This is a genomic window from Flavobacterium sp. CG_23.5 (assembly GCF_017875765.1).
In the GTDB taxonomy this organism is placed as follows: Bacteria; Bacteroidota; Bacteroidia; order Flavobacteriales; family Flavobacteriaceae; genus Flavobacterium.
In genome coordinates this window covers 683,357-741,027 of record NZ_JAGGNA010000001.1, presented here as the reverse complement: position 1 = coordinate 741,027, position 57,671 = coordinate 683,357, and the positions used below count along the sequence as shown (strand labels likewise).

The 57,671-nt window shown below is 32.8% G+C and carries 41 protein-coding genes (2 of these 41 running past the window's edge); 4 read left to right on the top strand and 37 right to left on the bottom strand.

The window, feature by feature from the left end; genetic code table 11:
* The 36 genes from H4V97_RS03035 to H4V97_RS02865 form a co-directional block, all read right to left on the bottom strand.
* Positions 1-2: a 2-nt sliver of a PA2169 family four-helix-bundle protein gene (locus H4V97_RS03035; protein WP_196851016.1), read on the bottom strand. The gene continues 469 nt to the left of window position 1, outside the view; just 2 of its 471 coding nucleotides fall inside the window; its start codon straddles the left edge of the window (only 2 of its three bases are visible, at positions 1-2); the stop codon falls past the left edge of the window.
* Positions 3-145: 143 nt separating this feature from the next.
* Positions 146-364 (bottom strand): hypothetical protein, encoded by a 219-nt coding sequence (locus H4V97_RS03030; protein WP_196851017.1) that lies wholly within the window; start codon positions 362-364, stop codon positions 146-148.
* 64 nt (positions 365-428) lie between these two features.
* Positions 429-812 (bottom strand): hypothetical protein, encoded by a 384-nt coding sequence (locus tag H4V97_RS03025; RefSeq protein WP_196851018.1) that lies wholly within the window; start codon positions 810-812, stop codon positions 429-431.
* 485 nt (positions 813-1,297) lie between these two features.
* Positions 1,298-1,780: a low affinity iron permease family protein gene (locus tag H4V97_RS03020; protein ID WP_209548866.1), complete on the bottom strand. Its 483-nt coding sequence runs from the start codon at positions 1,778-1,780 to the stop codon at positions 1,298-1,300.
* A gap of 400 nt (positions 1,781-2,180) precedes the next feature.
* Positions 2,181-2,336 carry a hypothetical protein gene (locus H4V97_RS03015; RefSeq protein WP_209548865.1) on the bottom strand — a complete coding sequence of 52 codons (156 nt, stop codon included), beginning with the start codon at positions 2,334-2,336 and terminating at the stop codon, positions 2,181-2,183.
* Between the two features lie 17 nt (positions 2,337-2,353).
* Entirely contained in the window at positions 2,354-2,827 is a 474-nt protein-coding gene (locus H4V97_RS03010; protein WP_196851020.1) for a Dps family protein, read from the bottom strand.
* A 42-nt stretch (positions 2,828-2,869) separates the two neighbouring features.
* On the bottom strand, positions 2,870-3,868 hold the full coding sequence (locus tag H4V97_RS03005) for an NADP-dependent oxidoreductase (RefSeq protein WP_209548864.1): 999 nt from the start codon (positions 3,866-3,868) through the stop codon (positions 2,870-2,872).
* Positions 3,869-3,961: 93 nt separating this feature from the next.
* Entirely contained in the window at positions 3,962-5,344 is a 1,383-nt protein-coding gene (locus tag H4V97_RS03000; protein ID WP_209548863.1) for an NAD-dependent succinate-semialdehyde dehydrogenase, read from the bottom strand.
* Positions 5,345-5,375: 31 nt separating this feature from the next.
* Positions 5,376-5,711 carry a DUF892 family protein gene (locus H4V97_RS02995; RefSeq protein ID WP_209548862.1) on the bottom strand — a complete coding sequence of 112 codons (336 nt, stop codon included), beginning with the start codon at positions 5,709-5,711 and terminating at the stop codon, positions 5,376-5,378.
* Between the two features lie 464 nt (positions 5,712-6,175).
* Entirely contained in the window at positions 6,176-7,168 is a 993-nt protein-coding gene (locus tag H4V97_RS02990) for a 2-hydroxyacid dehydrogenase (RefSeq protein WP_209548861.1), read from the bottom strand.
* Positions 7,169-8,228: 1,060 nt separating this feature from the next.
* Entirely contained in the window at positions 8,229-9,062 is an 834-nt protein-coding gene (locus H4V97_RS02985) for an ice-binding protein (RefSeq protein ID WP_209548860.1), read from the bottom strand.
* 394 nt (positions 9,063-9,456) lie between these two features.
* Positions 9,457-14,055 (bottom strand): chemotaxis protein CheB, encoded by a 4,599-nt coding sequence (locus H4V97_RS02980; protein WP_209548859.1) that lies wholly within the window; start codon positions 14,053-14,055, stop codon positions 9,457-9,459.
* Positions 14,056-14,420: 365 nt separating this feature from the next.
* Positions 14,421-16,457, bottom strand: coding sequence for a response regulator (locus H4V97_RS02975; protein WP_245345180.1), 2,037 nt, complete (start codon positions 16,455-16,457; stop codon positions 14,421-14,423).
* Between the two features lie 64 nt (positions 16,458-16,521).
* Positions 16,522-20,166: a response regulator gene (locus H4V97_RS02970; protein WP_209548858.1), complete on the bottom strand. Its 3,645-nt coding sequence runs from the start codon at positions 20,164-20,166 to the stop codon at positions 16,522-16,524.
* 26 nt (positions 20,167-20,192) lie between these two features.
* Positions 20,193-20,765 carry a chemotaxis protein CheB gene (locus H4V97_RS02965; RefSeq protein ID WP_209548857.1) on the bottom strand — a complete coding sequence of 191 codons (573 nt, stop codon included), beginning with the start codon at positions 20,763-20,765 and terminating at the stop codon, positions 20,193-20,195.
* 5 nt (positions 20,766-20,770) lie between these two features.
* Positions 20,771-21,595, bottom strand: coding sequence for a CheR family methyltransferase (locus tag H4V97_RS02960; protein ID WP_209548856.1), 825 nt, complete (start codon positions 21,593-21,595; stop codon positions 20,771-20,773).
* 178 nt (positions 21,596-21,773) lie between these two features.
* Entirely contained in the window at positions 21,774-22,208 is a 435-nt protein-coding gene (locus tag H4V97_RS02955) for a response regulator (RefSeq protein WP_209548855.1), read from the bottom strand.
* A gap of 2 nt (positions 22,209-22,210) precedes the next feature.
* Positions 22,211-25,288: an ATP-binding protein gene (locus H4V97_RS02950; RefSeq protein ID WP_209548854.1), complete on the bottom strand. Its 3,078-nt coding sequence runs from the start codon at positions 25,286-25,288 to the stop codon at positions 22,211-22,213.
* A 49-nt stretch (positions 25,289-25,337) separates the two neighbouring features.
* On the bottom strand, positions 25,338-25,907 hold the full coding sequence (locus tag H4V97_RS02945) for a helix-turn-helix domain-containing protein (protein ID WP_196851037.1): 570 nt from the start codon (positions 25,905-25,907) through the stop codon (positions 25,338-25,340).
* A 302-nt stretch (positions 25,908-26,209) separates the two neighbouring features.
* Complete coding sequence (locus H4V97_RS02940; protein WP_209548853.1) at positions 26,210-26,686, bottom strand: hypothetical protein; 477 nt, start codon at positions 26,684-26,686, stop codon at positions 26,210-26,212.
* 3 nt (positions 26,687-26,689) lie between these two features.
* Entirely contained in the window at positions 26,690-27,367 is a 678-nt protein-coding gene (locus tag H4V97_RS02935; protein WP_209550259.1) for a peptidoglycan DD-metalloendopeptidase family protein, read from the bottom strand.
* Between the two features lie 160 nt (positions 27,368-27,527).
* Positions 27,528-28,748: an IS4 family transposase gene (locus tag H4V97_RS02930; protein WP_196851623.1), complete on the bottom strand. Its 1,221-nt coding sequence runs from the start codon at positions 28,746-28,748 to the stop codon at positions 27,528-27,530.
* 240 nt (positions 28,749-28,988) lie between these two features.
* Positions 28,989-29,282: a putative quinol monooxygenase gene (locus H4V97_RS02925; protein ID WP_196851040.1), complete on the bottom strand. Its 294-nt coding sequence runs from the start codon at positions 29,280-29,282 to the stop codon at positions 28,989-28,991.
* A gap of 692 nt (positions 29,283-29,974) precedes the next feature.
* Positions 29,975-30,133: a hypothetical protein gene (locus tag H4V97_RS02920; protein ID WP_209548852.1), complete on the bottom strand. Its 159-nt coding sequence runs from the start codon at positions 30,131-30,133 to the stop codon at positions 29,975-29,977.
* Positions 30,134-30,274: 141 nt separating this feature from the next.
* Positions 30,275-30,403, bottom strand: a complete 129-nt coding sequence (locus tag H4V97_RS15930) for a hypothetical protein (RefSeq protein WP_255549324.1) — start codon at positions 30,401-30,403, stop codon at positions 30,275-30,277.
* Positions 30,404-30,512: 109 nt separating this feature from the next.
* Entirely contained in the window at positions 30,513-31,877 is a 1,365-nt protein-coding gene (locus H4V97_RS02915; protein ID WP_196851041.1) for an NAD-dependent succinate-semialdehyde dehydrogenase, read from the bottom strand.
* Positions 31,878-32,818: 941 nt separating this feature from the next.
* The gene (locus H4V97_RS02910) at positions 32,819-35,227 is read right to left on the bottom strand and encodes a thiamine pyrophosphate-dependent enzyme (RefSeq protein ID WP_209548851.1); all 2,409 of its coding nucleotides are present in this window, start codon (positions 35,225-35,227) and stop codon (positions 32,819-32,821) included.
* Positions 35,228-35,413: 186 nt separating this feature from the next.
* On the bottom strand, positions 35,414-38,161 hold the full coding sequence (locus H4V97_RS02905; protein ID WP_209550258.1) for an aminopeptidase: 2,748 nt from the start codon (positions 38,159-38,161) through the stop codon (positions 35,414-35,416).
* Positions 38,162-38,351: 190 nt separating this feature from the next.
* Positions 38,352-39,080, bottom strand: coding sequence for a TIGR00730 family Rossman fold protein (locus H4V97_RS02900; RefSeq protein WP_196851043.1), 729 nt, complete (start codon positions 39,078-39,080; stop codon positions 38,352-38,354).
* A 126-nt stretch (positions 39,081-39,206) separates the two neighbouring features.
* Positions 39,207-42,038: an excinuclease ABC subunit UvrA gene (gene uvrA, locus H4V97_RS02895; protein ID WP_209548850.1), complete on the bottom strand. Its 2,832-nt coding sequence runs from the start codon at positions 42,036-42,038 to the stop codon at positions 39,207-39,209.
* A gap of 101 nt (positions 42,039-42,139) precedes the next feature.
* Complete coding sequence (locus H4V97_RS02890; RefSeq protein ID WP_196851045.1) at positions 42,140-43,093, bottom strand: Fic family protein; 954 nt, start codon at positions 43,091-43,093, stop codon at positions 42,140-42,142.
* A gap of 64 nt (positions 43,094-43,157) precedes the next feature.
* Positions 43,158-44,942, bottom strand: coding sequence for a chloride channel protein (locus tag H4V97_RS02885; RefSeq protein WP_196851046.1), 1,785 nt, complete (start codon positions 44,940-44,942; stop codon positions 43,158-43,160).
* A 42-nt stretch (positions 44,943-44,984) separates the two neighbouring features.
* On the bottom strand, positions 44,985-45,680 hold the full coding sequence (locus H4V97_RS02880; RefSeq protein ID WP_209548849.1) for a DNA alkylation repair protein: 696 nt from the start codon (positions 45,678-45,680) through the stop codon (positions 44,985-44,987).
* Positions 45,658-47,343 carry a gamma-glutamyltransferase gene (gene ggt, locus H4V97_RS02875; RefSeq protein ID WP_209548848.1) on the bottom strand — a complete coding sequence of 562 codons (1,686 nt, stop codon included), beginning with the start codon at positions 47,341-47,343 and terminating at the stop codon, positions 45,658-45,660. Before ggt (H4V97_RS02875) ends, H4V97_RS02880 begins: the two co-directional genes overlap by 23 nt.
* 24 nt (positions 47,344-47,367) lie before the next feature.
* Positions 47,368-49,053: a gamma-glutamyltransferase gene (gene ggt, locus H4V97_RS02870; RefSeq protein ID WP_209548847.1), complete on the bottom strand. Its 1,686-nt coding sequence runs from the start codon at positions 49,051-49,053 to the stop codon at positions 47,368-47,370.
* Positions 49,050-49,634 (bottom strand): ACP phosphodiesterase, encoded by a 585-nt coding sequence (locus H4V97_RS02865; protein ID WP_209548846.1) that lies wholly within the window; start codon positions 49,632-49,634, stop codon positions 49,050-49,052. The genes ggt (H4V97_RS02870) and H4V97_RS02865 overlap by 4 nt, the downstream gene beginning before the upstream one ends.
* A gap of 98 nt (positions 49,635-49,732) precedes the next feature.
* Here H4V97_RS02865 and glmM point away from each other — a divergent pair, with 98 nt between their 5' ends.
* From glmM to H4V97_RS02845, 4 genes are all read left to right on the top strand, one after another.
* Positions 49,733-51,136: a phosphoglucosamine mutase gene (glmM, locus tag H4V97_RS02860; RefSeq protein ID WP_209548845.1), complete on the top strand. Its 1,404-nt coding sequence runs from the start codon at positions 49,733-49,735 to the stop codon at positions 51,134-51,136.
* A gap of 223 nt (positions 51,137-51,359) precedes the next feature.
* Positions 51,360-53,210 carry a T9SS type B sorting domain-containing protein gene (locus tag H4V97_RS02855; protein WP_209548844.1) on the top strand — a complete coding sequence of 617 codons (1,851 nt, stop codon included), beginning with the start codon at positions 51,360-51,362 and terminating at the stop codon, positions 53,208-53,210.
* 520 nt (positions 53,211-53,730) lie between these two features.
* Entirely contained in the window at positions 53,731-54,504 is a 774-nt protein-coding gene (locus H4V97_RS02850) for a membrane metalloprotease (RefSeq protein ID WP_209548843.1), read from the top strand.
* 367 nt (positions 54,505-54,871) lie between these two features.
* Positions 54,872-56,359 (top strand): aminotransferase class V-fold PLP-dependent enzyme, encoded by a 1,488-nt coding sequence (locus H4V97_RS02845; protein ID WP_196851054.1) that lies wholly within the window; start codon positions 54,872-54,874, stop codon positions 56,357-56,359.
* A gap of 53 nt (positions 56,360-56,412) precedes the next feature.
* On the opposite strand, the gene H4V97_RS02840 is transcribed toward H4V97_RS02845, so the two are convergent.
* Positions 56,413-57,671 carry the 3' portion of a protein adenylyltransferase SelO gene (locus H4V97_RS02840; RefSeq protein ID WP_209548842.1) on the bottom strand. It continues 307 nt past the right edge of the window, so 1,259 of the gene's 1,566 nt are visible here — the last part of the coding sequence; its start codon lies beyond the right edge, outside the window; its stop codon occupies positions 56,413-56,415.

Below are 57,671 nucleotides of genomic sequence, written 5' to 3'. Positions count from 1 at the left end.
ATTTAATATTGGGTATTTAAACGGTTATAAAAAACAAATTACAAGATGCAAATGTCACAATGATTGCAATTTTATTTGTTATATAACTTTTATTAAAAATTATATTATTTACAGATTAAGTAAATTCTTGCGGTATATGTACTATTTATGATCTTTTATTGCTGCTTACAAGCAAAACAACACCTCCTACTGCTAAAACGATTCCAATAATTGGAGACCATTGCACTGGATGATTTACTTGTTTATTTACTTGAATTGGACCTATGTCAACTACTTTTTCAGTGGTAACATAATTGAATCCGGTGTAGGCCATCATTGCTATTCCTATGATCAACAGTACTATTCCTAAATTTTTTAATTGCATATGTATTATTATTATTATTATTATTATTTATTTTAAAATATCAGTGTTTGAGTAAGGATTAAAGTTATACCGCTGCAAAGTATTCTTTAACAAAATCATGTTGTTCATTCTCAGTCATTTCATCTGTGTTTTTTATTTCAAATTTTATTTTAACAAACCGACTATCTTCACTTAAAACATCAAAAAATTCAATTTTCGCATTAGTTGGACCAAAGAGAATAACTTGCTCGTAATTTTTTATTGCTTCGCTCAGTTTTCTGTAATAATCTAAGAGTTGTTTTTTTTGCTTTTTAGGCAATACAGTTTCACCTTTGACAACATCTTCAAATTTTAATTCATCTGTAAATTTTGATTCAATAGTTTTAATTTCAAAATGTTTAGTTTTTAGTTCCATTAAATGGGCAATAGAATGATTCATCCAAACACCTAATTTCTTTTTTGCTTTCATGGTGGTATTTTTTAAATTTTAGAAAAAGTAGTACTCTAATCCATATTTTTTAATAAGTAAATAGTAATCAGTTAAATTTCAGCTATTTATTCCGCAAAAAGGTTATATAACTTTGTTCTAAAGTTATATAATTCACATGTTTTAAATTTTATTCTGCTAATAAATTTTCATGGATTTACTACAATATTTGGAATTTAAACTGGTGAGTTAAGTTGGTTGCTAAAAAATAAATCTTGATTATGTGGAGTGATTTTTTGGCTCAGAATTATTTTGTACGCAAGAATCTTAAAATAGAAAAGTTTCAAATTTTCTATTTAGGTAATTATAAAAACGATAAAATTTGTTTGATTGTAAATTAGTTTTTCAAATCGAGCAGACTATTTTACAAGGATTCATTTGAAGTAGAATCTCTAATTCCAAAAGCGAAACTGACGAATTTTGTTGAGAAAATAAGTCTTAAAAGAAGCTAGGGTTTCGTTTTACATTTATTTTGGGACTGCGTTTTTAATTTTCTTTTCTTGTTTGCTTTTTCTTTCATCATGTTCATTGGCGCTATTAATTGAATGTGATTCTTGGACTGACAAGTCTTTTTTTGCCAATAAAGCAAGATGGTCATAGAATTTCTGAAGGACTTTCAAGTCATCCTCGCCAATTTCTTCAATTGAGACAAGTCTGTTGCTTGCAAACTCTTGGGCAATTATTAGTTCGTTTAATTTTAAATGTAGCGCAATAGAGTCTTTATTTTGGCTTCTTTGAATAAGGAAGACCATTAGAAAAGTAATAATTGTAGTACCCGTGTTTATGATTAATTGCCATGTATCTGAGTAATTAAAAATCGGCCCAGTAATAAGCCAGATTATTATTACTGACAAGGCTATTAAAAAAGCCGCGGAGCTTCCCGATGCTCTAGTAACTAATGACGACATTTTTTCGAGGGCAGTAGGACCTTTTTCTGATTTTTTTTTCATGATGATTTTCGTTTTCAAAATGATATTATTAAAATTTTTATAGTATCGAATTTTGTATATATAAATATAAAGTTATTCAAAATTAAAATGTTACAAAAATTTTTCAATAATTTATATCATTCACACTATTAAATTAATTGAAAAATTACATTTTTAAATGCTGTAAATTTTTTAAATAAAAAAGGCTGTTGTTACCAACAGCCCTTCCGACTTAAACCAAAAATAAACTTAACCAAACTTTATTTTAAAATATAATGTATTCCACCCGTGCTATTTGCATAAGCAGTTTACTTCATATCGATTTACTATTTAACCATATCCTTTTTAGTTTGTCATTATTGTTTTAAAAAAATCATTTTATAAAAGCACTATTAAACAAAGCGCTTTTTTAAGTGTTTTACTACTTAAAAGTTTCATTTAATGTTTCAGAAGTTTCATTTTCAAATTCATTTTCTGAAATTAAAACTTCTTCTTCAACATTTGTTTTTGGCGTTATTTTACCAACTTTACAATAGCTTCGAGAAACTAAATGTGCTTCATTTTCTGATTTTTCCATTTTTAATATATCTTAAATTAACTCAAATATCGTCTAAGTACCCAGGCCATTGTTTCATGTTGCTCCATTAAACCGGTAAGGAAATCAGCAGTTCCTGCATCTTTATTTTCTTCGGCACACAGATCCACATCTTTTCGTAATTGAACAATAACGGTTTCATGATCATCTAATAATTCTTTTTTCATTTCCTTTTGGGAAGGATAATGGTTTGGAGATTCCTTAAGAATTGTCATTTCTGAAAATTCTTTCATTGTACCAATTGTTTTTCCTCCAAGCTTACTGATGCGTTCTGCAATTTCATCAATCGATTCTTCCAATTGTTTGTACTGTCCTTCAAATAATTTGTGTAGTTCCATGAAATTCTCACCCGCTATATTCCAATGAAATTTTCTTAATTTGATATATAATGTCATTTCATTAGCTAAGATCGAAGTAAGAAAAGCGTTGCTTTTTTGTAAATGACTTTCTGTAATTCCTATTTGTGGTTTCATAATATGTTGTATTATTATTAGTATTATTATTTTAAATATTCGTTAAGCTTTAACAATCATTTTACCAATGTTTTCTCCTTTGAAAAGTCCAAGAAGTGCTTTTGGTAGTTGGTCAAAACCATTTTCGATTGTTTCTGTAAATTTTAATTTCTCGTCTTTTACCCATTTTGATAGATGCTGAATACCTTCCGGAAACTCATTTTGAAAATTACTTACGATAAAACCCTGCATTAATACGCTTCTGGTAAGCAACATAGGTTGTATTCGCGGTCCTACAGGTATTTCAGTAGAATTGTACAAAGAAATTTGCCCACACAAAGCAATTCTTGCGTGAAAATTTATGTTTGCAATAACGGCATCCGAAATTTCGCCGCCTACATTATCAAAATAAATATCAACACCATCTGGACATAAGGTCGCAATAGCTTTTGTTATGTTTTTAATGGTTTTATAATTGATGGCTTCATCAAAACCAAATTCAGTCTTCAGTAATTCGGTTTTTTCATCGGAACCCGCTATTCCTATGACCCGGCACCCTTGAATTTTTGCTATTTGTCCTACAACTACTCCTACAGCTCCCGCGGCTCCGGAGATAACAACGGTTTCTCCAGATTTAGGTTTGCATATATGCATTAGACCAAAATAAGCGGTTAAACCGGTCATTCCTAAAACACCTAAATAGTAACTAGCCGGTGCTATAGAAGTGTCAATTTTTTTTATACTTTTTTCCGAAATGGTAAACTTTTCTTTCCAAGGAAGCGTTCCTGATACGATATCGCCTGTTTTAAAATTATCTGATTTACTGTCCAAGACTTTTGCAATGACACCCCCTTGAATAGCCTCATCAATCTTAAAAGGTGCTGAATACGATTTGGCATCATTCATTCTACCACGCATATAAGGATCAACTGAATAATACATTCCTTCCAGTAAAACTTCCCCATTTTGAATTTCAGGAACCTCAATATTCTCCATCTTGAAATTGTCGAGAGTAGGGGATCCTTTCGGTCTGGATGCTAATACTATTTGTTTTGTATTCATAATCTCTTATTTTATTTATACAGAATGCGACTCAACTCTTGCTAAATTCCTTGATGTTAAATGCCAATAATTTGAATTCTTTCTATTCGTATATTATAGAGGATCTGAAAGACCACTTACGCGAATAAGTTTTTTATTGACAAATTCTTGAATTCCTAATTCTGATAATTCTCTTCCATATCCAGAACCTTTAGTACCTCCAAAAGGTAGATCTGATTGTGTCCAAGTTGGGTGATTGATAAATACCATACCTGCGTCGATTTTATCCGCTACACTTTTTCCACGTTCTATGTCTTGGGTAAAAATGGAACAACCCAAACCAAAGCTAGAGTCATTAGCTAAATCAATCGCTTCTTGTTCATTTTTAACACGATAAAAAGAAGCTACCGGTCCAAATAATTCTTCATAATAGGCAGGTATTTCAGGAGTTAAATCAGTTAAAATGGTTGGTTCCATAAAATTTCCAGGATTATCCATTCTTTTACCTCCAATCAAAACTTTTGCTCCTGCATCAACTGATCTTTTTACCTGATCTAATAAATGTACAATGGCGTCCTCACTACTTAATGGTCCAAGTTCTGTTTTGGAATCCATTGGATCACCTACAACTAAATTGGATAATTTTTCTTTAAATTTTTTAATGAATTCATCCGCAATTGCTTCAACTGCAATGAACCTTTTTGAAGCTATACAACATTCACCGTTGTTATTAATTCGACCTATAACTCCCCATTCTACAGCTTTATCAATATCAGCATCATCAAGGATAATAAAGGCATCACTACCACCTAGTTCCAAAACGGATTTTTTTAAATGTTTACCAGCTTCTGCTGCTATACTTGCGCCAGCTGCTTCGCTACCGGTCAATGATACGCCTTTGATTCTTTTATCAGAAACTAGAGCAGATGCTCGTTTTCCAGATATTAAAAGATTCGTGTAAACGCCATTTGGAGCACCAGCTTCATTAAACAATTCTTCAATCGCCACAGCACATTGTGGAACCAGTGAGGCATGCTTTACAAGAACGGTATTACCCACCATTATATTTGGAGCTGCAAAACGGGCTACTTGGTAAAATGGAAAATTCCAAGGTTCTACACCTAAAATTACTCCTATCGGACTGCAACGAACCAAAGCGCTTCCTAATTTTGGTTCTAATTGTTTATCAGCTAAAAATTCAGCAGCATTATCTGCGTAATAGTCAAAAATATCGGCACCTAATACGATTTCACCTTCTGCTTGAGCAATAAGTTTTCCCATTTCCAAGGTTATAATTTTGGCAAGGGATTCCTTTTTCTCACGCATTAATTTGGCAACTTTATGAAGTATATCGGCGCGTTGTTTATAACTTGTTTCTCTCCATTCTGTAAATGTCTTTGCAGATTTAGCTATTAGAGTATCTACTGTTTTGTCAGTCATTTCTTCAAATGATTTAACAACTTTATTAGTAAACGGATTAACGGTTTGAATTGGCATAATATTTATTTTTTAAAAATTAACATTAAATTTATTTTAAAGATTTAGAAGTTCCATACATCGCTTCATATTTGGTTACAATGTCGGATTCACCTATTGAAGTAAAAATATCTTCTAAACGCTTGATATGATCTTTTGTAAAATTATAATGAATGGTAAGTGCAGTCACTAACTCTTTCGTCGCAGCTTTTTTAATCATTATGGGAATAGATATCATTAAAGCTTTTTCTGCAAAATATATTTCTTTAAGTTCATCTACAAAAATATTGCGACAACCTTGTTTTATTTCGGTTGTTGCTTTATCAGAATTTCCTTTTACTTCTTGAACTTTTCCTTTTTTATCAATACTAGTGTCGGTACTTTTCATTTGATCTCTTTTTAATACAGCTAATCTTAGCATATTGTAAATTTCCGTTTTATTCCCCTTTAAACCTTTACACAATTTCCTGAATGACTTACAACTTTCACACATTTGCATAAAACAGTGCTTTTAAAAAAGGCTTTTTTTACGCTATCTTTTCCATTCTCTCCAATGATAACCTCGAGGTGATTTTTCCAAGTACCCCTTTTTATCAGGGTTTATATGATTTGGTCTAGCCCAATAATCTTCTCTTTGTCTATATCTTCTTTCGTTATTATGCCACAGCAAACCTCCTTCAATCCAAATAAAATTAGCGCTAGGACTAAGAGGTCTTACCACTTCAACATAAGTGGGTTCTTGGTCAACATAACCATGGAACAGACACTAAGTACTAATGCAATTACTCTCAAAACTATTAGTAAAAACAGCTTTTTTCATGGTTTAGACTTTAAAGATTAACAATTTAATTTTTAGAGTTTCACTTCATTTTCTAATGGCGCTCCTTTTTCAAAATCAGTGAAATTCTTTAGTGTTATAATTGCAATTTGATCTAAGGCTTCTTTGGTAAAAAAACCTTGATGTGGCGTAATTAATACATTGTGAAATGCTAATAATCGTTGAATTAAGTCATCTTGAATAATACTTTCTGATAAATCCTTAAAGAACAGATTTTCTTCTTGCTCATAAACGTCGATTCCCAGATACCCTAATTGTCCATTTTTTAAAGCAGCTATAGCGTCAGAGGTTTCAATTAAAGCTCCACGACTCGTATTGATCAGCATAGCTCCTTTTTTTATTTTAGAAAAGGCTAAACGGTTAAAGAGATGTTTTGTGTCTGTGTTTAATGGACAGTGGAGCGAAATGATATCAGAGTTTTTCAAAATTTCATTCAAGGTCCTATATTCAACTCCTTTATCTTTTAATTTTTCCGATTCATAAACGTCATGTGCAAGAACTTTACAGCCAAATCCCAACATGATTTGGCAAAAAGCAGTTCCAATTTTTCCTGTTCCAATTACTCCGACCGTTTTTCCGTAAAGATTGAATCCAATTAGGTTTTCCAATGAAAAATTACTCTCTCGAACTCTGTTATAGACTTTATGAGTTTTCCTGTTTAAAGTCAGAATTAATGCTATAGCGTGTTCAGCTACTGCTTGTGGCGAGTATGCAGGAACCCGAGTCACTTTTATATTTTTAATTTTAGCAGCTTCAATATCCACATTATTAAAACCTGCGCATCGTAAATCAATTAGTTTGACACCTATTATTGATAATTTGTCAATAGTCAGAGCATCAATTTTGTCATTTACAAATATGCAAACAGCTTCAAATCCTAAAGCTAAATTAGTGGTGTCAGCAGTTAACGGAGCTTCAAAATAAATCAACTCATGTTTATGGTCCATATTGAATTTATCTAAAAATTCTCGATCATGTGGTTTTGAACTGAATACAGCTATTTTCATATTTATTTTTTAGAATTTGTATTTTTGATTAGCGTCGTTTTAAGATTATGACGGATGAATTATGAGAACTATTTTAATAAGCTGATTTCCAACACACTAAATTAGTTTTTTTAATCTAAAGTATATTGTAAAATTTACTTAAAGAATTTCAAAATTCAAGTGTTTTATTGATTGGAAGGTTTCTTTTACTGGAGACTTCAAAAGAAAGTTTGTTATGCCAACTATTGCTGTCAGTTGCAATAATTGTATTATTATTATTATTATTATTAAAATTTTAAACTTTATAATTCATTGCGGAAGTAATTGAAAAAGGTTTAAATTAAACAATAATAATATAAAATGATAAAATCCCTCTGAATTTTAAAAAATCCAGAGAGATTTATTCGATATTTTACCAAGAAGAATGTCCAAATTTTAATTTGGTACCTGAAGAAATTTTCTTATTAAAGGAAGACAATGCAGGCAGGATTACAATGCAATTGGATTTACTATTTTGCTAATCTGTTTCAAAAAAAATGTAGGTCAATTTTAAACAAACTAGCAAAAAAACGGTCTATGATTCGTCTTTTGTTGTGCGAACTAAGCTAATACCAGATACGAAGAATACTATACCTAGTACACCATAAATAATAAGTGCTTTAACATCTTGTGTCTCTCCAGAAGTGCTAGAAAACACAACCGCAGTATAAATTAGACCACCTATTCCGAGAGCAGTAAGTAACGCTCCAAAGATTCTTTTAAGATTCATAATTTTTATTTTAAAGGGTTTTTATATATAACTAAATTTTAGAAAAGTTCTTGTTTAAAACTTATTTAGCTAAAAAAAATTGATGTTTTTAACATCTGTTTTATTTATCAGAAATAAAGATACAAAAACTTAATTAGCACATTTAATGCATTTTAATAAAGTTAAACAAATGTAAAATATTTATAAAACATAATTGTTTCACGATTTTGTGAAAAATTTATATTATTCACAGATTGTCATTTTTAGAATATTTTTATAAAAAAAAAGACTGCCCGTTAAGGCAGCCTCTCATGAAAATAATAATATTTTAATTTATTGTGGTTTAGTAACCGAATTCATTTGTAAAGTTACAGCAGTTTGTGCCATCATTCTTCCGTTGATTGTTGCCTCAGTCTGCAAATTGATACCGGTCATCCCTAATATGTTTCCTTCAAAATGACTAGTTGTTCCGCAGGTTACCGCATCTGAAACTACCCAAAAAATGTTTTTTGCTTGCGCACCTCCTGTTAATGTCATTCTAACAGCTGAACTCAATTTAAGAGTACCGGCCACTTGGAAAATAAAAACATCAGTTGAACTACCTGAAATAGTAATATCAGTTGGGATATTAAGCGCCGTTGTCCATTTATATAAACCAGGTGTAAGTGTTTTTCCACCTATATTTCCAGCTCCTAAATTTAAAAAATCAGGATTAGTTCGTCCTGCTGCATCCGTATAGGCTGTTTGCATATCACCAATAGCAACTGTCAATTTTGTAGCGTTAGTCACGCTGCACGGAAGTGGACCTGCAGCATCAACTGTGTATATTGTTCCTACCACTTCATTACATTTAACTAATATGGCAGCACCAGTAATTGGGCTTGATCCAATGTCACCAGTAATAGATGATTTATAGACGTCAGTAATTCCTGTTTTTGATAGGATTGCAAAATCTCCTGCAATACCAAGATTTACTGGATTCAATGAGCCTACTTTTGGTTGTACATTATAGGTTTCATTAACTGAAGAAAGAGGAGAACTTGAACTTTTTGAATTTGCCACTGCGGCTATAGTAGATGCTGAATTCTCAGTAGTATCATTAGTACAACTGGATAAAAAAACTACCGATAACATGGCAAGGGTAGAAAGCGTATTTCTTAATTTCATAACTCATTTATTTATTTTTGTGACTTATTTATCACCTTACAAATGTGAAGCTATAGCCTTTAAATAAGTTACAAAATTTTCATATTTAGTTATAACATTATCTTTTTTGAAAGAAAAATTAAAAAATTACTTAAAATATGATACTTTTTATGCTCCATCTAATTCTTTTCAATTTTTGAATTAAAAATATAGGAGTAATTGTTTTTAAGTATTTGAAAGGAGTACATTTTCTTATTCTATTCATTTCAATTTGGTATATCGATGAAAATGAATTGTATGACGAGGATACCAAGAGAAAATGAGTTAAATTAATAGTGTGTAATTTATAAATTGCCAATACATTAATCTAGCGAGATATTAGAGCAGGATGAAATATTGGCAATAATTTTAGCAATTAACCATTTTTGATTATCTCGAGTTCTTCCTCTAATTCATGGGATGATTGTACACAACATTCTTCCAGTTCGATGATTAAGTCCTCAATTTTATCTAAATGTTTTTCTTTGCTTGCATATTCCTGAATTTTTTTTGCCAAATCTTCAACATCGGAGCTGATACCCATAATTGAAAACGAAGGGATTATTTTATGCGCAGCAGCGCTTAATAATGGCCAGTTTTTTTCGTCAAAACTTTGTTTTATTGCCGAAATTATTGTTGGAGTTTGTATTAAATAAAGTGAGATCATTTCCGACATCAAATTTGCATTTGATTTTGTACGGGTTTTTAAATATTCTAAATTAATACATTTTATTTTTTTATTTTGAACTTGATCTTTTTGTTTGTTTTCAATACTCTTTATATCTTTTTCTGAAGGTTCATCCCTTTTAAGAATACTAACTATCTTACTGTATAATATACGTTCATCAAGAGGTTTTGCAATATAATCATTCATTCCTACCGCTTTGCATTTATCTAAATCTACTGTGGTGACGTCAGCAGTTAATGCAATTATAGGAATATTTAATTTCAATGTATTACGAATATATTTTGTGGCTTGAAATCCATTCATTTCTGGCATTTGCAAGTCCATCAAAATAATATCAAACTCATTTTTTTGTAATTTCTCAATTGCTATTTTACCGTTTTCAGCGATTTCATGATGGAAGCCAAAATCATCTAACAATGTTTTCATTAGTAATTGATTAAGCGCAATATCTTCGACAACTAAAACTCTTATGTTTTTTATTTTATGATCTAATTCAATTAATGTCGCTTCTGAAACAGGTTTTTCATTTGTTTTATTAAAGGTTAGTGAAAAAATAAATGTTGAACCAGCGTTAAATTTACTTTTTACACGAATATTTCCGCCTTGTGATTCTACTAGTTGTTTTACTATTGCAAGTCCTAATCCTGTTCCGCCATATAATCTGGAAGTTCCGCTGGATGCTTGTTGAAAATTTTCAAATATCCGTGCTATTTTTTCTTTAGGTATGCCTATACCAGTATCAGTAACTTCAAATTCAAGGATTACTTTTTCATTATCTTCATGCAACAGATGAACGCTTACCTCAATTGTACCATTATTTGTAAATTTAATAGCATTACTAACCAAATTTAAAATAATCTGATGCAAACGAATTGGATCGCCAAGAACAACTGTTGGGATTGTTGGATCAAATTGAGTTATTAATTCTAAATTTTTTTCTTGAATTTTTGTTTCAAAAAGACGCAACATAGCTTGGATAGAAGATTTTATTTTAAAAGGTTTCTTTTCAAATATCATTTTCCCGGCATCTACTTTTGCTAAATCGAGTATGTCATCTATAAGCACGATTAATGAATCACCGCTAATTTTTATGGCTTCTAAATATTTTTTTTGTTTTTGTGTTAATTCTGTTTTCAGAACTACTTTTGTAAAACCAATAATCGCATTCATGGGCGTGCGGATTTCATGGCTCATGTTAGACAAAAATTGTTGTTTTGATTTCATTGCTTCTTCTGCTAAATGCGTTGAAGCTTCTGCTTTACTTTTTGCATCTTCAGCAATTTGAGTGGCTAGTTCAGCAAAAATTCTTGCTTCTAGAGATTCTTTTTCGATTCTTCTTTGTATTGTTACATCTCTGGCAACAATTACAACTCCTAGTACATTTCCTCTATCATCTTTGTACACGGATCCGTTGAATAATACATCGGTAAGTTTACCGTCTTTGTTGCTAAGGGTTAAAGGAGAATCAGTTACCGATCCTTTTTCAAATACTTCCTGATAAACTTCACGGGCTTTTTGTGGCTCGGTAAAATGATCAAAGAAATTGGAATCCTTCAATTTAGTGCGCGATAAACCGGTTATTTTTACAGTCGCCTGATTCATGTCAGTAATTTTACCTTCAATGTTTAGGGTCATCAATGGATCAAGACTGGCTTCAATAAGGCTTGACGAATATTTTTCTTTAAGATAATAACGCGAGCGATCTGTGATATCTTCTATAGCGAGAAGAATTAACTGTTCACTACTCGTTTTTTGAATAATCAGTTGGGCATTTAACAACATTATTTTTTCCCCTATTCCTGCGAAGGTATGAGTCACTTCAAAATTTTCGAAGCCGTTATTTTTTGAAATAACATCGTTTAACACTGATCTTAATTTTGGAATATTCCATTGATTGTCCCCCAAGTCAAATAATAATTTCCCTTCCGTTTCTGCTTTTTCAACCAGAAATTTTTTGTAAAAAGATTTATTTGCAGATTTTACACTAAAATCTTTATGTAGAATAAGCATCGGTTCATGAATAGTAGCAATTATTGCCATAGAAAAATCATGTGCTTCAGTTAAAAGATTATGTCGCATTTGCAATTCCTGATTGGTGCAAATGAGTTCTTCATTAGTAGCTTCAATTTCTTCCTTTGAGGTCTCTAATTCTTCATTTAGAGTTTGAAATTCTTCATTAGATGAAACGATTTCTTCATTAGCTGCTTGTAATTCCTCATAAGTAGTTTCTTGCGATTCAATAATGGAAATCATTTCTGAACGCGTTTTATTTAACTCGTCAGTCAGTTTTTTTATTTTTAAGTCTTTTTGGGAAGAAATGAGGTTTCCATCTGTATCATTTTCATTACTTTGTACAACAGCTTCTTGAGGTTTAAATATAATAAGTAATAAAGGTTCATCCCATTCGTATTTTAGGGGCGTAACTTCAAACGACATCATCCGTAAAACCGAATCTATTTTTATTTCAATACCGGATTTGTGTACGGCTTCCTTTGTCTCAATAACTGTGTTGATCGCATTGCGAAGTTCAAAAGCAAACTCAGGCCGCGCCATTTTTAAAATATTAAGTGTCGCTTTACCATAGGCATATTCTAGATAAGTAGAGACCGGTCCTCTAAACTGTAGGATTTCCATGTCTTTGTTAACAACTGCACAGGCAGGCATATAAGTGGTAAGTAGAACAGAATCGATCACATCTTCTATACCAACAGGATTTAGACTTGTACTTTTCGAAGAGGGGATTGCTTTTTTATTAGACATATTTACGCGTGTAAAGCGGGGTGTTAATTCAAGTAATTTACCTATTCCCATATTATTTTTACGGGAATAAATTTTATACTTATTATTCATTGATGTAAAAAGTTGCGATGTTATACCAATACTTTCAGCCTTACCAAGCATTAAATAACCACTATCATTTAAAGCAAAATGAAGAGAGGAAAAGACCTTTTTTTGTGCAGCAGAATCAAAATAGATAAGAAGATTACAACAACTCACAAAATCCATACGAGAAAAAGGAGGATCACGTAAAATATTGTGAGGCGCAAATACGCACATATCACGAAGCTCTTTAACAATGCGGTAATTTTCGCCTACTTTTGTAAAATAGAGGTGTACATATTTTTTAGAAATGGTTTTCAAGTCATTGTGAGAATATTCACCAATACGGGCTTGTCTAATAGCATCTTCGCTAAGGTCTGTGGCAAAAATTTGAACCGGTGTCTTATTGTCGGTATCTTGCAAATCACTAATGATCATTGCAATGGAGTAGGCTTCCTGACCCGTTGAACAAGCTGGAACCCATATACGCAATGTTTCGTCAGCTTTTTTGCTTTTTAATAGTTTAGGAAGAAGAACAGTTTTTAGATATTGGAAAGTTTGTTTTTCTCTGAAAAAACTAGTGACATTAATCAGCAAATCTTTATATAAAATTTCTATCTCATTATTTTTTTCGAGCAAAAGCTTTACATATTCCTCCACAGTTTTTATACCATAGTGCTGCATTTTATGGCTAATTCTTCTCTTGATAGTCGCCATTTTATAATGACTAAAATCAACTCCAGTTTGTTTAAGTAAAAGTTCAAAAATAGTATTTAAATCGAAATTAGTATTTTTTAAAATTATTTCACTTACATTCTGTTTTTCATTATTATTTTTTAGAATAAAATTGTTTTGGCTAAGACGTACTAATTCAATTGCAATTTCTTCAGGAGGTAAAATGTAGTCTACGGCTCCTGCGGCGATTGCTGAATTAGGCATACTACTGGCTTGAGCAGTTTCATCTTGTGCAAACGTAATTCCTCCTGCTGCTTTAATCGTTTTTAATCCAATCATTCCATCATGTGCATACCCTGAAAGAACCACACCAATCACATTTGATTTATGAGTTTCTGCAAGTGAGGAAAAAAGAACATCTATTGATAAGTTAGTGCCCAATTTTTTTGGTCTTGGAAGCAACCTAATGTGTCCATCAACGACAGCAATTTCTTTATTGGGAGGCATTATGTAAACATTATTTGGAGCCATTTTCTCCATATTATCTATTTCCTGCACTTTCATTTTCGTAATCTTCGATAGGATAGAAGCGAGTAAACTTTTATGGTCAGGATTGAGATGCTGCGCATAAATAAAAGCCATACCAGTATTAGAAGGCAGGTTTTTTAATAAAATACTGACTGCTTCTAGTCCTCCCGCTGAAGCGCCAATAGCTACAACTGTAAACGGGTTTTTTTTAACTTCTTTTTCAGTAGTCAATTTATTCAGAGTTGGTTTCTTAGCTAATTTCATAATAGATTAAATATGTATTTTTTATAGTTATGAGATTGGCTACAATTTTTTGTTTCAGCCTGATCTTTTGGATATCTCATAATTAAAAATCTAAAAAAAAATATTTGATTAAAAGTAGGGAAATATGTTTTATAAATGGATTAATTGTACTTATTATAACACAAAGCACCAATGAATATTTGATCTGGACAAGAATAAATAGGCGGTGATCATTAAATGCCATTTTTAATTTTTATTAAGTTGTTCCTTTAATTTGATTTAAACCTGTAAAGAAACTTTTTAAAGTTGCATCATTAAATCATGTATTCCCTTATTTTTTCATTCTATTCTCTTTTTTCTCTACAATTTCATTAATATTTACCAGTTTAGGTTTTATTAAGATTACTTACTATTTTGCTGTATAATAGTTTCTCATCAACTGGTTTTGCAAGGTAATCATTCATTCCCACTGCTTTGCATTTTTCTAAATCAACAGTAGTTACGTCAGCAGTTAATGCAATAATGGGAATTGCTGATTTCAAAGTTTTTCTAATATATTCAGTAGTTTCATAGCCATTCATTTCTGGCATTTGTAAGTCCATCAGGATAATATCGTACTCATTTTCTTTAAGTTTTTCAATTGCTATTTTGCCATTCTCGGCAATATCCCGATCGAATCCAAAATCATCTAAAAGCGTTTTCATAAGCAATTGGTTGAGCGCTATATCTTCAACTACTAATACTTTTATATCTTTCATTTCTGAATCTAAAATCATTATCTCATCTTCCAATTCAGCATCGGCTTCTGTTTTTTGGAAACTTAAAGTAAAACTAAAAGTTGAACCTTCATTTACCGTGCTTTTGGCGCGAATACTACCACCTTGTGCTTCTATTAATTGTTTTACAATGGCTAACCCTAGTCCAGTTCCACCATATAATCTCGAGGTTTCACTGTTTGCCTGTTGGAAATTTTCAAAGATGGTTCCTATCTTTTCCGGGGATATACCGATTCCGGTATCTTTGACAGCAAATTTCAGAATAACAGTTTCAGCATCTTCATGTAATAAATCAACGCTTATCGTAATTTCGCCTTTTGTTGTAAATTTGATGGCATTACTCACCAGGTTTAAAATTATTTGATGCAAGCGAACTTGGTCTCCTACTAGAATACTTGGAATCTTGTTGTCGTATTCTTTAATAAATTGTAACTTTTGCTCTTGAATTTTTGTTTCAAATAAATGAAGCGTAGCTAAGATCGAAGACTTCATTTTGAAAGGTTTTTTCTCAAATGTCATTTTACCGGAATCAACTTTTGCTAAGTCAAGTATGTCGTCTATAAGTACGATTAATGCATCACCGCTTATTTTTATAGCGTTTAAATATTCTTTTTGTTTGGCTGCCAAATCTGTTCTAAGAATCACCTTTGTAAATCCAATGATTGCATTCATTGGTGTACGAATTTCGTGACTCATATTCGACAAGAATTGCTGTTTTGCGTTTAAGGCATTTTCAGCTATAGTAGTTGCATTTTCTGCTTTTATTTTTGCTTCCTCTGAAATTTTTGTGGATGCTTCCGCCAAAATTTTAGCTTCAATTAATTCAGTTTCATTTCTTTTCTGATCAGTAACATCTCTGGCAACAATGGCAACACCTAACACGTTTTCTTCATCATCTTTATACACGGAGCCGTTGAATAATACATCAATCAATTTATTGTTTTTATGACGAAGTATTAATGGAGAATCGGCAACAAACCCTTGTTCGAATACTTTTTGATATAATTCTCGAGCTTTCTGCGGATCAGTGAAATAATCAAAAAAGTTAGTGCCAATTAATTTTTTTCGAGACACCCCGGTTACTTTTACCGATGCATTATTCATATCTGTTATTTTCCCTTCTGGGCTAATTGCAAATAATGGATCATGACTTGCTTCAATAAGACTAAGAGAATATTCTGAAAGTAATTTTTGAGCGTGTAGATCAGTGTTAAGTTTCTTCAGTTGTTCTGCCTGAACTAATAATTCCTGATTTTTCTTATGTAAATCCACAAAAACAGCCACCTTTGCTTTTAATATTTCTGGTGAAAGCGGTTTAATCATATAGTCCACTGCACCGGCTTGATAGCCTTTGAAAACTTGCTGAGCATTGTCCATACTCGCCGTTAAAAAAATAATGGGAACATGTTTAAGATTTTCGATTTGGCGAATTAATTCTACCGTTTCAAATCCATCCATTTCAGGCATTTGCACGTCCATTAAAACCAGTGCAAAATCTTGTTCATGAAGAAGAATTTTTAAAGCTTCATTGCCTGAATTAGCTTTTACGCAAACATAATTCTCACCTGAAAGAATTACTTGTAAAGCAAATAAATTTTCCGGAAGATCATCAACCAATAAGATTTTAATAAGGCTATTTTCTTTCATTTTCAATAAAAATTATTCTGGCAATTTTATGTTTATAATATCATGTATTCAATAAATGGTGTAATTATTTGCTTAACCATACTCGCATCAAAGATAATAATCGTTCCACATCTATAGGCTTAGTAATATAATCATTGGCGCCAGCATCAATACATTTTTGCTTATCGTCTTTCATCGCTTTTGCGGTAAGTGCAATTATAGGCAATTTTTTGAACTTTATTTGAGATCGTATTCGTTGCATAGCCTCGTAACCATCCATTTCGGGCATCATGATATCCATTAATACCAAATCAATATTAGCATGATTATCCAACATTTCCAAAGCCTTTATTCCATTTTCAGCTTTTATTACCTCAATTCCACGTTCTTGTAATATTTTGGACAGAGCAAATACGTTTCGCATATCATCATCGACCAATAATATTTTTTTCGAATGGAAAATGGCCTCTTTATCATGCAAATTATTGATAATAGTTTGCTTTGATTTTGGCAAATTGCTTATGGTTCTATGAAGGAAAAGAGCCGTTTCATCAAGTAACCTTTCTTCTGATTTAATACCTTTTATGATGATACTTTCAGCATATTTCTCCAGCATATCATTTTCTTCTTTAGTAAGTTCTTTACCAGTATAAACGATAATGGGAGGGATGTTATGGCCTTTCTTCTCCTCTAATTTATGGATAAGGTCAAAGCCACTCATGTCTGGTAAACCAATGTCTAGAATAATGCAGTCAATGTGATTTTGCTCATATAATTCTAATGCTTCTGCACCAGTTCCCGCTTCAAAACATTTTACATCGCCATTACCAATGAGAATCTTCATTGCTTTTCTCGAATTCTCGCTATCTTCTATAATTAATAGATTTTTTATTTTTCGATTGACAAAATTTTCAATTCTGACAAATGCTTCTTCCAAATCTTTTTTAGCAATGGGTTTCATTAAGTATTCGATGGCACCTTCTCTTATTTGATCCAGTGAACGGTCATTTGCCGAAATTATATGCACCGGTATATGTCTCATCGATGGATTCGCTTTCAAGTCAAGCAGTACATCATGTCCGTTGATACCCGGTAATCCCATATCAAGAATTATGGCTTGCGGTTTGTATTTTGAAGCCAATACTAAGCCATCTTCTCCAGTTGCAGCCGACAAATATTTGAATCCTTTTTGTTTGGCTTGCATTGAAATAATAGCAGCAAACTTCAAATCATCTTCAACAATAAGCACAACTTTATCGTCTGAAGTTATTAAATCTCGGTCATCTTTTATCCCAGGGTAATTAAGATAATTTTCATCAATTACCGGGCGAGGCTGGTATCTAACGGGACTTATTCTACTTGTACTTATTGCGTGCTTTTCAGGAAATATCTCTAATGGAATAAGGAGAGAAAAAGTGGATCCTTCGTTTAAATTACTGCTCACCATAATTTCTGCCTCCAATAATTTGGCGAGTTCTCTCGATATGGAAAGACCTAAACCAGTACCTCCATATTTTCTGGAAGTACCGCCTTCCGCTTGCTGGAAAGCTTCAAATATGGCCATTTGTTTTTCTTCCTGTATTCCAATTCCTGTGTCGATGACAGATATAAGTAATGTATTTTCTGTATTTCTGTCAACGTTTATGGTTACACTTCCTTTTTCAGTAAATTTTATCGCATTGGATATCAAATTTTTCATAATCTGATTCAATCGTTGAGAATCTGTGCGGATAAAATCAGGTAATTCGCCGCTGAGATTACAAATTAACCTCAAGCCTTTTTGTTCCGCGTAATGTTTAAAATCACGTATAAGATCATTCGTAAACTTCTTTAGCGGGACTTTTTCAATATGAATAGCCATTTTTCCTGCTTCAATCTTCGAAAGATCCAGTACTTCATTAATCAATACCAGTAAATCGTGGCCACTTTTATAAATGATTTCAGCACTTTCTACCTGAATATCATCGAGATTTTGCTTTTTGTTTTCAGATAAATCTTTTGAAAGAATTAGTAAGCTATTAAGAGGAGTCCTTAACTCATGAGACATGTTTGCAAGGAATTCTGATTTATACTTGCTACTAATTTCAAGTTGTTTTGTTTTTTGCTCAATATCGTTTTTCGAAGCTTGGATTTCTTTATTCTTTATTTCTAAAGATTGAGTCTGTTCTTCCAGTTCTTCATTAGTCATCTGCAATTCTTCTTGCTGCTGTTTTAGATTTTGAGTTTGTTGCTCTAATTCTTCATTGAGTTGTCTAAGTTCTTCCTGCTGTATTTGAAGTTCTTCAGATTGATTGGAAAGCTCTTTATTGGCAAAACTTAACTCTTCTGCTCGTTTTTCTTTTTCCTCATTTTGGTAGGCTAGTTCTTTGTTGGCAATCCCTAATTCAGCTGCTCGTTTTTCTTTTTCCTCATTTTGGTAAGCGAGTTCTTTGTTGGCAATACCTAATTCTGCTGCTCGTTTTTCTTTTTCATCATTTTGATAAGCGAGTTCTTTATTGGCAATACCTAATTCAGCGGCTCTTTTTTCTTTCTCTTCACTTTGAACTTGCGTTTCTTCAAGTAATTCTTGTATTTGTTTTCGGGCAGTAGCTGAATTGAGGCTAATAGCTATGCTATCCATAGAGTTATGGATGAATTCTTTTTCAGTTTCAGAAAAATCTGTAAGGCTGCCTATTTCAACTACACCCACTGTTTTTCCTTCAAACAAAAAGGGAGTAATAAGTAAATTTTTTGGTTTAGTATTTAGAATAGAAGAAGTAATGCGTATTTGATCTTCCGGAATATCAGTTAAATAAATTTGTTTTTGTTCCCATGCAGCCTGACCAATCAGACCTTCATTAAGTTTGATATGTAGGGGAGTGCCACTAGGAGTTGAATAAGCATATTTTCCGCTAAGGGTAAGTAGGTTATCGGAATTAGTTAACTGATAAATTGCGCCAACATTTGCCTTGAGATAAGTGCATAAAAAACTAATTGCGTTGTTTGCCAGTTCTTCTATATTTTGGTCTCCTTTTAGTTTTTCGTTCAGTTCTGTACTACCTGTTAGTAGCCAGTTTTTACCTGCAGTTTCTAATTCAGCACCTTTAAGTGCTTTCAAATTGATGGTAACTATGTAAAATACAATGAAAAGCACAATAATAATAAGCATTAATAAAATGGCGAAAACTAAATTGAAAGTGTTAATATCATCTTTGCTGGCTTGTTTTCTTTCAGCTAGTAATGCAGATTCTATCCCCTTAGATGAATTTATTAATTTTCTAATTTCATCTTGTATTTTTTTTCCTTCTCCTGAGGCAACATATTGTCTGGATTTTTCAATCCCAATAGCTGATGGTACGATTTTGCGAAGGGCTATAGTTTTGTTAAAATGATCAAAACGAATTTTGAGAACCTTCCCTAATAGCGCAATATTCTTTTGGTGATTGGGATTGTCCTTTGTTAATTGCCTTACTTTTTCAAGATGCTTGATTGCAATTTTATTGGCGGATGACAAAGAATTTATAAAATTGATATCACCTGTAATTACAAACCCTCGTGCACCAGTTTCTGCATTAAGAGTAGAAACAAGGATTTGTTCAAATTCACTTAAGACTTCATTGGTATGGTTTATCAAAGTATTAGATGCGACTAATTTTTCACTATTTTTATAAGAGAAAATGGCAAGTACAAATATTACAATCACGCAAACAATAAATCCGATTACTATTTTTCTACCAAGAGTCATATTCATTTTGTTATTTGTAAATTTTATTAGGATTATTTCTTTTGGTGATCAATTTTTATCAGTAATTCAATTATTTTTTCTAAAGATAAAATATAATCTGGTGCTATTGCAGCAATAGCGGATGAAGGCATATAAGAAGATTCAGCTGTTAGTGGATCTTGAACTATGGCCAAGCCGCCGTATTTTTTTATTCTTTTTATCCCATTTGTTCCGTCATGATTAGATCCTGTAAGTACCACGCCAATCAATTTGTTCTTATAAGACTCTGCAGCTGATTCAAACAATACATCAATTGATGGTCTCGCAAAACTGACGCGTTCATCTATTGTTAGAGAAAAGGTTTTATCCTTTTCAATCAGCAAATGATAATTTGGCGGAGCGATGTAAATATTTCCGGGCTCTATTTTTTCTTTTTCATCCGCTTCTTTTACGTGGAGATTACTTTTTTCATTTAGTAATTTTATCCAATGACTATCTGAACGGGCATTAAGATGCTGGACTACGATAATTGGGATGTTGAAATCTTTAGGCAAAAGTGAAAACATGACTTTCATTGCGCTCATTCCACCGGAAGAAAGTCCAATTACAATTGCTTCATATTTCATTTTTTTTAATATTTCTTTTTAAATATGCGTTGTTTTTTATCCAACTCGATATATTCTTGATATAAATCCGTGAAATGCAAACTTTCTTTGGATCCCAAACATAAAACACCTCCATTAATCAGGCTGTTAAAAAATAATGTTTGTACTTTATTTTGTAAATTTTGGTCAAAATAAATAAGCACATTTCGGCATAATATTAAATGAACTTCAGCAAAGACGCTATCAGTTACTAAATTATGATTAGCCCAAACAATATTTTTCTTCAACGATTTATTCATTATAACATTGTCATAACTAGCCGTATAATAACTTGAAAAAGATTCTTTTCCTCCGGATAATTGGTAATTAACCGTATAATCTTTAATCATTTTATTGGAAAAAATTCCTTCTTTTGCTTTATCCAAAGCCATTTGGTTAAAATCGGTTGCATAAATAGTTGTCCTGTCATACAAACCTTCTTCCTGCAAAAGTATAGCCATCGAATAGGCTTCTTCACCTGTGGCACAACCTGCATGCCATATTTTTATAAAAGGATACGTTTTTAAAATAGGGATAACATTTTCTCGCAATGATTTATAGAATTCCGGGTCGCGAAACATTTCAGTGACTGTTATTGATAAATCCTGCAAAAGATCGGAAGCAAATGTTTCATCGTTCAGAACCATAGCTTGCATTTGAGAAATATACTCTAATCCGGTCATCGTCATCCTGTTCATTATCCTACGTCTGATATGGGCTTGCGAATACTGCCTGAAATCATAACCGTATCTTTGATAAATAGCTTCCAATAATAATGAAATTTCTATATCCTTGGTGTCTTTATCCTTCATTTTAAAGCGTAAATAATTCTTTGAATTGTTTTATTAGTACGTCAGGTGACGATCAAGGTTAAAACTGTAACCGTATTTGAAAGTTTTGAATTTTTTAAATTCTCACTCATCAAAAAGTATAGCTATTTAATCATGATCTATCTTGCGATTGAGATATTTATCGCTGAGAATTAATGAACTACATCCTTGCCATATACCACGTCAATTCTTTTTCAATTCTTTCGAAGTGAAAATAGGCGGTAATGTTTTTTTGAAGGCGTAAAAATGCAGTTTCACTTTTCACGACGTAATCAAAAGCTTTGTGATGCATACAACTGATGGCAACATCAATTTTATCTTGAGACGATAACATAACTACGGGAATATCAGGATTGAATTCCTTTATTTTATCTAATGTCTCAATTCCATTCATGGCAGTTTTATCAATACCATCGAGTTGATAATCCAGGATAATAACGTCCGGATTACTTGATAAATTAGCGATGCATAATTCACCCGTCGAAAATGTTTCTACACTAAAATCAGTATGATGAATAAATTCTATTTCTAATGATTTTAAAAAGACTGCATCATCATCTACTAAGAAAATTTTGATTTTTTTATCGTTTTTCACAATTATTTATTTTTAATTAAATTAAGTTCTTCTTCTAATTCTTCACATGCTTGTGTACATATATTCTCCAGTTGTTCAACAAGATCATGAATTTCATCGGCAATTTCTTGACTTTTGGCTAATTCTTGAATTTTTTTAGCCATGGTTTCAAAATTTGGATGAATTCCCATGATTGAAAATGACGGAATCATTTTATGCACGGTGGCCTGTAATAATGGCCAGTTTTTATTTTCTAAGCTATGTTTTATTGTCTTAATGAATGCAGGAGTTTCCGCTAAATAAAGGGAAATCATTTCCGACATCAATTCTGGATCCGATTTTGTACGTTTATTTAAATACAATAAATCAATACATTTTATCTTTTCACTTTTTTTATTTTCTGTTCCAATATTTTCGGCAAGCTTAATATTTAGCTTTTCAAGTTTTGGCTTTTTTAATAGTCCAACTATTTTACTGTACAATAATTTTTCATCAAGAGGTTTTGCAACATAATCATTCATCCCTACTGATTTGCATTTTGCTAAATCTACCGTCGTTACATCAGCAGTTAATGCGATTATCGGAATTTTTGAATTCATCGTGTTACGAATGTATTCTGTGGCTTCAAATCCATTCATAATTGGCATTTGTAAATCCATCAAAATTATATCGTACGTATTATTTTGTAGTTTTTCAATTGCAATTTTACCGTTTTCTGCAATATCGCGCTGAAACCCAAAATCATCTAATAATGTTTTCATTAGTAATTGATTCAGAGCAATGTCCTCTACAACTAACACTTTTATATTTTTTATTTCAGAATCAAGCTCTATCAGTTCATTTTGCAGTTGCGCATCGGCGTCTGTTTTTTGAAAACTTAAAGTAAAGCTAAAAGTGGTTCCAATATTTACACTACTTTTTACTCTAATTTTACCACCTTGAGGTTCAACTAATTGTTTTACAATCGCAAGTCCTAATCCTGTTCCCCCATATAACCTTGAGGTGCCACTGGTCGCCTGTTGAAAATTATCAAATATGGTGTCTATTTTTTGTTTAGGTATTCCTATTCCTGTATCATTAACAGCAAACTCAATTATTACTTTATCCTCATCTTCATGCAACATATTTACACTTACAGTAATGGTTCCTTTTGTTGTAAATTTTACAGCATTACTTACTAAATTTAAAATAATTTGGTGCAAACGAACTGGATCTCCAACCAAAACATCAGGGATTTTATTGTCGTATTCCGTAACTAATCTTAAGTTTTTCTCTTGAATCTTTGTTTCAAATAAATGGAGCATGGCGGTAATGGACGAATTCATTTTAAAAGGTGTTTTTTCAAATACCATTTTGCCTGCATCTACTTTAGCTAAATCTAATATGTCATTTATAAGTACAATCAATGCATCGCCACTCATTTTGATTGCATTTAAATATTCTTTCTGTTTAACAGTCAATTCTGTTTTTAAGACCACTTTCGTAAACCCAATAATTGCATTCATCGGTGTACGAATTTCGTGACTCATATTCGACAGAAACTGTTGTTTCGCCTTCACTGCATTTTCGGCAATTACGGTCGCAAATTCAGCGTTTATTTTTGCCTCTTCGGCAATTTCAGTAGCTAGTTCTGCAAAAAGTCGTGCTTCTATTGATTCTTTTTCAATTCTTTTCTGTTCTGTAATATCTCTGGCCACCACCACAACACCAAGTACTTTGCCTTGTTCATTTTTATATACCGAACCATTCAATAAAACATCGGTTAATTGATGATCTTTGATAGTTAGGGGATAATCAGCGATAAACCCTTTGTTAAAAACTTCTAGGTATCCTTTGCGGGCTTCTTCTGAATCAGTGAAATAATTAATGAAATCAGAACCAATTAATTTTTTACGGGAAACACCAGTTACATTAACAGATGCTTCATTAGTATCTGTTATTTTTCCTTTTGGGTTAATTGTAAATAAAGGATCACGACTTGCCTCAATTAAGCTTAAAGAATATTGAGACGCTAATTTCAAAGAATTGCTTAATACTTCCAGTTCTTTGTTTACAATTTTCTGTTTTTCTTTTTCATTATTTTGAAAAATAAGTTCTTTATTGGCAATTAGTAACTCTGCCGCACGTTTTTCTTTTTCATTGTTTTGAAACCGAAGTTCTTTATTCGCTATAACTAACTCATCTGCACGTTTCCCTTTTTCATCATTTTGATAAGCAAGTTCTTTATTGGCAATTACTAATTCATCTGCACGTTTTCCCTTTTCATCGTTTTGGTATGCTAATTCTTTGTTGGCAATAACTAATTCGTCTGCACGTTTTCCTTTTTCATCATTTTGATAAGCTAATTCTTTGTTGGCAATAACTAATTCATCTGCACGTTTTCCTTTTTCATCATTTTGATACGCCAATTCTTTATTGGCAATGACTAATTCGTCCGCGCGTTTTCCTTTTTCATCATTTTGATATGCCAATTCTTTATTGGCAATGACTAATTCGTCCGCGCGTTTTCCTTTTTCATCGTTTTGATAGGCTAATTCTTTGTTGGCAATAGACAGTTCCTCAGCACGTTTTTCCTTTTCATTATTTTGATAGGCCAATTCTATATTGGCAATAACTAACTCTTCCGCACGTTTTTCTTTTTCATCGTTCTGATAGGCTAATTCTTTGTTGGCAATCACGGACTCTTCAGCACGCTTTTCCATTTCATCGTTTTGGAAGGCCAATTCATTATTGGCAATTCGTAATTTTTCAGCCCATTTTTGCTCTGCGATATCTCTGGCAAAAATTACAGCACCTAGTACAATTCCTTTATCATTTTTATAAACGGCACCATTGAAAAATACATCCGTTAGTTTACCTTCTTTATGTTGAATGGTAAGCGAATAATTAGAAACTGCTCCATTTTTAAATATTTGCTGACAAGCTTCTAGTGCTTTTTGAGGTGCAGTAAAATAATTAAAGAAATCTGTTCCTTTCAGTTCTTCAGAAGACAACCCAGTAATGTTTGCCAAAGCTTCATTCATATCCGTAATTCTCCCTTCAATGTTAATAATAATTAAGGGATCTAAACTGGCTTCAATAAGACTTCTAGCGTATTGCAATTCTTGAGTTTGTATGATTTCTATTTTTATTTAAAAACTTTTATATGAATTATGTCAATTCTTTTTCCTCATTTTTAATACCAACTTCTTCAATCGGATTCCTTCTTTTATCTTTCAATTGTTTAAAATGGGAAGGGGAAAGACCGGTAACTTTTTTAAATTGACTTGATAAATGCGCGACACTACTGTAGTTCATTTTCCAAGCAATTTCAGTTATATTTAATTCACCGTAAATAATCAATTCTTTAATTCTTTCTGTTTTATGGGAAATAATAAATTGTTCAATTGTTGTTCCTTGTACTTCTGAAAATAAATTAGACAAGTACGTATAATCATGATTCAATTTTTGACTTAAATAGTCCGAAAAGTTAATTTTGATTGTTTCAGTTGAATGGTGAACCATCTCAATAATCACATTTTTTATCTTTTCGATAAGCATGGATTTTTTATCGTCCATTAATTCTAGACCTGAATTTACAAGTCCGATTTTCAATTGTTCGCGTTGACTCATAGTAATATTTTCCATGATTTCAACTTCGCCTAAATCAACAACAATAAAGTGTAGTTTGAGTTTTTTCAACTCTTCTTTCACTACCATTTTGCAGCGATTACTAACCATGTATTTGATATATAGTTTCAAATTAATTTTTTTATAGAGTTGGTGTAAAAATCAGTTTATTATTTTTGAGTTGTTTTATACAATTTTAAAAAAAAATTATATAATTCACGGATTGTTAATGTCCGCTTCGTTCTTTAACCATAATTTATAATCGATATTAATCATATTATTTATTGACGCACTATAACTTTTTGAGTGTTAGAAAAAAACCAGATTAAAGGTTTTTTACATACTATTCACTGAGAAAGCAATATTATGGCTACTTAATTTATGGTGCCTATACTAAGGAATTTTATTTAAAGTTATTTGTTTTGAAAAGTGTCCACCCAATCAAGGGATTTTATCGAGGAAACTTTGTTTTCCTCATTCATGGAAACCCTTAGTTCTTTATTTGCCACCTTTTTTGTGTATAAAGCTTTATAACGAAAAACGGTTGTTTTTTCATAAATGTTTTTATAAGCCTCCACTAATTGAAGGTCTTTAAAAGTTCCATAATATTGACGGAATTTGGTACATGTTTTTGTCAATTTTTCTTCCGTTGTGTTTTTAATTACGGATTGTGTTGCTTCACTTTCGTTAAAAGGTTTAAACTTGGAGGTGTTGCAAGTCATTAAAACTCTTTTACCTAATTCATATGCTTTAGATTTTTGATTTTCATCTATTGCCGAAAGGGAAAGTTTAACGATTTTAACTTCTACAGGTTCTGGAGTATTTGTAACTTTTTTCGATTTACAACCAACAAGCAAAAGGATGGACAAAACAAGAATTAATTTTTTCATAATTTATTTAATTTTTAATAAGATATTTGGATCTGGACAGTTTTCTAAATAATATGGGAGGTCATTTTTACTGCAAACTCCTGGATAATCGCCAAAATTATTGGATAAGTTTTTTATAATTTGAAAATGTAGATGAGGCGAGTAATCTCCATTTACCAATGCCGTTCCCAAAGTGGCTATTTGTTGACCTTTCTTATAAATATCTCCTTTTTGAATCTTGGAAATACTGTCTAAGGAAAGATGCCCATATAAGGTGTAAAAAACATGATTTTCAATTTTGTGTTCTAAAATAATAGTAGGTCCATAATCACCTAAACCGATATTATATTTGAAGCTATGAACTACACCATCTAGCGCCGCTAATACTGACGTTCCTGCTTTTATCCATAAATCCAGGCCAATATGAACATTGCGTTCATCAGTTTTTTGAACATTAAAAACAGTACTTCTTTTGTATAAATTCCGTACTTCATTATAACCACCAAAAGCTACTTTCGCATGTTTTTCTGTTAAATATTTTTCAATATATTCTTCAAAATCATTTGAATTGTCGATTTCTAGTTGTGAAAAAAAAGCATTCGAAACTGATAAATCTAAAGAAATGTATTTGTCATAGTCAATAGTTTCATCAATAACTTTTACATTTTGAATGTTTTCTAAGATAGTTTCAAGCATTTTTATAATTTAATACATTGTTGTCCGATAAAAAATCACGGAACGTTTATTTTTCTATTTATTTTGGCACTTCACGAGGTTTTAGCCTGCTTTAGCTTGTTTTTGAGTACTGTCTTGAGAATTTGATAAATGAAAAAATATAATTTTTAGTTTCATTTATCGAATTTTATCCCGTAGCCAAATAATCATCAAACAAACCTAATTGAACATCGTCGTCCCCGTCGAGTTTCCATTGTTTTTCGGGACTTTCTAAAAATTTAGTTAGATGAATATAGTTGAATAAATGAATTCTACAAAAACTTACTAAATTTGAAAAAGACCATTGTCTCTTTAGACTTTTCTTTATAACTCCTAATAAGAGATTTACTATTAAGACGCAATAAATTTGAATTTTAATAGCATTTTCATTGTCTCCTAAGAAATATTTTAGCGGGAAATTTTGCTTGATTTGTTTGAATAACAATTCTATTTGCCACCTTATTTTATAAAGTGCCGCTATTGTGTCTGCTCTAAATTCAAACAAATTACTAATAAACTCAAAGCTTCTTTTGTGTTCTCTGTCATAGTATTTTATTTTTCTTAATTTCAATTTGGTTTTACCACTTTCATTATTTACTCCAACCTCAATAATTTCGTCTGATAAAACACCGCTGTGAATGTTCCCTGGAATGTCATTCTTTTGGGTTACTTCGTACTTTGCATTGTCTTTTATTCGAGTTACAAAACCTGTATTTTGTTCGGAAAAATGTGCAAAAGCCTTATAATCAATGTATCCTTTATCGAATATATAAACAGTATGTTCATCGCATTTTAGCTTTTCTAAAAACTGATGGTCGTGAGTTGTTGCAGGTGTAAACCAAACTAAATTGGGAACTTTTTCATCGGCATTTATCACAGTATGCGACTTGATTCCGCCCTTGCTTTTTCCGTCAGCAGACTTTCTTCCAACACACTTTAAGATGTCTTTAAACAGGCTTATTGTGGTGCTGTCAACAATTTTAATCTTTTTCCCTAAGGCTATCTCAATTCGACTGTCCGATAAAACAAAGCTATGTTTCTCGAGCAGATTGTTATAAATTTCTTGAAAAAATTCTACTTTTCTACCCTTGTTTGCGTCTGCCAAAGTACTCTTTTTGGGAAGATGATTAATTCGAACTGTTTCCTCTTTACCTGATAAACCTACCATTCCCCCAGAAACCTCACGCAATGAATTACACTTTTCTAAACAGCAAAAAACCATACTAAACAAATGATCCTTGCATTTGAAATGTTTGACATACCTATCTGAATCATACTTTTTAACTGCTTTGCTAATCATCGAATCATCTATTAAAGAAATCAGCTGTCCGAAAACAGATTTACTCGAAAAATACTTATTTTTACCCATCGTTATTTGAATTTTGCAACTCTAAATTACGATTATTTTAAGAAGCCATTAATTTGGCTTCTTTTTTATCGGACAACAATGAATTTAATATTCTAATAAGCTCTAAATTTAAAATAAAAAATGCCAACATAAAAATTTTACGTTGGCATTGTAACTTTTAATTTTGAATTCAAAGTAAAAAGGTGATATTCACAAACGAGCACTTTGTAGTTTTTTAGAAGAAAATAAATAGCTGTTCGATTATTTTACGGCCAATAATTCTAAAAATTCAATAACAGGATCTTTGGATAGTAAGGTACCCGCATTTGCCATTAAAGCTTCTGCAATTTTACCTGCTAGATGCGCTTTTCTGCCAGCTTCAGTTTCAAATGTATCAAAAATTCCAAATGTGGAAGTTCCTATTTGCCAGCCATACCAGTTTACAGTGTCTGGTTCGTCTAAAACCAATGGTAATGCACTTTTTAAAAATGCAGCAACTTCATTTTCTTTTCCAGGTTTAGCTTCTAATCGTGCTAATAATGCATATTTTTCCATAATTTCTATTTTTGGTTAAATTAATATTTTATTGATAAAGTATTGTTTTAAGAATTATAAAAAAATAACAATTCATTAAAATCAAAATTTGCTTGACTTTGAACAAGGTCTTTTCATTATTTGTAAAAGGCTTAAAAATTGCATATTGTCCAGTTTAAAGTAATAGCAAGTTTTTAAGTAACGGTTAGGAAAAGTTTATAACTATTTTTTTAAGCTCAAGATGATAATTTTGTATTGTATAAATTTGATTAATTCTACTTTTTTTAGAGTTCTTAAACGTCTAGATATATTATAATTAACGACACTATATAATTTAATACTTTTCTTATAATAGCCATTTGTGAAATAACTTATTTTGCAAATTTTTTCGCCTTTACCGAAAATTGTTTTATAATTTTTATAGACTTTAGATGGCCTAATTTTTTCATTGTCTTTATTGGAAGAATTTTCCTTGAGTTAAAGCGATTGGATTGTGAAAATAAATTAAAAAAAAGCGTCTAGAAGTTGCAATATAATGAAGCTAACGACTTCTTTCTTTTATTTTTACTTTCAAAATTAAGCTTTGACAATCATTATACTGTTGTTATTACCTTCAATTAAACCTAGAAATGCGGTGGGTAATTGGTCAAATCCATTCACAATTGTTCGCGTAAATTTTAGTTTTCCTTCTTTGACCCATGTGGATAACTGCTTCATCCCTTCAGGAAATCCATCAAACCAAAATAAGCAATTAAATCGGTCATGCCTAATATACTTAAGTAGTAACTCAACTCAGGAACATTTTTATCGACCTTTTGTATCATATCATCTTTTGACATAAAAGTTTCCTTCCATTGAAATCTCCCTACCATTGTATCACCTATTTTAAATTTATCTCATTTGCTCTCTATCACAATTGCAACTGCACGACCTTCCAGATGTTCAAATATTTTAAAAGGTTCAACATATTATTTGGCATTATTCATTCGACCACGCATATAAGGATCTACTAATTAACATTTTCCTTTTAATAATACTTCCCCAGCATCTTTTTTATTTAAGGTGGTATTTTCAATTTTAAAATTCTTAATTAAGACTGTTCCGTTAGGTCTTGCTTCCATAATAATTTGCCTTGTTGTCATATTTTTGTAATTTAAAATATTGTATAGATGAAACACGCATTTAATATAAACAGAAAAAATATCGCTCTATTTAAAAGTTATAAAACATATTTTAAATAGAGCAATCCTATTAGATTACTCTAATAAGTTTTTTATTTACAAACTCACTAATTCCTAGCTCAGATAATTCACGTCCGTACCCTGATCCTTTAGTTCCTCCAAAAGGTAAATCCGGTTGTGTTGAAGTAGGGTGATTGATGAAAATCATACCGCTATCAATCTTATCGGCTATTTTTACGGCTCGTTTTATATCTTTTGTATAAATAGATCCTCCTAAGCCAAAAGGCGAATCATTTGCAAGGTCTATTGCTTCTTCTTCATTTTCGACTTTATAGAATGAGGCTACGGGGCCAAACAATTCTTCTTGAAAAGTAGGCACTCCCCGTTTTAAATTAGTTAAAATTGTAGGTTGCATAAAGGCACCAGCATCAGAAGCCCTTTTACCACCCACTAAAATTTTCGCACCTGCTTTCTCAAATCTTTTAACCTGTTCCAATATATTTACTAAAGCTTCTTCGCTGCTAAGGGGTCCTACTTGTGTATTTGGATCCATTGGGTCTCCAACTTTAAGGGCAGCGACTTTTTTAGTAAATTTTTCTAAAAACTCATCGGCTATGGATGCTACTGCAATAAATCTTTTTGAAGCTATACAGCTTTGACCATTATTGTTCATTCTTCCTGCAATAGCCATTTCTACAGCGGTATCGATGTCAGCGTCTTCCAGTACAATAAAGGCATCGCTACCACCTAATTCAAGAACTGAGTTTTTTAAATGTTTTCCTGCAGCTTCAGCAATACTTGAACCGGCACCTTCGCTTCCAGTTAATGAAACTCCCTTGATTCTTTGATCACTTACTAATGCTGTACTTCGCTTTCCTGAAATCAATAAATTTATGTAAAGTCCTTCTGGAGCTTTAGCTTCTGTAAATAAATCTTCAATTGCAATAGCACATTGAGGCACTATAGATGCATGTTTTAATAAAATTGTATTTCCTACCATTATATTTGGAGCGGCAAATCGTACTACCTGATAAAATGGAAAGTTCCAAGGCATCACACCAAATAAAACACCTATCGCGCTACTGCGAATAAACGCTTCGCCTGATTCAGGGTTTAATTTTTTATCGGCAAGAAATTCAGCACCATTATCTGCATAATAGTCCAATATATCTGCGCTTAAATCAATTTCCCATTCCGCTTGTGAAATAATTTTCCCCATTTCAAGAGTAATTAACTTGGCTAAGTCGCTTTTTCGTTTCCGCATTAGCGAGGCTACTTTACGTAATAGTTTAGCTCGATCTCCGTAAGAAGTTTTTTTCCATTCTTGAAAAGTGTTATTTGACTTTTGAAGTGCAGCTTCAATTTGCTCATCAGTCATTTCGTTGAATGATTTTACAACTTTGTTTGTTGCAGGATTTGTTGTTTGAATAGACATAAATTTATTTTTAATTTGTTAAAAAAGATTTAATCGTCCTTTTACTGAGATATAATAAGTAGAAACAGATACTGTGATTTGTAATAATTAGAAATACAGTATCTATTCCGAAGTTTTTAATCAGCTTTTTTACGGATTAAATTGAGTTCCATAAAATTAGCACTAAGTCCTTTCCTTTTTTCGTAATTAAATGTTAAAAGAAAAAAGCAGCAATATTAATTAATTCGCAAATTTTAACGAGTAATTATTTATTATTAAATCTCGAAAACGTCTATGTAATTACAAGATTGGTTTTCAGTTAATTAGCAATTTTAAGGTTTGCATTAAAACGTTAAAACGAAAGGTTGCGGTATGGAGTTTTGAGGCCGGTAACTTTTGTAAATCGTTATAAGAAATACATGATAAAACGTTATTTTTCTATTATTTATATGGACTTTAAAATAAAAATGAAAAGACTATTACTTTTTCGTAAGCTCTTAACATAGTTCGTATTATTTTCTTTTAATGCTATTCCTTAGTTGGAATTAAAATAGCCAATAAATTCACTTTAGATTGGCTTTTTAGATTACTTCATTAAAAAATACTAGTGTTTTTTAATTGTAACAACGGTACTAAAATTATCAACATTTTTCCTCTTTAACTATTACCATGAGTAAGAAGAATATCAAAACAATCATTTTCCTTTATATATATATATAGCCATGAGGACTTTATACCGGTTCTATATATTCAATAAAAACTTTAATCATTTTATTAGAATTATTTGTAGTTTCTATCTTTTTATAACAGTAAAAAAATCTATTTACTGATTTGAAATCTAGACTGTTGGTGGTTATTTTAGGTTGATGCTTGTAGCTATGTAACTTGGAAAAATAGTAGATTGATAGATAAAAAAAATCCCAACTTTATAAAAGTTGGGATTTAGAAAAATTTTATTTTCTTTAATATAAATTCGGATATTTAGTCGGATTTACCTCGTTCATCATAGCATAGACTTTTTCGAAAATGTCCTCAGTTGAAGGTTTAGAGAAATAATCACCATCTGTTCCATAAGCAGGTCTGTGTGCTTTTGAAGTTAAAGTTTGCGGTTTACTGTCTAAATAATTATAACCATCCTGTTGCTCGATAATTTGTTGCAAGATATAAGCTGAAGCTCCGCCTGGAACATCCTCGTCAATTACTAAGAGACGATTCGTTTTGATGATACTTTTCACTAAATCTTTATTAATATCAAATGGTAATAAAGACTGTAAATCTATAATCTCACAATCAATACCTACTTCAAGCAATTCTTTGGCCGCTTGTTGTACCAATCTCAAAGTGGAACCATACGAAACCAAGGTTATATCTGTTCCTTCTTTCAACGTTTCAACAACGCCAATTGGGGTTTTAAATTCACCATAGTTCAAAGGCATTTTTTCTTTTAATCGGTAGCCATTCAAACATTCGATCACTAAAGCTGGTTCGTCACATTCCAATAAAGAATTGTAGAAACCTGCTGCTTGTGTCATGTTTCTAGGTACTAACACATGTATTCCTCTGATGGCGTTTATGATCATTCCCATAGGAGATCCAGAATGCCAGATTCCTTCTAAACGATGGCCACGTGTGCGTATAATTAGTGGAGCTTTTTGTTTTCCTACCGTACGATATCTTAAGGTGGCTAAATCATCACTCATGATTTGGATTGCATACAATAAATAATCTAAATATTGAATTTCAGCAATTGGGCGTAAGCCACGCAATGCCATTCCAATACCTTGACCAATAATAGTTGCTTCACGAATTCCTACATCGGCTACACGAAGTTCTCCATATTTTTCCTGCATTCCTTCTAAACCTTGGTTTACATCACCAATATTTCCTGCATCCTCACCAAAAATCAAAGTCTCAGGATATTTGGTAAAGATAGCATCAAAATTATCACGCAATATCATTCGTCCATCAGTGTCTTCTGTGGCATTTTCGGAATATTGGGGTAAAACTTTTTCAACTGAAAACACATTCAAATCAGTTTCAGAAAATAAGTTGCTGCTGAAATTTGGTTGAGTTTTTTTAGTATACGATAGTATCCATTGAGACAATTCCTCTTTTCCGTTTTCATTCATTACTAATCGTAATGTTTTTCTGGCTGCAACAAGAATCTCTTTTTTCAAAGGAGATTTATTGCTGCTTAATTCAGAAATGAAATTTAAGATTGTTTCTTTATTTTTGCTAGTTTCCGCTATTTTTTGTAGCAAAGAAATCAGTTCTTTTTGTTCTTCAATAATAGGATTCAAAAAGGCGCTCCAAGCCGCTTTCTTCCCTTCCATTACTTGTTTTTTGGCTTCTTGGTCAATAGCTTCAATTTCTTCTGGAGAGGCAATATTAATAGCAATCATCCATAGTTTCATTTGGCGAAGACAATCAAAATCTCTTTCCCACGCTAATCGGGCTGCGTCTTTATATCTTTCATGAGAACCAGAACTAGAATGTCCTTGTGGTTGAGTGAGCTCATTTACATGAATCAAAACTGGAACGTGATTTTCTCTTGATATGAGAGCTGCTTTTTCATAAGTAGCAACTAGATCAACATAGTCCCAACCTTTTACTCTCAGTATTTCAAACCCGTTAGTATCTTCTTCTTTTTGGTATCCTTTTAAAATTTCAGAAATATTTTCTTTAGTAGTTTGATGTTTTGCATGTACCGAAATACCGTATTCATCATCCCAAACACTCATAACCATAGGCACTTGTAAAACACCCGCAGCATTTATGGTCTCAAAAAATAAACCTTCAGATGTACTTGCATTTCCAATAGTTCCCCAGGCAATTTCATTACCTCCATTAGAGAAATTAGTTGCATTGGGTATTCCTGAAACCTGTCTGTATATCTTTGAAGCTTGTGCAAGTCCCAATAATCGAGGCATTTGCCCGGCAGTAGGAGATATATCAGCGCTTGAATTTTTTTGTTTCGTTAAATCTTTCCAAGATCCGTCTTCATTTAAACTGTGAGTGGCAAAGTGACCGCCCATTTGTCTTCCTGCTGACATCGGTTCTTGTTCAATATCAGTGTGACCATACAATCCGGCAAAAAATTGTTGCACGGTTAATTCACCAATGGCCATCATAAAAGTTTGGTCGCGATAATATCCAGAGCGAAAATCACCGTCTTTGAAAGCTTTGGCCATTGCCAATTGTGGAACTTCTTTTCCGTCTCCAAAGATCCCAAATTTTGCTTTTCCAGTTAATACTTCCTTACGTCCTAATAGACTACATTCCCTGCTTATTGTGGCTATTCGATAGTCATTTAATACTTCGGTTTTGAAATCTTCAAATGTCAATGTAGAATTGATTTTTTCTTTTATCATAATTGAAAAGTATAACTTTGTGAGGCAAATTTAATTAAAAACTAGCTATTTTCATAATTCATTGAAAAAAATATAATTAAATTATTGCAATATATTTGGATAAAAAAGGGGCTCTTTTTTAATTATAAGTACTTAAATAACTATTTTTTTAGTAATAATGTAAATATAAATGGTATTTGTAATGAATTAAAACCATTTTCGATTAAAAATATTGATTAATGTTTTTGGTGATAAAGTAACTAAAAATCTTATTTTTTCATTATAATTATTTTGTCCTATTTCCCATCCATTATTAGAATATACAGGAAAAAACAATTCAAAATAATCGGTGACCAAGTTGAGACGAATACCAGAATCATAAACAAATTTGCCGTTCTGAAACTTATTTTTAACTACACCTACATCACCATAAATTTCAATCCAATTCCAGATATTAAAACTTCCGTTTACCGTTGTAATCCATTGATTGGCATATGGAGCAGCTAGTTTGGATTTGAATCCTCCTTCGGCTAATATGAATTGTTGACTAAAAAGACCTGCCTTTTCAGATCGGCCGTAATAATTGTAATCAAATAGATAATCCGTGGGTCTGTCAAGTGCAAAACTATAAAAATCAGAATCCGTTTTATTATACAAAAAACTACCGGCGTACATTCTCAAATTAATCTGAAGATTGTTTTCAAAAAGCTTTCTATATTCCAATTCGCCTGAAATTTTCCCAAATTCACTTGAGATTTGTAAATCAGAGGTGAAACCAAAATGATTAGTAACTTCCGTTTTTGAATTAAAATATTTTGCATCAAATACGGAATAATTTTCTTTTGAATTAGTAAGCAAAATGGAACTCTTTTCTTTATTTACGAGTACTTGTCGTAACAATATTGCTTGTTTTCTGTTGTCTCTAAAATTTTCTTCTCTGATTCTCAGTAGAACCATAGGATTTATCCTTAGGTAAGATGCATCAGGAGCGTAATGAAAATAGGAGCTTGACAGAGAATATCTCACGTTATAAAGTCTGCTATTTCTATAATTTTGATTGATTGCTAATGAACCCGATCCTGAAAAATTATTAGTTTTCGTTGAATAGGACGGATTAATGTCAAAAGTGAAAGGTTTATCCAGTATCGTTTTATTGTGTAATCGCAAACCGGGAGACAAACCATCATATAAATTATAAGATAAGGAAGGGACATACAAAATTTGATTGTAATAAGGATCTTCTAAATCCTTCATAAAATTAAATTTAATAGGACGATTGTTTGGGTAAAAGCTTTTTAATGATTTCCAGTTGTTTCTCAAATTGTACTCTGGAACTTCATTTTTATAGTTTAAAACGATTTTATCGACACTTTTTCTTTCAATTGTAAAACTGCTGTCTATTTCGGGAATATCAAGCCATTTCTTAAAAATAATTTCCCCTTTTTTGATACCGTAAACAGGAACTGGAACTAAAACACCTGTTTTACTTTTTACAGAAAAGGTTATACTGTCTTGAGTTCTTGAAACAGTAGAAAATTTGTAATCAATAATATCACGAGAGTTAATAATCGTTTTAAAAAACCAGTTAATATCTTTATTTGAATTGGATTTTAATATTGTTTCAAAATCATCTCTTGAAGTTTGTTTTTCCTTATTTTGAGTATAAAACTGACGAATACTACTGTTTACAATATTGTGGTCAAGATAATCGTCTAAATAGATAAGACTAAGTCCGGCCCGGTATTTACTGGCAATCTGTTCGTTGAATTTTATCAAGCTGTTTTTTGGATTTCCTAGTGGCTGATCTAAATTTTTTCGAGCCATAAGCATGTAAAAATAGCTGTATTGCTCGTTAAAATCTAAATTAGTCAAATTATAACTTTTCAATAATCTAAATTTAGAAACACTGCCAAACATCTTGGTATTTGGATAATTTTCATCAATGTATTTCATCATTGCATAGACTTGAATTCCATCATAAATCCAGTTGTCTTTTCTTGGATCTAAACGCAAACTGTTTTTTAAATAGGAATTCAGGTAGGTTTTTAAAAATTTGATTTCAAAAATAAATTCATCCGAAAATGGACTTAAAAAAGACGGCAACTGATTCAAACCGTAGAAAGGATTTCTTTCATAATCTGTTTGGGAAACAATTATTTTTTCATGTGGATATTTTCCAATCAGGTTATTGGCATAATTCATTACACGATCCACAATAATTGCTTTTTGAACGGCACTTACTTTATTTTCTTTAAGATTGGTCAGGACTTCAGTTGCACTGTTTTTATAAATGATGAAAGTAGATTTTGGTTCTATAAAAAGACTAAAATCTGTTCTGTTATTTCCAGATAGTTTATAGTTAGAAAAGACCTCATTTTTAGGGGTTAAACTATTATTTAAATCAGAAGTGATTTCTAAGTTTTTTGGAATTTTCAAGTCAATGTCAAAATTTGAAACGGCATTGGCAATATCATCTAAATTGTTATTGTTGTTCCGAATAAAATCATGGTTTTCATAGCGGGCAGGAGTAAGGAACCAGTTTTTTAGGTTCATTTCCCCGTCTTTACCGTAGCCATATTTTGTAAATTTATCACTGGGAATTTTAGTAATATAAGTAAGTTGTAAAATTACTTTCTGATTGGGAAGCAATTTTTCTTTTAATTTGACTACAATTAAATCGGGATTCTTCTCTGTTCGTTCCCAAGAAATTATCGACAGATTTGAATCTGATACGGTTAAATTTTTTGTACTCCCTCGTTCTTCTTCTTTCGCCAGATGAAAACCTCGGTAAAATTCATCAGAAAAACGTTTAGCTAATGGTGTATTTTTATTAGAATACCCATTGTTCCAATCATTCAAAACAATCGACGTCAAAGTGTCACTCGATTGGTTAAAAAAAGAGATTTCTTGTTGTATGTTCAGCGCTTTATCCTCTGAATTCAACTCGATAATCATCTTAGAATGATGTTGTCCATATTGTTTTATCGAACTCAATAAAACAAGATTAAAAAAGATGATTTTATAAAATAATTTCAAGTAGCCGTTTTAAAATTTTAAAAAAATAAAAGTACTTATTATTAGACACAAAATGAAAAAATGTCGATTCAAAATAAAATAAAAAAAGCTGCATAAAAGCAGCTTTTTCTTAAAAATTGGGAGTTAAATCGTATTTTTTATAAAACTTATCTAAAACTTCAACCACTTCATCTTCGGTATCAACAATTTTAAACAAATTCAAATCCTCCGCGTGGACAGTGTGCTCTTTTTCTACCAAAACTGTTTTGATCCAATCAATTAATCCTGCCCAAAAGCTGGTACCAACTAATATTATCGGGAATCTGGCGATTTTTTTTGTCTGAATTAAAGTCATCGCTTCAAACAATTCGTCCATAGTTCCAAAACCTCCCGGCATCACAACAAATCCTTGCGAATATTTAACAAACATTACCTTTCGAACAAAGAAATAATCAAAATTCAAATTTTTGTCGCTGTCAATATATGGATTGTAATGTTGCTCAAATGGCAATTCAATATTCAATCCTACCGATGTGCCGCCACCCAAATGTGCGCCTTTATTTCCGGCCTCCATTATTCCAGGTCCGCCACCAGTAATGACGCCATAGCCGGCTTTACTTATTTTATAGGCAATTTTCTCAGCCAGTAAATAATATTTATCCTCTGGTTTTGTTCTGGCAGATCCAAAAATAGTCACACAAGGACCTATGCGCCCCATGCTTTCATAACCGTTGACAAACTCGGCCATGATTTTAAAAATTGCCCAACTATCATTGGTTCTAATCTCATTCCAAGTCTTTCTTTTCATCCGGTCTTGGATTACTTTATCCTCGTCATTGTCAAAATCTTCTAATCTCATCTTCTAAAATATAATTTAATATCAATTTTTTGGAGCTATTTCCAGCTATTCGCTTGTATCTTTTTACTTTTTAAAGAAAAAAAATAAAAAGGATATCGCTTCTATCTGGGCTAGGACTCCAATCGACTAAAGTAATTCTTTTTTCAAGAACTGCGCCGTATAGCTTTTTTTATTTTTTATAATTTCCTCAGGAGTTCCTTTCGCAATAAGTTGTCCGCCGCCTTTTCCGCCTTCAGGACCAATATCTATAATGTAATCTGCCAGTTTGATTACGTCCATATTATGTTCGATAATCAAGATCGTATTTCCTTTATTAACCAGTTTATTGATTACTTCCATCAACACTCTGATATCTTCAAAATGCAAGCCAGTTGTGGGTTCGTCGAGAATGTAAAAAGTGTTTCCAGTATCTTTTTTAGACAATTCACCTGCCAATTTGATGCGTTGTGCTTCTCCACCAGAAAGTGTCGTGCTTTGTTGTCCAAGAGTGATATATCCCAAACCAACATCCTGAATTGTTTTTACTTTTCTATAAATCTTAGGAATCATTTCAAAGAACGGAACCGCTTCATCTACGGTCATATTCAGCACATCCGAAATGGATTTTCCTTTGAATCGAATTTCCAAAGTTTCTCTGTTAAAACGTTTTCCTTGACAGGTTTCACATTCCACATAGACATCAGGCAAAAAGTTCATTTCAATCGTTCGTACTCCTGAACCTTCGCAGGTTTCACAACGTCCGCCTTTCACATTGAAACTAAAACGACCTGCTTTATATCCCCGAATCATACTTTCGGAAGTCATCGTAAACAGATTTCTTATTTCGGTAAACACTTCTGTATATGTTGCAGGATTCGAGCGTGGCGTTCTCCCAATTGGACTTTGGTCAATATCAATTACTTTGTCAATATGTTCTAGACCTTCAATTTTTTTATAAGGTTGTGGTTTTTTGACACCATTAAAATAATACGCATTCAAAATAGGGTAGAGCGTCTCATTAATCAAGGTAGATTTTCCGCTTCCCGAAACTCCGGTCACGCAAATCATTTTGCCCAAAGGCAATTCTATCGAAACGTTTTTCAGGTTATTTCCAGTTGCTCCAGTTAATTTTAAGAATTTTCCATTTCCCTCACGGCGTTTTGCTGGAACTTCGATTTTCATCTCGCCGTTCATGTACATTGCTGTGATGGTATGGTGTTTCAAGATTTCGGCAGGTGTTCCTTTACTGATGATTTCGCCGCCATATTTCCCAGCTTTTGGTCCAATATCAATCACATAATCCGCACGTTCAATCATGTCTTTATCGTGTTCCACCACAATAACGGAGTTCCCAATATCTCGTAATTGCTCCAAAGAATGAATAAGTTTATCATTGTCTCTTTGGTGTAAACCAATACTTGGTTCATCCAAAATATACAAAACACCAACCAACTGCGACCCGATTTGAGTGGCCAAGCGGATGCGTTGTGCTTCACCACCAGATAGCGATTTAGAACTTCGGCTTAAAGCCAAATAAGCCAAACCAACATTCATCAAGAAATTCAGTCTATCCTTAATTTCTTTTATAACTTCAGTAGCGATACGTTTTTGTTTATCGGACAAATGGTTGTCTAAATCGTAAAACCACAACGTCAAATCCGAAATATCCATATCACACAATTCCGCAATATTTTTTTCGTTTATTTTAAAGAATAGTGCTTCTTTTTTCAAACGGGAACCTTCGCAAACCGGACATTTTATTTCGTCCATGAATTCCTTAGCCCAACGTTTTATGCTTGTTGAACCGCTTTCGTCATGTTGGTTTTTGATAAAATGAGAAATCCCTTCAAAATCAATTTTATATTCACGGGCAACTCCCAAATCTTTGGAATTGATTGTAAATTTTTCTTTTCCGCCATTCAAAATCATTTCCATGGCTTCCTCTGGAATAGTTGATACAGCATCTGTCAATTTGAAACCGTATTTTTCTCCTATAATTTCCAATTGCGTGAAAATCCAAGACGATTTGTATTCGCCCAAAGGAGCAAAACCGCCCGCTTTTATGGATAATTTTGGATTTGGAATAATCTTCTTTGGATTTATTTCATTTACTGTTCCTAAGCCGTTGCAATGATCGCAAGCGCCTTTTGGGGAATTGAAAGAAAATAAATTTGGTTCTGGATTTTGATAGGAGATTCCAGTTGATGGACACATCAAATTCCTGCTGAAAAACCGTACTTCATTAGAATCTTGGTCTAAAACCATCAAAACGTTTTCACCATGATGCATCGCTGTATTGATGCTATCGCTTAACCGTTTTTCATTTTCGGGAGTATCATCAATCACCATTCTGTCTACCACAATTTCTATATCGTGCGTTTTATAACGGTCTAATTTCATTCCTAATGTAATATCCAGTATATCACCATTCACTCGAACTTTAAGAAAACCTTGCTTCGCAATTTGCTGAAAAAGCTCGGCATAATGTCCTTTTCTAGCGCGAATAATTGGAGCTAATATATTGATACGTTTTCCGGTAAAATCATTAATAATCAAATCTTTGATTTGTTCATCATTATAACTAACCATCTTTTCGCCCGTATTATAGCTATACGCATCGGCACCTCGAGCATAAAGCAAGCGCAGAAAATCGTAAATTTCAGTTATGGTTCCTACAGTCGATCGGGGGCTTTTACTAGTCGTTTTTTGTTCGATGGCAATCACGGGAGAAAGTCCATCAATTTTATCCACATCGGGACGTTCTAAACCTCCTAGAAACTGTCTTGCATAAGCCGAAAATGTTTCTACGTATCGACGTTGCCCTTCGGCATAAATGGTATCGAAGGCTAATGATGATTTTCCTGATCCCGAAAGCCCAGTAATTACGACTAGTTTTTCTCGAGGAATGGAAACATCTATATTTTTAAGATTGTGAACACGAGCGCCTTGAACTTCAATGGTATTGTCTTTGTCTAGCATAATTTTTGCAAAAAAGCAAAGTTACCATTTTGATTTATTCTTTCGATAGAACAGTATAGAAGTTTATGTTAAATTAGAATATAAAAAAACGCTAACATAAGCTAGCGTTTTCTCTTTCTTGTTGCCATATATTCCTCAATGGCTTCTCTAGTGGTAAGCCAATTACGACCTTCTTTATAGGCATCAATTTTTCCTGTTCTAGCTAGTAAACTAATATATTCTTGACCATAAGGCATATTAGGTTCTTGCACCAGATTTGAAATTTCAACATATTCTTTTTCATTACCTGGTAAAGCATTGATGTAAATATTTAAAGTACGTTCCAATGATTGACACATTAATAGGGTCAATTTTTGATAATTACCGCCATTCGCTTGATTGAGCGCTTCATAGTATTTCTTTCTATCATTTTTTAAGATGATTGCAGGCGGAAAGCCACTTCGCATCAATAATAGATTCATTGCCAGACGAACTGTGCACCCATTTCCATCAAAAAAAGGATGTATCCAAACTAATTTATGATGAAATACAGTTGCTAATTCTATATCATTAAGTTGCAATGGATTTGTATTTATAAAATCAATCAACTCATCAAGTAAATCCGAAACTCTATTAGCATTTGGTGGCATAAAATTAGCACCTGTAATGCGAACTCCTCCGTTGCGGATTCGTCCTACAAAATCATCTTCGATAGAGCGTAAAACTAATCCGTGTAATGATAAAATGTCTATGCTTCGCAAATTATAATTATCATTTACTATGGAATATAAATAGTCAATGGCTTTATCATGATTGTGAGTTTCAAAATGCTCCCGAAGTGACTTTCCTTTTATGGTAATACCCTCTTGAATGACCATCTGTGTTTCTCGTAAACTCATGGTATTTCCTTCAATACTATTAGAATTGTAGGTCCACTCGATGGATAAACTTTCTTTAATTTTATGCAAAGCGATGTTTGGCAAAGGTCTGCTGGATTGCAAAATTTGCTTTTTTTCATACAATCTGTCAAAGGTTGATTGAAATTCTGGTCGATATGTTAAGTCAATATTCCACATATTAACAACAAATATACTTCTTAATATCGGATATCCAAGAATTAAAATCTATCCGATATTAAATTTATTCTATTGTCATCGATTTTAGTTTGGTTCTATAGGCTTCCAACGCAAATGATTTGGATATAAATCCAAAATATTTTCCGTCTTTTATTACGGGAAGAAAAGCGACTTTAGAACTTTCAAATTTATTCATTACTATTTCCATACTGTCATTTGGATAAATGATTTCAATAGGTTCGGTCATGATTTCTTTTACCAAAGTATATTTTACGCGATACTGATTAAAGATAATTTCTCGGATGGTATTAAAATGGACAATACCAACCATTTTCTTTTCTTTATCGACTACAGCAAAAATTACTTGATTCGAGTGTGAAATTAAATCGACTAATCGTTCTAAATTTTCATCAGTGGAAACGGTTAAATAGTCTGTTTGAATTATTGAATTAGTGTCTAATGTAGCAAGTATATTTGTGTCTTTGTTGCTCGTAAAAGCATGCCCTTTTTGTACTAAACTTTTTGCATCCATCGAATGTTTTTCAAAACGTTTTGAAATGGCAAAACTGATAGAAGCGACAATCATAAGCGGAATCATTAAGTTGTAACCTCCCGTGATTTCTGCGATTAAGAAAATTGCGGTTAATGGGGCATGAAATAATCCACTTAAAATTCCAGCCATTCCAACCATCGTAAAATTGCTAATGGGCAGATTAGTGAGTCCTGTTAAATTTAGAAATTTAGAAAAGAAAAAACCCACATACGAGCCCAAAAATAGGGAAGGAGCGAAGTTACCTCCATTTCCTCCTGAACCTAAAGTAATCCCTGTAGCAAAAACTTTCATCATCATCGTCAAACCAACAAATGCTAAAAGAGCCCAACTGTTATTTCTAAAACTACTAAAAAGAGTGTTTTGCATTAATTGTCCTGGGTCATTTTCAGATAATGTTTTAATACTTTCATATCCTTCACCAAAAAGTGAAGGAAAGATAAAAATAATAATTGCTAAAATAGAAGCGCCGAAAAGTGCTTTCTTATATGGGTTGAGTTTTAGTGTAGCAAAATAATGTTCGGTTTTATTAAAATTTCTTGAATAATAAATAGAAATGAATCCGGTAAATAATCCCAAAAGGATGTAATAAATTATATTGTGATAATCAAAAGTTTGTTGCTGTTTGAAGGATAACAAGATATTCTCATCTAACACAATTACCGATACTAATGCACCTGTGGCTGCGGCAATCATAATGGGAGTAAATGCAGAAATACTCACATCAACCAATAAAACTTCAACGGCAAATAATACTCCTGCAATGGGGGCATTAAAAGCAGCAGCTATTCCAGCTGCGACTCCACAGCCTATTAATAAAGTCCTATCCTTATAACTTAATTTATATCGTTGAGCATAATTTGAACCAAAAGCTGCTCCTGTAATTACAATGGGGCTTTCTAAACCAGCAGATCCACCTAAACCAACGGTAAGGGAACTAGTAATGATTTGGGCATACATTTGCTTTGTTGGAATAATACTTGCTTTTTTCGCTACAGCATATAAAATCTGTGAAGTTCCTTTTTCAATTGTACCACCCAGAACTCTATTGATTACAAATACCGTAAGCAAAATCCCTACTATTGGTAGAACACTGTTAATAAAGCTTAATTTTAGAGTACCATTTATATATGTGGCAAATGAAAAAACCCAGTGTGCAAAGGTTTTTAAAACAATTACAGCAAATGCCGAAGTGATTCCAACTAATATACTGGATAAGAAAATGAATTGTTTTTCTGTTAATATCGATTGCGACCATGCAATTATGTTTTCTAACTTGAAAAGATATTTTTTGAACATTATGATTTTTTAGAAGAGCGCTAAATTACAATTATTTTGAACTCAATTAATATTTTTTAAAGCTTCTTTTGTACTCAACGGCATTAAATTATTATTGATCACAAATTTTTTTACTGCTTCAGGGTTTGTTTTTGCATATTCTCGCAAAGCCCATCCAATTGCCTTTTGAATAAAAAATTCTTTTGAAGTTTTATGTCTCTCTGCTTCCCTTTTCAGTAATTCAAAATTAGTTTTTTCCTTATAATTCAATTGAAATAAAATGGCACTTCTATTGAACCACATATTGTCAGAACTGGAAAAGCGTTGTAATACATTTTCGGTTTCCAATGGGAATTCGAGTAAATATTCTCCTAAAATGTATTTTGAAGTAGTATCAACACTGTCCCACCAAGAATTTGAAGAAATTAATTTTTCAATGAGTTGAATATCTTCTATCTTGTAATTTCCTTTAAGCTCTTTTATCAAAATTTCAATTGCGCAATAATGAAATTCTCGTTGTTGTTTCAAATACATTTCTAAAGCAGTTGCTCTTGCATTTTTAGTAACTTCAGCTTTGTTTTCTTTCCAAATTTCCTTTAAAATACGTCTTCGTTCCTCAGTTTTTATTCCAAAAAAGGGAAAGTTATTTTTCATGTATTTCGCCATTGCAAAAGCATTTTCGGGATTGCTATTTTCATGAAAAGCTGATTCTAATGTTTTTATAAAATTCATAATTCTAAAATCCAATGGCTTTGTCATCCCCTCTAAAATCGGCTCCTCCTTCTAAAGTTTTATTTGGCAGGACTAAAATAGCATCAACTTTACCAATAACTGGCGTTGTCTTTTCATTGATTAAATACCCTTTTGATTTTAAGGTTTCAAAGGTTTTAGTGTCAAAAGTATTGGGTTCAAATGTGATTAAATCCGGCAACCATTGATGGTGAAATCTTGGGGCATTTACTGCTTCCTGCATACTCAAACTATATTCGTTAACATTTAATATCGTTTGTAATACCGATGTGATAATGGTAGATCCACCTGGCGAGCCCACGGTCATAAATAATTTTCCATTTTTTTCTACAATGGTTGGGGTCATAGAACTCAACATTCTTTTTTGTGGAGCGATGCTATTGGCTTCATTTCCTACTAACCCAAACATATTAGGTTCCCCCGGTTTAGCACTAAAATCATCCATTTCATTGTTTAATAAAAATCCCAATTCATCACAATAATATTTCGAACCATAGCCGGCATTAAGCGTTGTTGTTGCTGCAATTGCATTACCAAATTGGTCAATTATCGAATAATGTGTGGTTTCTAAACTTTCACTATAATTTACTTTTCCTTCTTTTATATCAGAAGAGAGCGTTGCTTTATCAAAACTAAAATTTGACATTCTTTGCTTCAAATATGTTTCATCCATTAATGCTTTTAAGGGGATTTTCACAAAATCAGGATCTCCTAAAAAGTAACTTCTATCGGCGTAGGCTCTTCGTTCCGCTTCCACAATAACTTGGATTGCCTGAGTTGAGTTATGTCCCATTTTTGATAAATCGTAAGGTTCAATCATATTAAATATTTGGGCAAGACATATTCCGCCACTGCTGGGCGGAGGCATCGAAATGATATTTAAATCTTTATATTTAAAAGTAAGTGGTGTTCTCCATTTAGCTTCATATAGAGCCAAATCTTCCATAGTAATTATAGCTCCTTTTCCCTGCAGATAATGCACTAAAGTTTTGGCTGTTTCACCTTTGTAAAACTCATCTCTACCATTTTTTGAAATTCGTCTTAAGGTGGCTGCTAATGCCGGATATTTTATAGTATCATTTTCTTTATAGACTTTTGAAAGTACTGAATTGGGACCATTAATGTTACTCAATTCCTCACGATATTCATTAAGTCTCTGCTCTTGTTTATGGGTAACCACAACGCCATTTTCTGCTAATTCAATAACCGGTTTTAGTATTTCAGCGATAGGTAAAGAACCTAATTTTTTATGTACTGCAAAAATACCTGCTATGGTTCCCGGTATCCCAATTGCCAATGGAGATTTTGTACTTTTACCAGGAATGACATTTCCTTTTTTATCCAAAAACATATCTTTTGTGGCGGCTAACGGTGCTTTTTCTCGGTAATCCAAAGTTCCTTTTTCACCATTTGCTTTTCTATAGACCATAAAACCACCACCACCTAAATTTCCGGCGTAAGGATAAGCTACTGCCAGTGCTAATTCAGTAGCGACCATGGCATCAAAAGCGTTTCCTCCTTTTTTCATGATTTCTACACCAATTTTTGAAGCTTCTTCTCGCGCTGAAACAACCATTGCTTTATTAGCAACTAATCCAGTGGGTTTTACCATTACATTTTGAGTTTTACAACCGATACAAAAAATGCTCAATACAACAATAATTTTTTTCATTCTGATAGTGTAAAATATGTTTTTTTAAAACCCAACTGCTTTGTTATCCCCTCTTTTATCTGCTCCGCCTTCAAGTTTTCCATTTGGTAAAACCAAAACAGCATCGACTTCTCCAATTATTTCTTTATTTTTTTCATTGATAATATACCCTTTTTTCTTCAAATTGTTCAATAATTCCTTATCGAAAGAATTGGGTTCAAATGTAATGTCATCGGGTAACCACTGGTGATGAAAACGAGGAGCATTTACCGCTTCCTGCATACTCATGCTAAATTCGTAAACATTCAATATGGTTTGTAAAACTGAGGTAATAATGGTTGAACCTCCTGGAGTTCCTACCACCATAAATAGTTTTCCCTCTTTCTCCACAATTGTTGGTGACATAGAGCTCAACATTCTTTTTTCGGGAGCGATGCTGTTGGCTTCAGTTCCCGTAAGTCCATATAAATTAGGAACTCCCGGCTTAGCGCTAAAATCATCCATTTGATTGTTTAAGAAGAAACCCAGTTCATCACAGTATATTTTGGAACCATAATTATCGTTTAAGGTTGTTGTCACAGAAACGGCATTTCCTTTAGCATCGACAATCGAATAGTGAGTCGTTTGTTTGCTCTCATATCCTTTGATTTCTCCATTAGCAATATCAGAAGATTTTGATGCTTTGTCAAATGAAAAATCCTTCATTCTCTTTTCTAAATAGGCTGGATCTACTAATTCTTTCATTGGAAGTTTTACAAAATCAGGATCTCCCAAGAAATAATTTCTATCCGCATACGCTCTGCGTTCCGCTTCCGAAATTACCTGAATTGTTTTTTGGCTGTTATGACCCATTTGAGCAAGATTATAAGGCTCAATCATTTTCATGATTTGATTCAAGCAAATGCCGCCACTACTTGGAGGAGACATCGAAGTGATTTTTAAACCTTTATATTGAAAGGTAATTGGAGCTCTCCATTTTGCTTGGTATTTTTTTAAATCTTCCAATGTTACATTTCCGCCTTTTTTGTTAAGGAAAGCAACTAATTTTTGAGCAGTTTCTCCATTATAAAATTCGTCCCGACCGTTTTTAGCGATTCTTTTTAATGTTTCTGCCAATGCAGTGTATTTTATGGTATCGCCAACTTTATATCCTTTCGAAAATAAACTATTACGGCCATTAGCTTTGATAAAAGAAGCTTTATAGTCGGCCAAACTTTGTGCTTGATATTCGGTCACAATAACCCCTTTTTCTGCTAATTCGATTACCGGTTTTAAAATTTCGCTAATAGGTAAAGAACCATATTTTCTGTGTACTTCAAATATTCCGGCTATCGTACCAGGAATTCCTGAAGCCAGTGCTGTTTCTGTACTTTTCCCTTGAATTACATTTCCATTTTTGTCCAGAAACATATCTTTACTGGCTGCTAATGGCGCTTTTTCTCTGTAATCTAATGCTCCAGTTTCTCCATTTTCTTTTCTAAAAACCATAAAACCACCACCGCCAATATTTCCTGCCTGAGGATGGGAAACTGCCAAAGCCAGTTCTGTTGCAACCATAGCATCAAAAGCGTTCCCGCCTTTTTTCATGATTTCAACTCCAATTTGTGAAGCTTCTTCCCGTGCCGAAACCACCATAGCTTTTGAGGTCACTAAACCAGTGGGCACAACCATTTTTTCATTCGATTTGCAACTTAAAACAGCAAAGGCAAGCAGAAAGATTATTTTTTTCATAAAGTCATTATTTTATCATTCGAAAATAGTATTAATTCTTTAAAGAATTCAGTAAACTCTTTTTCAAAATCTGCATAATACTCTTTTAGCTCAGCTGATGCAAAGCGCATTTTTGATTCATTTTTGGTTCGGCTATCCATTTGAGTCAATATTTTGTCAATTCCGTCGATGGTTTGATAACTTTCGAGCCAATTGTGTTTAATCATATAAGGCATCATTCCAAGGGTTCGTTCGGTTAAAATGGCTGTATTATCCAGTAAAGATTGATAGAAATTAGCGACATAGGTGTCCAGATTTTCATCCGAATAATTAACCCAATTTTTTGCCAAAAAATGGTCATAAAAAACATCTACAATCACACCGGCATAATGATGATAGTTTTCGTGTAAACGTTTGGTACTTTTTCTAAAAATAGGATGGGCATCTGTAAAAGTGTCGATGGCACGGTGAAGCACAATTCCTTTTTGGACATCCAATGGAAAACTTTCAAAATGTTTCCCCCGAATCCCATCGGCCATAAAATTGCCTATTTTGATTAAATCATTGTCGCCCGAGAGATAGATGTGTGCTAAGAAGTTCATTCGCCTAAATTATGAATTCTAAATGACTTTTTTAAACTGTCAATTATTATATTTGTGGGAAATTTAAAATAAATTACTCAAAATTTAAAAATATAAGAATGACTTTAATAAAATCAATATCAGGAATACGTGGAACAATAGGAGGGAAAGTAGGAGATAACCTTACGCCGGTTGATGCAGTAAAATTTGCCTCAGCTTATGGGACTTGGTTAAAAAACTATCAAGATCCCTCAATTCTTCGGGTTGAAAAGTTGAAGGTAGTAGTGGGTCGTGATGCCCGTATTTCAGGACCGATGATTCATAATTTGGTGATAAATACATTGATTGGTTTAGGCATTGATGTAATTGATTTAGGATTGTCAACGACACCAACGGTTGAAGTTGCCGTTCCATTGGAGAAAGCAGATGGAGGAATTATCCTTACCGCTTCTCATAATCCGAAGCAATGGAATGCTTTAAAATTATTGAATGAAAAAGGCGAGTTTCTAAATGGTGCCGAAGGGGAAAAAATCCTTGCTATCGCTGAAGCCGAAGCGTTTGATTTCTCGGATGTGGACAGTTTAGGTGAAATTACTGAGAATGACGCTTATATGGACATTCATATTGATGAAGTATTGAATTTGCCACTAGTTGATGTTGAAGCTGTAAAAGCGGCTAAGTTTAAGGTAGTCGTTGATGGAGTAAATTCTTCTGGAGGAATTATTATTCCAAAATTATTGGAGTTAATGGGAGTTGAAGTAGTAAAATTATACTGTGAACCTAACGGTCATTTTCCGCACAATCCAGAACCATTAAAAGAACACCTGACTGATATTTCGGAACTGGTAGTTAAGGAAAAAGCCGATTTAGGAGTTGTAGTTGATCCTGATGTAGATCGTTTGGCTTTCATTTGTGAAGACGGAGAAATGTTTGGAGAAGAATATACTTTAGTGGCCTGCGCCGATTATGTATTGAGCAAAACACCAGGGAATACCGTTTCTAATATGTCCTCGTCTCGCGCGCTGCGAGACGTAACTAACAAACATAAAGGATGCTACGAAGCCAGTGCCGTGGGTGAAGTGAACGTGGTAGATTTAATGAAAAAGAATAATGCAGTTATAGGTGGAGAAGGAAATGGCGGAATCATTTATCCAGAGTCGCATTATGGTCGTGATAGTTTAGTGGGAGTGGCGCTATTCTTGACGCATTTGGCAAACAAAAAAATGACAGTTTCTGCATTACGTGCTTCGTATCCTGAGTATTACATGAGCAAAAACAAAATAGAATTGACACCACAAATCGATGTCGATGCGATTCTTGTTGCCATGACAGAGAAATACAAAAACGAAGATATTACCACCATTGACGGGGTAAAAATCGACTTTGCTGAAAATTGGGTACATCTAAGAAAATCAAATACCGAACCAATTATCCGTATTTATACCGAAGCCGCTTCACAAGCGCAGGCGGATAAATTGGCTTTAAGAATTATTGATGAAATTAAGATGATTGCAGGTATTTAACTTTTATAAATCTCAAAAGTCGTTTTAGAATAAAATCTAAAACGACTTTTTATTTGGTATTGATTTTAATTATGTATTTTCTGATAATTTTTTTGTGTAAGAACCTAAAAATGAGTTTTTAAATAAAAATTTGGAGTATTATTGTAATCTCAAATGTTTGTAATTAGTAAAAAAAGTCTATAAAAAAACTGTTAACAATTTTTTCACCTTATTTGAAACTGTTATGGAAAAAAAAACGATTCTTTTATTAATAATTTTTCTAATTTCAAATGTTGTTTCTTCACAAAATACAGGATACAATCTAGATTTTGAAACAGGAACTTTTATTGGTTGGCAAGCAGGAAAAGGAAGATGTTGTCCAGTAGTAATCAAAAATTCAGGAATTGTTAAAGGTAGGCATACCATTATGTCAGGAAACGGCGTCGATCTAAAAACCTGCAAGAAATTATCTGTTGTTGCTCCTGGAGGTTCGTATTCTGCACGATTAGGCAATGACAGCTCAGGCGGTGAAGCCGAAACACTCTCGTATACTTTAACCATTACGCCAGAAAATTCTTTGTTTATTTATAAATATGCTGTGGTTTTGCAAGATCCAGGTCATGAACCTGCAGAACAACCCTATTTTCGTGTAAATGTTTATAATGAAAATAGAGAGCTCATAGATCCCACTTGCGGTGCTTATAATGTTGTTGCAACAATTGACCTTCCCGGATTTCAAACTTGCGAAGAATTTAATGTTGTGTACAAAGATTGGACGACAGTTGGGCTGGATTTAAGCCCTTATATAGGCCAGAAGATTACCGTAGAATTCGAGACCAGTGATTGCTCAATAGGAGGACATTTTGGCTATGCATATATTGACGCTTTTTATTCATCACTCACAATAGGTTCTTCCTATTGTACTGATGCGAATGCTGTTACTCTTTCAGCTCCCATCGGTTTTTCATACTTGTGGGAAACGGGTCAAACCACCCAAAATATAAAAATAAATAACCCTATTGACGGAAAAAAATACGGTTGTGAATTGACCTCTGCGACAGGATGTAAAGTAGCTATTTCAACAGTTGTAAATCTTCAAGATCCTATCGTTAATTTTGAAGTCTATAATGTTTGCGATAAAAAAGAGGTGATTTTTAAAAACACTTCATTAAATTCAGCTTCTACATTAAATACATATAAATGGGATTTTGGAGATGGTACAACTTCCACGGTTGAAAATCCTACCCATATTTTTCCTGCTCCAGGAAATTACAATGTCACATTTGAATTTGTAAATATTTTAGGTTGCAAATTTAGTAAAACGCAAAATGTAACAATAAATCTAGCACCAGAACCTACTTTGACAGACGGGGTTATTTGTTTTGATTCTTTAGGTAATTTGGCGAAAGGTTTTACTTTGAATAGTGGATTATCATCTGGAGATAATGAATATAAATGGTTTCTGAATAGTGAATTAATTAATGATGCTACTAAAAGCACCTACACGGCAGTTGAGAAGGGAAATTATTCTGTGTTGGTTACGGATATGCAAACGAGTTGCTCCAGTCAGGCTTTTGCAACGGTAGTATCATCGCAAATGGCGAGTGATGTTATTGTAAACTTAAGTAAATATTTTGCAGACACTAATTTTTTAAACGTGGATGTTGTTGGCGGATCAGGACCATTTCTTTTTAAATTAGATGATTATGGATTTCAACAATCTAATTTTTATAGTGGGTTGTCGATTGGAGATCATTTTATTACGGTAAAGGACAGTGTCAATTGTACATTAATAACTAAACAATTTACCATTTTTGGATTTCCAAAATTTTTCACCCCAAATAATGATGGTTTTAATGATTATTGGAATATTCCAAATTACAAAAAATTATTCCAAGCGCAGATTTATATTTTTGACCGATATGGTAAATTCATAAAAGAAATAGCTCCTTCGGGACTGGGCTGGGATGGAACTCATCTCGGTAATTTGATGCCAGCAGCAGATTATTGGTTTACTTTGAATTATAAAGAAGAGGATCAAAGAGGTAATTTAGAATCAAAAACATTTAGGTCTCATTTCTCTCTAAAACGATAATTTCACATTAAAGTCCTTTTGCAACTGAAGTTACTGTTTTTATTGTGCAAATCATTGAAGAAATAAAAGCGGTGGCGGGAATCTAAAACTGCAATTTTTAAAATATAAAAACCCCTTTCAATTTTAATTTTGAAAGGGTTTGTCTTTAATACTAGGCAATATTCTGGAATGTTTAGTATAATCTGTTGACTGCTACGAACTGTTATGTAAACTACATTACAGGTTTATAACTCCCTATCTACTCATAATACAACGATAAAATAACGCATTTCGGTTCTTTTGCGCCTCAAGTTGGAGTTACTTATTTAAATAAAAGGAAAAGAGTATACTAATCATTAGAAAAGAGAGTTTTACAGTAGTTAGATTTATTATGTAAATACTATTTTTGTGAATCTAATAAATAGCAATTATCGTAAATAAAGATGGTGAGGCCATTTCTTTAGCCGATAGTTAAAGTTATATAGATAGCGTAGTAATAATTGTAAGTTTTAAAACATTAAAAAATAATTCAAAAAGAATAATGAAAAAAAGAATTCTAATACTTGTAATAAGCTTTGGCTTACTACTTTCATGCTCAAAAGAGGATAGTACAACCAATACTTCCGCAACATTCAACGTAAATAATAACAAACAAACGACTGGGAGTTCATCCAATGATTTGTTGTCCGATAAAAAATTTAATAGTGCAATTATTGAAGTAGTTTATGTAGTCGGTTTTGAACCAACATCTACTACAATTAACAACTTAGTAGCTTTTCTAGAAGCTAGAATGTATAAACCGGGGGGAATTAGCGTAATTAAAAGATCTATTGCATCACCGGGAACGGCACCCTATACCATTCAAGAAATAGCAGACATTGAAAATGCAAACAGAACCAAATACAATACAGCAAATCAAATTGCTATTTGGGCATTTTTCGCCGATGGTCAATCCACCAGTGATACAAGTACAAGTGTGATTTTAGGAACTGCCTATTGGAATACTTCCTTTGTTATATTTGAAAAAACGGTGCAAGGATTAAGTGATAGCCCATTTAAACCTAACAGAACTTTATTAGAAACTACTGTTGTAACGCATGAGTTTGGTCATATTTTCGGACTTACTAATCTTGGAACTACTTTACAAAGTAATCATGAAGATGCAGCGCATGCAAAACATTGCAATGTAGAAAGTTGCTTAATGTATTGGTCTTCAGAAACGGGAGGCGGAATATCTAATATGGTATCAGGAGGTACAGCACCAAAACTGGATGCGCAATGTATTGCGGATCTTCAAGCAAATGGCGGGAAATAAATAAATTGAATATAAGAAATGTGATAACGGTTCTTTTAGGACGTTACTTTTTATGTACAAAACCCTTTCAGAGTCGAGCTTTGAAAGGGTTTTCTTTTTTAAGCCAAATTCTTTTCTATTTTTGGAGCGAATGATTGGGGCTTTTTCAGAGGTATTGTTCCCGTTTTACGTTACAATCTTTTCCTTTTTAAAGGAAAAAGGAAAAGGATTTTCACTGCAACCGGGGCTAAATTTGGAAAGAATGGTGTTTTTTTAGTCGCGCGTTAGAAATTCACACTTTTAGGTTTTAAAAGCAAGCATCCAATTAAATTTCTTATTTCAGAAATCCCAAGAAAACCTATATCTTTGAACTCAAATTTATATTACAATGACTTCCACAGAAACTCCAACGCAATTAGAACTCTATTTCCAACAGTTTCGTAAGAATATTATTGGAATAGATCAAACATTTGAAACTCCATACGGACAACAACAAATTATCTATACGGATTGGACCGCCAGTGGTCGTTTATATCGCCCTATTGAGGAAAAACTGATGAATGAATTTGGTCCTTTTGTGGCCAATACGCATACGGAGACTACAGTTTCGGGAACAGCAATGACTAAGGCATACCATCAGGCGCGTCATATCATCAAGCATCATGTCAATGCTAATTCTGATGATATTTTAATTACTGATGGAACAGGAATGACAGGAGTAGTTAATAAATTCCAACGTATTCTTGGTTTGAAAGTACCAGAAAATCTAAAAGACTTCATCACTATTCCCGCCGAAAAGAAACCAGTTGTTTTTATTTCGCATATGGAACATCATTCTAATCAAACTTCCTGGTTGGAAACTATTGCTGATGTTGAGGTAATTCCATCTACTGAAGATGGTTTGTTCAGTGTTGAAAATTTAGAAATACTGCTTGACAAATATAAAGATAGAAGTTTCAAAATTGCTTCTATTACTTCCTGCTCTAACGTTACCGGGATTAGAACGCCTTATCACGAAGCAGCAAAATTAATGCATCAACATAACGGACTTTGTTTTGTCGATTTTGCTTGTTCAGGACCTTATGTACAAATAGATATGCATCCCGAAGATCCGGAAAGTTATCTGGACGCGATTTTCTTTTCCCCGCATAAATTTCTTGGTGGTCCTGGTACCTGCGGTGTTTTGGTTTTTAATAAAAAATTATATCAAAATTTGGTTCCTGATTGTCCTGGAGGCGGTACGGTAAGCTGGACAAATCCTTGGGGTGAACACAAGTACATTGATAATATCGAAGATAGGGAAGATGGTGGAACTCCCGGTTTTCTTCAAGTGATAAAAACGGCTTTGGCTATTCAGTTGAAAGAGAAAATGGGTATTGATAATATTCTTAAACGAGAACATGAAATTGTTGATTCTATTTTTGAATCATTGGGAAATATCCCAAACATAAAAATACTTGCTGGCCAACATCATGATAGGTTAGGGGTGATTTCTTTTTTTATAGAAGACTTGCATTTCAATTTGGGCGTGAAATTACTAAATGACAAATTCGGAATTCAAACACGTGGCGGATGTAGCTGTGCTGGAACTTACGGGCATTTTCTGTTGCATGTGGATCAGGAAACTTCCCATAAATTGATTGACGAAATTACTTTGGGAGATTTAATCAGAAAACCGGGTTGGATTAGAATGTCTATTCATCCAACAACGACAAATGCTGAAATTGAATTTGTATGCAATGCCATAAAATCGCTTGCGGAAAACCATAAAACTTGGGCTTTGGATTATAAATATAATTCCGTTACCAACGAGTTTGTTCATAAACAGGCAAAATCATTAGAAGATGAATTGGTAAAAAGCTGGTTTTCGCTATAAATAATAAATAGATTTTAGTTTCAAAAGTAATTTTTATGTTGTCTTTTAGTTTTTTAAGAACTGCAAGACAACATAGAACTTCCAATTTTTTCCCTGGCCCAATCGGGTCTCTTTGCAAACCATTTTTCCGCTTCAATTTGTTCCTGATATGGATTTTTTAATAATTGATGTAATTCTTCAATTAGCGAATAATCCTCTTTATCAGCAGCTTCAATTGCTAAATGAGCCATGTAATTTCGAAGTACATATTTTGGATTTACCAGATTCATTGCGGCTTTTCGGTCGTCATCTGAAATGGATTCTTCCTGCATTCTATTCAAATATTGGGTAAGCCAATACAACCACGAATCTTTAATTTGTTCGGTAACTGCTTCGGTTTTGTAGAAAGATTCGTAAATATGTAAAAAAGCATTCTCAACGACTTCTTCTTTCTTGATGTGGCTTAATTTTCTAAAGAAAATAGTCATATCTGTTTCTGTAAGCTGCAAATTTTCGGTTAGGATATGAATCAGTTGATTGTCATTTTCTTTTTTGGTTTCCAAACCTAATTTAGAAAGCATCATAGTAAGGTAGTCATCTTCATAAATAGTTTGAAAATCATTTAATATAGATTCTAAAGGTGCCGTTTCTTCTATCAAAGGATACAGCGCGTTGGCCAACTGATACAAGTTCCAAAGTGCGATTTCCGGTTGATTGCCAAAACGATATCTTCGATTCTCGCGATCGGTTGTGTTAGGGGTCCAATTGGGATTATAGTCTTCCAGCCAGCCATAGGGGCCGTAATCTATGGTAAGTCCTAAAATAGACATATTGTCCGTATTCATCACGCCATGAACAAAACCAACACGTTGCCACTGCACAATCATTTCACGAGTTTTATCGGCAACCGCCTGGAAAAACTGAATATAACTTTCTTTAGTTTCCCCTTTAATTTCAGGAAAATGATATTTTATGGTAAAATCAGTGAGTAATTTTAATGTTTTTAGGTCATTTTGAGAAGAAAAAAGTTCGAAATTTCCAAAACGAATAAAAGACGGCGCAACTCTGCAAACCACTGCACCTTTTTCATAATCGGGGTGGCCGTCGTACATCACATCACGCAAGACTTGGTCACCAGTTAGTATTAAGGATAAAGAGCGGGTCGTGGGAACTCCGAGGTGAAACATAGCTTCGCTGCAAAGATGTTCTCGAATGGAAGAACGCAACACGGCTAAACCATCTGCTCTGCGGGAATAGGGTGTCATTCCGGCTCCTTTTAATTGCAAGGCAAAAACTTGCTTATTTTGTTCGACTTCCGCTAGAATTATTGCTC

What these genes read in the sequence shown, in the direction of transcription:
- H4V97_RS02920 (WP_209548852.1), bottom strand. Translation starts at nt 30,133, where the DNA reads ATGGTAGGGAGATTTCAATGGAAGGAAACTTTTATGTCAAAAGATGAT.
- H4V97_RS02960 (WP_209548856.1), bottom strand. Translation starts at nt 21,595, where the DNA reads ATGAAGGATAAAGACACCAAGGATATAGAAATTTCATTATTATTGGAA.
- H4V97_RS03030 (WP_196851017.1), bottom strand. Translation starts at nt 364, where the DNA reads ATGCAATTAAAAAATTTAGGAATAGTACTGTTGATCATAGGAATAGCA.
- H4V97_RS02985 (WP_209548860.1), bottom strand. Translation starts at nt 9,062, where the DNA reads ATGAAATTAAGAAATACGCTTTCTACCCTTGCCATGTTATCGGTAGTT.
- H4V97_RS02945 (WP_196851037.1), bottom strand. Translation starts at nt 25,907, where the DNA reads ATGGTTAGTAATCGCTGCAAAATGGTAGTGAAAGAAGAGTTGAAAAAA.
- H4V97_RS02900 (WP_196851043.1), bottom strand. Translation starts at nt 39,080, where the DNA reads ATGAGATTAGAAGATTTTGACAATGACGAGGATAAAGTAATCCAAGAC.
- H4V97_RS02905 (WP_209550258.1), bottom strand. Translation starts at nt 38,161, where the DNA reads ATGATTATCGAGTTGAATTCAGAGGATAAAGCGCTGAACATACAACAA.
- H4V97_RS02990 (WP_209548861.1), bottom strand. Translation starts at nt 7,168, where the DNA reads ATGAAAATAGCTGTATTCAGTTCAAAACCACATGATCGAGAATTTTTA.
- H4V97_RS03015 (WP_209548865.1), bottom strand. Translation starts at nt 2,336, where the DNA reads ATGGAAAAATCAGAAAATGAAGCACATTTAGTTTCTCGAAGCTATTGT.
- H4V97_RS03005 (WP_209548864.1), bottom strand. Translation starts at nt 3,868, where the DNA reads ATGAATACAAAACAAATAGTATTAGCATCCAGACCGAAAGGATCCCCT.
- H4V97_RS02970 (WP_209548858.1), bottom strand. Translation starts at nt 20,166, where the DNA reads ATGAATATGACTCTTGGTAGAAAAATAGTAATCGGATTTATTGTTTGC.
- H4V97_RS03025 (WP_196851018.1), bottom strand. Translation starts at nt 812, where the DNA reads ATGAAAGCAAAAAAGAAATTAGGTGTTTGGATGAATCATTCTATTGCC.
- H4V97_RS02885 (WP_196851046.1), bottom strand. Translation starts at nt 44,942, where the DNA reads ATGTTCAAAAAATATCTTTTCAAGTTAGAAAACATAATTGCATGGTCG.
- H4V97_RS02865 (WP_209548846.1), bottom strand. Translation starts at nt 49,634, where the DNA reads ATGAACTTCTTAGCACACATCTATCTCTCGGGCGACAATGATTTAATC.
- H4V97_RS02965 (WP_209548857.1), bottom strand. Translation starts at nt 20,765, where the DNA reads ATGAAATATGAAGCAATTGTAATTGGACTTTCTTCCGGTGGAATGAGC.
- H4V97_RS02880 (WP_209548849.1), bottom strand. Translation starts at nt 45,680, where the DNA reads ATGACAAAGCCATTGGATTTTAGAATTATGAATTTTATAAAAACATTA.
- H4V97_RS02850 (WP_209548843.1), top strand. Translation starts at nt 53,731, where the DNA reads ATGAAAAAAAGAATTCTAATACTTGTAATAAGCTTTGGCTTACTACTT.
- H4V97_RS03020 (WP_209548866.1), bottom strand. Translation starts at nt 1,780, where the DNA reads ATGAAAAAAAAATCAGAAAAAGGTCCTACTGCCCTCGAAAAAATGTCG.
- H4V97_RS03000 (WP_209548863.1), bottom strand. Translation starts at nt 5,344, where the DNA reads ATGCCAATTCAAACCGTTAATCCGTTTACTAATAAAGTTGTTAAATCA.
- H4V97_RS03010 (WP_196851020.1), bottom strand. Translation starts at nt 2,827, where the DNA reads ATGAAACCACAAATAGGAATTACAGAAAGTCATTTACAAAAAAGCAAC.
- H4V97_RS02845 (WP_196851054.1), top strand. Translation starts at nt 54,872, where the DNA reads ATGACTTCCACAGAAACTCCAACGCAATTAGAACTCTATTTCCAACAG.
- H4V97_RS02975 (WP_245345180.1), bottom strand. Translation starts at nt 16,457, where the DNA reads ATGAAAGAAAATAGCCTTATTAAAATCTTATTGGTTGATGATCTTCCG.
- H4V97_RS02910 (WP_209548851.1), bottom strand. Translation starts at nt 35,227, where the DNA reads ATGATAAAAGAAAAAATCAATTCTACATTGACATTTGAAGATTTCAAA.
- H4V97_RS02980 (WP_209548859.1), bottom strand. Translation starts at nt 14,055, where the DNA reads ATGAAATTAGCTAAGAAACCAACTCTGAATAAATTGACTACTGAAAAA.
- H4V97_RS02995 (WP_209548862.1), bottom strand. Translation starts at nt 5,711, where the DNA reads ATGAAAAGTACCGACACTAGTATTGATAAAAAAGGAAAAGTTCAAGAA.
- H4V97_RS02930 (WP_196851623.1), bottom strand. Translation starts at nt 28,748, where the DNA reads ATGGGTAAAAATAAGTATTTTTCGAGTAAATCTGTTTTCGGACAGCTG.
- H4V97_RS02915 (WP_196851041.1), bottom strand. Translation starts at nt 31,877, where the DNA reads ATGTCTATTCAAACAACAAATCCTGCAACAAACAAAGTTGTAAAATCA.
- uvrA (WP_209548850.1), bottom strand. Translation starts at nt 42,038, where the DNA reads ATGCTAGACAAAGACAATACCATTGAAGTTCAAGGCGCTCGTGTTCAC.
- glmM (WP_209548845.1), top strand. Translation starts at nt 49,733, where the DNA reads ATGACTTTAATAAAATCAATATCAGGAATACGTGGAACAATAGGAGGG.
- ggt (WP_209548848.1), bottom strand. Translation starts at nt 47,343, where the DNA reads ATGAAAAAAATTATTGTTGTATTGAGCATTTTTTGTATCGGTTGTAAA.
- H4V97_RS02890 (WP_196851045.1), bottom strand. Translation starts at nt 43,093, where the DNA reads ATGTGGAATATTGACTTAACATATCGACCAGAATTTCAATCAACCTTT.
- H4V97_RS02940 (WP_209548853.1), bottom strand. Translation starts at nt 26,686, where the DNA reads ATGAAAAAATTAATTCTTGTTTTGTCCATCCTTTTGCTTGTTGGTTGT.
- H4V97_RS15930 (WP_255549324.1), bottom strand. Translation starts at nt 30,403, where the DNA reads ATGACAACAAGGCAAATTATTATGGAAGCAAGACCTAACGGAACAGTC.
- ggt (WP_209548847.1), bottom strand. Translation starts at nt 49,053, where the DNA reads ATGAAAAAAATAATCTTTCTGCTTGCCTTTGCTGTTTTAAGTTGCAAA.
- H4V97_RS02925 (WP_196851040.1), bottom strand. Translation starts at nt 29,282, where the DNA reads ATGGAAAAATATGCATTATTAGCACGATTAGAAGCTAAACCTGGAAAA.
- H4V97_RS02855 (WP_209548844.1), top strand. Translation starts at nt 51,360, where the DNA reads ATGGAAAAAAAAACGATTCTTTTATTAATAATTTTTCTAATTTCAAAT.